Genomic DNA, 57,380 nt, shown 5'->3' with positions numbered 1-57,380 from the left:
GACTGCGGCGTCGCGCAGCGGCGAAATCGCATCGGCGTCGATGTGCTTCCAGATGCCGAGCTGGCGCAGATGTTCGATCGAGGTCTGGGTCAGCGCGATCTCGCGACCGTCAAAGGCCGGATCGGCGATGGCAGCTTCGTCCAGGCGTTCGATCAGCGCGATCTGCAGACCCGTATCGGCCATCGAGCGGGCAAAGCTCAGACCGGCCGGTCCTGCGCCGACGATGATCAGGTCGAAGGACACGCGCGTATTGGGGAGATTCATGGGTCCGGGCCCTCGGTGGCGGGCCTGCAGCCGGGCATCGGAGCATCGGCGCGCGGAAGTCAATCGGCGTGCCGCCTACCTCAAGCTGACAAGGCGGAGCGGGGGAGATGCGTTACCCCACCAGCTTGAGGCGGCGACAGGCCTTGAATGCATCATCGCCAATTGCCCCGGCGGCTGGGCTGATCTGGATCAGCGATGCTGCGGCAAATACTCTGATAGGAAAATCGCACGGTGATCGGGGCTTCGTCGGCCGTGAGCGGAGGTCGCAGGCTGATTGCGCAGGTATCATCGCCCGATGATCGAAAAACCGCACGCTCCATCAACCGAACGCAACCGCGAGCCCATCCTCGACGTGTTGCGCCAGTATTTTGCCGATCGCAAACAGGTGCTCGAGATCGGCAGCGGCACCGGGCAACACGCCGTTTACTTCGCACAGGCGCTGCCGCAGCTGCAATGGCAGTGCAGCGAGCGCGCCGATCAGCTCGACGGCATCCGCGCCTGGCTGCACGAGGCCGCGCTGCCGAACACGCCGCCGCCGCTGGAGCTGGACGTCGCGCACGCCCACTGGCCGGAGCAGACCTTCGACGCCGTGTTCAGCGCCAACACCCTGCACATCATGCCGTGGTCCGCCGTGCAGCAACTGTTCGCGCGCCTGCCGCAGGTGCTGGCCGCCGATGCACGCGTGGTCGTCTACGGTCCGTTCAACTATGACGGCAAGTTCACCAGTGACAGCAACGCGCAGTTCGATGTCTGGCTCAAGCAGCAGGAGCCGCATCGCGGCATCCGCGACTTTGAAGCCGTCGATGCACTGGCGCAGCAGGCCGGCCTGAAACTGCTCGAAGATCGCGCGATGCCGTCCAACAACCGCTGCCTGGTCTGGGCCAAAGCCTGAGCGCAACGCATGTCACGCAAGAACGCATCCGCCAGCGAACTCTGCCCCTGCGAATCCGGTCGCCCCTATGAAACCTGCTGCGCGCCGTTGCATCGTGGTGGCGCGGCCGAGAGTGCAGAAGCGTTGATGCGCTCGCGCTACAGCGCTTACGCGCTACGGCTGAAGCTGTACCTGCTCGCCAGCTGGCATCCCAGCACACGTCCCGCAATGGATGATCTGGAACTGGACCCGACAACCAAATGGCTGGGCCTGAAAATCGTCGACCGCACGCAGACGGATGAGGATCACGCCACCGTGGAATTCGTCGCCCGCTACCGTGTCGGCGGTAGCAGCGCCGTGCGCATGCAGGAACGCAGCCGCTTTGTGCGTGAGGGTGGGCGATGGTTTTATCTGGATGCAGAAGGCGTGCGCTAATCGACAAATCCTTGCGTACGAGAAAAGTGGAATCTGTGGTACGCCCAGGGTGTCACGGGTAGACGCAGAATCACGGAGACCGAAGATGACCCTGCCGCAGCCTGACGCCGTGCTTCGTTACTGGTTCGGCGAGACGCCGGGGGATGCTGCAGCGGATGCGCCGTCGAAGCTGTGGTGGGGCAAGGATGCCGCCACGGATCAGGAGATTCGTGAGCGGTTCACCGCGCTGCGCGATGCCGCGGTGAGCGGCGCGCTGTCGGCGTGGGAGGGCGATGCGCACACACGTCTGGCGCTGATCCTGCTGATCGACCAGTTCTCGCGCAATATGTATCGCAACGATCCGCGCGCGTTTGCCGATGACGCACTGGCGCGTCAGTGGTGCAAGGACGGTCTGGCGCTGGGACACGACCGCGTGCTGCTGTCGATCGAACGGGTGTTCTTCTATCTGCCGCTGGAGCACTCGGAGTCAGTGGAGGACCAGCAGCGGTGCGTTGCGCTGTTCGAGGCGCTTGAGCGCGAAGTGGCAGAGGCGCAGCGCAAGAGCTATGCGTTCTATCTCGATTTTGCGCGCCGGCATCTGGCGATTATCGAGCGCTTCGGCCGCTTTCCGCATCGCAATGCGATTCTCGGACGCGCATCGACGCCGGAGGAAGTCGAGTTCCTGCAGCAGCCGGGCTCGTCGTTCTGAGGGCGACGGCTACTCGCCGATGATCTTCACCAGCACGCGCTTCTTGCGACGGCCGTCGAACTCGCCGTAGAAGATCTGCTCCCAGGGACCGAAGTCGAGCTCGCCGTTGGTGATCGCGACGACGACTTCGCGCCCCATGATCTGCCGTTTCAGATGGCTGTCGGCGTTGTCCTCCCCGGTGTCGTTGTGCCGCCACTGCTTCACCGGTTCATGCGGCGCAAGACCTTCGAGCCACCGCGTGAAGTCCTGATGCAGGCCGCGCTCGTCGTCGTTGACGAAGACGCTGGCGGAAATGTGCATGGCGTTGACCAGACACAGACCCTCACGGATGCCGCTTTCGGCCAGCGCCGCCTCCACCTGCGGCGTGATGTTGATGAAGGCGGTGCGGGTGGGCGTTTCAAACCAAAGCTCCTGCCGGTGATGCTTCATCCGTGGCTCCTGTAACCGTGCGGGGTCATGGCAGCAGCCTGTCGCGGATGGCGCAGCGGCGTCAACGTCAGTGGTGCGTGGGATGCGTCTGGGTGAGAATGAAATAAACGCACATTCAATTCCGTGGTGCGGCGCTCACGGCTGTCGGGCTGCAAAGATGGTCCATTGCTTGCTTGTCATGAACGGAAAATAGACTGGCATGCGTTTCAGGAGGGCTGGCCGTGACAACCGAGATGAAGCTGTACACGTTTGCCGCATCGACTTCGAGCGAGAAGATCCGCTGGGTGCTCGACGCCGCCGGACTGCGTTATCACGAGATCCGGCTGACGCCGTTTCTGCATCTGCCGCAGAACCTGAAGCTGTCCGGCGGCTTCACGCCGTCGGTGCCGATCCTCGAAGCGGATGGCGAGACGGTGCAGGACAGCACCGAGATCATCGAGTGGCTGGAGACGCATCGGGCGCCGTTCGCGTTGATCCCGACCGATCCGGAGCAGCGCGCCGCAGTCATGCACCTGGAGGCGCGCTTCGACCATGCGGGTCCGCATGTGGTCCGTGCGATGTACGCGACGCTGCTGGAGCAGCGGCCGGAGTTGGTGCGCGAGATCTGGACCCAGGACGCCGGGCGCTGGACCGGCCGGGCGCTGCGTCTGGGCTTTCGCCCGTTGAGCTATGTGTTCCGTCAGGGCATGGGCCTGTCGCCGGTGGCGGCAACCTACTCGCAGCGCCTGATCGAACGCGCGATGAACGAGATCGAGCGCGCTGCCAGCAAGCAGCAGCGCTATCTGGTCGGCGGCCGATTCAGCGTGGCCGATATCACGGCGGCGGCGCGACTGGCACCGCTGGTGTGTCCGGACGAGCATCCGGTGTTCTCACGCGAGGACTATCGAGACGCCATCGCGCCGATGGTCAGCAAGTGGCAGGGACGGCCGGCATTCGACTGGGTGCGCGGCATTTACCGCCGGCATCGCCGTGTGCATCTGATCCGGTCCGCGATGCCGCCCGTGGCCGGTGCAAAACCCCGTCGCGCGCGCAGCAAGACACCCTAAGTTTGCCGGGCGCAAGCCCGGAGCGGCGGGCTCAGGCCTGCAGCGCTTCGATTTCCTCGGCGGCGGCCAGCCACTGTTCTTCGAGGGTGGCCAGCTCGGTCTTGAGTTCGAACTGTTCGCGGTGCAGATGCGCCGCGTCGGCGTGGCGTGCGGCTTCATACAGCGCCGGGTCCAGCAGTGCGGTGTCGATTTCGGCCAGCCGCTTCTGCAGCCGCGCCATGCGCGTGTCGAGCTTCTTCACGGTTTCGCGCAGCGGTTTGAGACGTTCACGGCGCTCGGCCGCCGACGGCTGTGCCGGCTGCGCGGCAACGGCTGCTTTGCTGGCGGGTGCGGTGCTGGCGGCACGGCTGGGCGCCGGCGTCGTGGCCCCGGCGCTGCTGAGCCAGCGCGCATAGTCCTCAAGGTCGCCGTCGAAGGGCTCGCAGCGGCCCTGGGCGACGCGCCAGAAATCGTCGCAGGTCGCGTTCAGCATGTGGCGATCATGCGAGACCAGGATCACCGCGCCGGCGTAAGTGGCCAGCGCGGTTTCCAGCGCGTGACGCATGTCCAGATCGAGATGGTTGGTCGGCTCGTCGAGCAGCAGCAGGTTGGGGCGCTGGTACACGACCATGGCCAGCGCCAGTCGCGCCTTTTCGCCGCCGGAGAACGGGGCGACCGCTTCGAAGGCGCGGTCGCCGCGGAAATTGAAGCCGCCGAGAAAGTCGCGCAGCTGCTGTTCGGTGGCCTTGGGGTCTATGCGACGCAGATGCAGGATCGGCGAGGCCTTCGGGTCCAGCTGTTCGAGCTGGTGCTGGGCGAAGTAGCCGATTTTCAGGTCCGGTGAGCGCATGACGTCGCCGGACAGCGGCGCCAGCTTGCCGGCAATGGTCTGGACCAGGGTGGACTTGCCGGCACCGTTGGGACCCAGCAGGCCGATGCGTTCGCCCGGCGCGATCAGCACCCGTAGCCCACTGAGGATGGCCTTGTCGCCATAACCGACGGAGACCTTGTCGAAGCGCACCAGCGGCGACGGCAGCTTGTCCGGTTCCGGAAACTCGAACGAGAACTCCGAATCCCAGTGCGCCGGTGCCACCAGCTCCATGCGTTCCAGCGCCTTGACCCGGCTCTGTGCCTGGCGCGCCTTGCTGGCCTTGGCCTTGAACCGGCTGATGAAGCTTTCCAGATGGGCGATGCGCTCCTGCTGCTGCGTGTAGGCGGCAGCCTGCTGGCTCAGCTTTTCGGCGCGCTGGCGTTCGAACTGCGAGTAGTTGCCGGTGTACAGCGTCGCCGTGTTGCGTTCCAGATGCAGCGTATGCGTGCTGACCGCGTCGAGAAATTCGCGGTCATGCGAGATCACCAGCAGGGTGCCGGGGTAGGTCACCAGCCACGACTGCAGCCAGATCACCGTGTCCAGATCGAGATGGTTGGTCGGCTCGTCCAGCAGCAGCAGGTCGGAGCGGCACATCAGCGCGCGAGCCAGATTCAGACGCATGCGCCAGCCGCCGGAGAAACTCGACACCGGTAGTTCCTGCTGTTCCGGCGCAAAGCCGAGACCGTGCAACAGGCGCCCGGCGCGGGCGCGGGCGGCGTAGCCGCCAATCGCATCCAGGCGTTCGTGGATGGCGCCGATCTTGATTGCGTCGTGGGCAGCCTCCGCCTCGGCCAGCCGGCGTTCCAGTTCGCGCAGTTCGGCGTCGCCGTCGAGTACGGACTCGATCGCCGGGTCGGGCAGGGCCGGGGCTTCCTGCGCGACCGAGGCAATGGTCAGGTGGCGCGGCACGTTGACCTCGCCGACGTCCGGCGCGAGCTCGCCCTGCAGCGCGGCGAACAGCGAGGACTTGCCGGTGCCGTTACGGCCGACCACGCCCACCCGCCAGCCGGCGAAGAGCGTGAAGCTGGTGTTTTCGAGGAGGGTACGGGCGCCACGGCGCAGGGTGGCGCGGGAAAGACTGATCATGCGCATAGTGTATCGGTTGCCCGGCTCACGCAGCGGATTGATCTGCAGCAACTGCGCGCGCACATCCGCCCCCTAGAATCGCCGGATGATCATCGCACCCTCCCTGCTGCCGCCTGCTGCCGTGCTGTGGCTGGGGCTGCTGCAGCTGGCGATTCTGGGGGTTTGTATCTGGCGCGCACCCTGGCGCGATCTGATCTCGGTGCCGCGGCGCCAGCATCTGCTGTTTGGCGCGCTGATCGCCATGACCCTGCTGTGGCAGGTCAGCGGACGCATTGCGCCGCAGGTGCATCTGCATCTGCTCGGCATCACCAGTGTGACCCTGATGCTCGGCTTGCCGCTGACGATCCTGGTCGGCAGTGCCGCCTGCGCGATCGATGCCCTGATCGTGCATCGCGACTGGGCGCTGATCGGCGCCAATGCCCTGTTCAACGCCACGGTGCCGGCGCTGGTCAGTGCCGCCGTGCTCACGGCGATCCTGCGCTACGGGCCGCGCAACCTGTTTGCCTACATGCTGGGCGCCGGCTTCGGCGGCGGCGCGTTGTCGATGCTGGCGGTGATGCTGGTGATGCTGGTGATCTTCGCGCTGACCGGCCAGACCCGCGCGTTCGACGACTGGGCTTCGGCGTTGCTGCTGCTGGCGATGTTTCCGGAAGGCTTCATCAACGGGGCGGTGGTGTCGTCGCTGGCGGTATACAAACCGCATTGGCTGCGCAGTTATGACGATCATTACTTTCTTGATGGCGTCTGATCCTGCAGAGCGCGCGAGCTTCGTATACTGCCGCCATCGTCGCTTGCGGAGTCATCCATGAAACTGCCGCGTATCGTCATGCTGCTGGGCTATGCCGGCCTCGTGCCGTTCCTGGCCGTTCCGCTGTGGCTGACGTTCAACGCGGAGACGGCGCCGGCGTGGCTGGACCGGGCCTGGATCAGCTATGTGGCCATGATCGCCGCGTTCATGGCCGGAACGTTCTGGGGCTTTGCCTTGCCGGCCTGCGAAGGTCCGCAAGGAGTGATCGGCCTGATCGCCTCGTCAGTGCTGATGATCGCGGCCTGGTCCGCGATGCTGCTGCCGATGCACGCAGCGCTGCTGGGACTGGTCGCGGTGTTCCTGCTGCAGCTGCTCGGCGACTTCTGGTTCGAACGGACCCTGGGCAGCGTCGAAGGCTACTTTCGCCTGCGCGCGGTGCTGACCGCGGGTGCCTGTATCGCGGTGGGGTGGCGGTTACTGCTTTAATCCCGCGCTCGGCGCTCTTTCACTGACTTTATGCCTCCACGTTCCAGACTCTGGCTTACCCTGCTGTCGGCCGCGTTCATGCTCGCCGGCATGGCCGCGGCAGCAGATCTGCTCACACAGCTGTACCACGGCTCGGCCAGCCACAGCGGCGTCGCGCTGACGGCGCTGATCGCCGTTCTGGCGTGGCTGATGGGCAGCGTGCAACGCAGCCCGGTCTGGGGTGAACACGCGCTGGGCTGGCGTCCGCTTGCTTCCATGCTGGTGCCGGCGTTGCTGCCGATTCCGGCCCTGGTGCTGCTGGCGGCCAGTGTCGATTCCGCGACCAAGGTCTGGCAGGTGCCGTCAGCATGGTCGCAGCTGCTGCAGCTGAGTCCGCTGGGCGCCGCGTTCGGTGCGGGCCTGCTGCTGCTGGCGGTACTGGCCAGTCTGTGGCGCCGTGGTCGTGCGCCGTCGCTGGTGACCGTGCTGTCGCTGCTGGCGACGCCGTATCTGTTCAATCTGTTGCTGGTGCTCGGGGCGTCGAACCTTTCGGCGCAGCTGGGCCGCTGGGTCAGCTTGGGTGTCGTGTCCGGTGATACCGGTGCGGCTTTGCTCGGCCGTGCGCTGGTGCTGGTCACGGTCAACGAGGCGCTGCTGATCGGCGCCGGGCTGCTGCTGGATCGACGCTGGACGCGGCCGTGGCGTGTGCACGGCCTGTTGCTGCTGGCATCGGTTCTGGCGGTGGCGAGTCCGCTGATTGCCGATCTCGGCACCTTGCCGCGGCTGGTGACGGCACCGGCGCCGCTGGCGATTGCGGCGATCGTTTTCACCATTGGTCTGGCGCAGGCGGCGTTGTGGGCGCAGACCTTCCTGATCACTGGCGTGATGCTCGACGCCTTGCATGGCCGCCGGCCGACCTGGCTTGCGGTGTTCGCGCACTGGCGCGGCGGTCTGATGCGCGGCGGCGTCTACGGCGGCCTGTTCATGCTGCTGGTGCATCTGATCGCGCAGGTTGCGTTGCGGCCTGAGCTGGCGGCGTGGTTCGTCGCACACCCGCTGCTGGGGGGGCTGTTGCTGGGTCCCGTGGTGTTCCCGCTGGCGAAGACGGTGGTCGAGAGTTTCGACGGCAGCGCGCCGTTCTTTGTGCGTCTGTTCGCGGCCTACCGCGAGCCGGTCAACTATCTGCGCGGCGTGATCGCCGGCGTCGGACTGGGCCTGGTGTTGTCACGCCAGCTGTCGGCACAGGATGCGCAGACCCGGTTTGCGGCGGGTGTCGCCATTGGCGCCGCAGCCTATGCCGGAGCCGATCTGTTGCATGACCTTTACGCCCGCCTGCGCGGACGGCGGCGTTCGCTGCAGACCTGGCGCGTGTATGTGCTGGGCATGGCGCTGGGCGGATTCGTCGCCGGTGCGCTGGCCTGGTACTTCGACAGCGCGCAGCTCGCCGCGGTCCTCGGCAAGTTCGTCAGCTACGCCGCAATCAACGACGCCGCGCAGGGCCGTACGGTGTCGCAGTACGTGATCTATCCGCTGTTCAGCAAATGGGGCGCGATGGATCTGGGCAGCGTCGGCGGCGGCGCCAAGCTGCTGTACGTCGAATCGCTGTCGGGCGTGATCAACTGGTCGTTGGCGGCACCGCTGTTCGGATTCAATCTGGTGCTGCTGACAGCGCTGTTCAAACGCAGCATCGAGCCGGTGCGCACGCTGTTCAGCGGCGCCGGCATGACCGGCGTGGTCGAGCAGACCGTGCGCGTGCTGCGCTGGGGGCTGTGGATGGCGCCGATCATCTACTCGTTCCTGCGCCTGGCGCCGGAGCCGACCTGGTACAACCAGGACGGCGCGGTGCGCACGATCCTGGCGATCGTGCAGGACCTGCGGCTGTCGCCGGCGGACTTCCGCGACTTCAGCCTGCAACTGTTCCTCGGCCTGCTGGCCTACGACGCCGTGCGCGTGCTGATCTGGTTCGATCACATGGGCCTGCGCGTCGCGACGCTGGTCAATCTGTCCTTCGTTGGTGGCGATGCGCTGGACGAGAAGGCCGCGCGCTTCGTCGGCCACGCCGCACGCACGCGCATCATTCCCGAAGGCATCCGCCGCTTCCTGACCTGGGCGCCGCTGCTGATTCCGTTCTACATCCCGCGCGGTGCGGACTGGGATCTGGTCTGGGGCCGGGCCGAGCAGGTCGCTGTCGCCGGGCCGCCGCTGCTGCCACAAGTGGTCACGCTGTTCGCCGCGTACCAGTTGGCTGGTGTGCTGTTCGCGCTGCTGGCCGTCGGATTGATCGTGTTGATCTGGCGTCGTCGCGGCGCCGCCGCCGCGCATGCACCGATGGTGATCGGCAACGGCCGCTACACTATGGAGCTGGGCGCCGACGGTCGCGGCTACAGCCGCATGCTCAGCGAAGTCCGCGCCGACTTCGTGCTCGATCTGACCAAGCGGCCGGATGACGCGCTGCAGCTGCGCGGCAAGTTCTTCTATCTGCGCGAGCTGGACGCCAGCGGTGCCGCCGCCGCGCCCGCGTGGAGTCTGACGCCCAAGCCCTGCGGCGACGCCGCGGCGTACAAGGTGCTTCGCGCAACGCCGACGACGCTGCAGCTGCGGCGCAGCGCACCCGGCCTGGAGCTGGACGCACACATCAGCATCGACGCAGTCGATCCGACCGAGCGCTGGGCGATCACGCTGCACAACACCGAAGATCGTGAGCGGGTGATCGAGCTGACCAGTTACCAGGAGCTTGCGCTGGGGCCGGTCGACGACTATCGGCGGACACCGCCGTACGCCGGCATGCATGTCGGCACCACCTTCGTACGCACACTCGGCGCCGTCATCGCGCGCAACCGCCTGATGCGCACCGCCGAGCGCGATCCGACCCGGCGCCGCCCCTGCAACGAATGCGTGTTCCATGCGGTGGGCGAGTCGGATGCGGTGGTGCTGACCGGTTATGAGGACAGCCGTTCGCGCTTCCTCGGTCGCGGCACCGCCGCCGCGCCGGCACTGCTGAATGGACGGGCGCCGCGCGCGCTCGATGACGAGGGACTGCTGTACAGCTTCGACCCCGCCGCGAGTCTGCGCGTGCGCGTGACGCTGGCGCCCGGCGCCCGTCAGACCGTGCAGTTTGTCGACGGCTACGCGGCCACTCCGGCGCAGGCGGCCGAACGCATTGCACGTGCGCTCGGGCGCAGCAAGCCGGACGCGGATGCGCTCGCGGCGTTGCACCTGCGCCATCGCGCGCTGCTGTTGCCGGAAGATGAGCATGCTGGTGCCGACCCGTTCTCCGACGACGGCCGCAGTCTCATTGCGCCGATGAATGTCGAACGGCCGTGGACGCATGTCATGGCCAATGCACTGGGGCACGGTCTGGTCGCCGGCAGCGATGGCAGCCTGTTTGCCTTCGCCGGCAACGCGCAGCAGAACGCGCTGACGCCGTTCGATCCGGACAGCGTGCCGACGCAGGCGCCGGGGCAGGTGTTCTACGTGCGTGACGTCGACAGCGACGAGCTGTATGCGCCGACCCAGGTGCCGTTGCGGCGCGCCGATGTGCAGCACAGTGCGCATTTCGGTCTGGGCACGGCGCGCTATCAGGCGCAGGCGGCGGATCTGGCGTTGCAGCTCGACGCCTGGATCGCGCCGGATGCACCGGTGCAGCTGCGCCGGTTCGAGGTCCGCAATACCGGCACCACGCCGCGCAAGCTGCAGCTGGCGAGCTACAGCCAGATCGTGCTGGCGGAAACGCCGGCTGACAGTCGCGGTGCGCTGCAGGTGCTCGATGCAGAGCCAGGCTGCCTGCTGTTCCGTCGCGCCGACAACGACTTTGAACGCGGCTGGGCGTTTGTCGCGACCAGTCTCGACCGGCCACGCGTGCTCAGCGATCGCGGCGCCTTTCTGGGTGCGGCCGGCGATCTGTCGCGGCCGCAGGCCTTGCAGACGACGCCAGCTTCTCACGCGGCGAGCGGCGCCGCAGCGGATGCGTCCGCAGACGGCGACCGTGCGGCCGTGTTCATGCAGGACGTCGTGCTCGCGCCCGGTGAAGCGTTTGTCTACACGCTGGCGTTGGGGCAGTGCGCCGAGCTCAAGGCGGCGCAGCAACTTGCGGCGCGCTATCGCGATATGGCGGCGGTGCAGGCGAGCCTGAGCCAGAGCAGTGAACACTGGGATGCTGTGCTCGGTGGCCTGCGCGTGCAGACCACGCGGCCGGAGATCGATCGTCTGATCAACGACTGGCTGCCGTACCAGATCCTGACCGCGCGGCTGTGGGGGCGGACCGGACCGAACCAGCGCAGCGGCGCCTGGGGTTTCCGTGATCAACTGCAGGATGTGTTGCCGCTGACGCGGTTGGCACCGCAGCTGGCACGCGATCAGATCCTGCTGCACGCCGCGCAGCAGTTCGTCGAAGGCGACGTGCCGAAGTGGTGGCACCGAGCCGCCGCCGGCGACACCGGCATCTGCGTGCGCACCGCCGCGTCGGACCCGCATTTGTGGTTGCCCTACGTGGTGGCGCGCTACATCGAAACCAGCGGCGATGCCGCAGTCCTCGACGAGGATCTGCGCTATCTCGAAGCGCGGCCGTTGCCGGCGGGGCAGGAGGGCGTGTTCTTCGCGCCACGGCCGTCACGCGAACATGGCTCGCTGTACGAGCACTGCCGGCGTGCGCTGGACTGGAGCTGGCAGCGCCGCGGCCACAGCGGTTTGCCGCTGCTGGGCTCGGGCGACTGGAACGACGGTCTCGATGCGCCCGGACTCAAGGGCAAGGCCGAGAGCGTGTGGCTGGGCCTGTTCCTGCATCGCGTGCTGCTGGACTTCGCCGCCGTGGCGAAGCGTCGCGGTGACAGCGCCGAGGCCGAGCAGCGCACCGCGCAGGCCGAGCAGCTGCGCGCGCCGATCGAAGCCATGTGGCAGTCCGATCACTATCTGCGTGCCAGTACCGATGATGGCAGCACGCTCGATTACGCCAGTGCCCTGATGAGCGCGTGGCCGGCACTGTCTGGCGCGGTGCCGTCGGCGCAGGCGCGTGCGGCGCTGGAGTCCGGTCTGACGAAGCTGGAGCGCGATACGCGCGTGCTGCTGCTGGCGCCGCCGTTCGACGAGCACTCGCAGCCGTATCCGGGACGCATCGCCGAGTATCCGCCCGGCGTGCGCGAGAACGGCGGGCAGTACTCGCACGGCGCCTCGTGGCTGGTCGATGCTTATGTGCAGCTGGCACAGCAGGCTGAGACGGCGGGCGATGCCGCCGAGGCGCGGCGCTGCCGCGAACGCGCGCTGGCGCTGTGGCTGAAGATCTCGCCGCTGAGCAAGGCGGACGATCCCGCCTACGGCCTGGCCCCGCACCAGCAGCCGGCCGATGTCTACGACGGTGAAGGTCACGCCGGGCGCGGTGGCTGGAGCTGGTACACCGGCGCCGCTGCACGCATGCTCGATGCGATGCACGCGCTGCTGGGGATCGAGGTGCGTGACGGCGAGCTGCATCTGGCGCCGCATGCCGGACAGGCCATCGGCGAGTTGAAGCTGTTGCGGGTCGAATACCGCGGGGTGGTGCATACGCCTGAAAGCTGAGGCGGCATCTCCGGTGTCGTCATTGGCTGAACGGGTGCAGCACGCTTCGTGGTGGCCTGCCACAATCCGGGCATGTCGATTCCGCTTTCGGTTTTGGATCTCGCGCCGGTTCCCGCCGGCACCCCGTCGTCGCAGGCGATCCGCCGCACGGTGGATCTGGCGCAGCTCGCGGAGCGTCTGGGCTTCGTGCGCTACTGGTTTGCCGAGCATCACGGCATGCCCAGTGTGGCCAGCTCTGCGCCGGAGATTCTCATCGGGCACATCGCCGCCGCCACGCATCGTCTGCGCATCGGTTCCGGCGGCATCATGCTGCCGAACCACACACCGCTGAAGGTTGCGGAAATTTTCCGCACGCTGGCCGCGCTGTATCCGGACCGCATCGATCTCGGTCTGGGCCGCGCGCCCGGCTCGGACCAGAATGCCAGCCGCGCGCTGCGTGCCTCGGATGGCCACGACTTCGCCGCGCAACTGTCAGACCTGCTCGCATTCACCGGCCAGATTCAGTTCTCAGACCGGCATCCGTTCCGCAACGTCGTCGCGGTGCCGGATGACGTGCCGTTGCCGCCGATCTGGATTCTCGGCTCCAGTGGCGCGAGTGCGCGGATGGCGGGTGGTGCCGGCATGGGCTACAGCTTTGCCAGTCATTTCAGCGAAGCGCCGGCCGGGCCGGCGTTCAGGGCCTATCGCGACAGCTTCGAGCCATCACCGCAGTTTCCGGCACCGCATACGATTCTCGGCGTGGCCGTCGTCTGCGCCGACACTGAAGAAGAAGCAAGCCATCTTGCCACCACCATGGACCTGGCCTGGCTGCGCATCGGGCGCGGCGAGTTCCTGCCATTGCCGAGCCCACAGGAGGCGCAGGCGTATCCGTATACCGAGTTCGAGCGTCGCGCAGTGGCCGAGTACCGCCGACGCACCGTGATCGGCACGCCGGGCGTGGTCAGAGCGCGCATCGAAGCGATGGCGCGCGACAGCGGCGCGGATGAAGTGATGGTCGTGAGCAACCTGCACGGGCACGCCGAGCGTCTGCGCAGCTATGAACTATTGGCGCAGGTGTTTTCGTGAGCCCCAGGAAAACCGAAATCGATCACGCCAAGCTCGACCGTGCGGTCTCCGATCAGCTGCGCCACGCCGCCCAGCGCAATCTGGGCTATCGCGAGCAGGCCCTGAAACTGTATCCGTGGATTTGCGGCAGATGCATGCGCGAATTCACGCGCGCCAATCTGAGCGAACTGACGGTTCATCATCGCAATCACAATCACGACGACAACCCGGCCGACGGCAGCAACTGGGAGTTGTTGTGCCTCTATTGCCACGACAATGAGCATTCGCGGCAGCTCGATCATCGCGGTGGCGCTGCGTCGGCAGCGGACCCGCACGCACCGGCGAACGGCAAGCCGTTTGCCAATCTCAAGGCTCTGCTGGCGAAGCCGAAATCCTGAGCGCCCCTGATGAAAAGTGCTGCAGTTACCCCGCGGCTGAAAAGGTCGTGGAATACGGCAGGATGAGTCGAGCTTTGCTTTGCTGGCAACGGCCGATTTGTGAGGGAGGGGCTACATATGAGCAATGACTCAACGTGCAATACAGACGTGCAGGCATTGGAGGCGCAATGACAACAGAGAGCAGTAGCTTCTTTTCGTCTATTCAGGAATACAGAGCTGAGTACCGCGATTTATTTCTTGCTGCATTTAAGGATGGGTTACGCCTTGTCTGTGGAGCAAAGGATTCAGGAAAGTATATTGGCTCTTACTACGATTTCCCTCAGCTTTCCTATGGCAAGAACGGGCTTCCTCAATTGTCGTCGATGCTGGGGGCAGGGCCGGTCGACTACGGACAATGCTTTTATTCTTGGGGTAGCAAGCCGGGGATCGATGAAGACGAGATTGAAAGTTTTTGTGCGCTCGTTCGGTATGTCAGATCACGAGAGCGGCTGCTGAAACGCTTTAGCTCACCTGTAGATCCGTTGCCGATGGAGGCAAAGAAACTTCAAATTGATAAATTTCAAATTCTATCAGCCGTTAAGAATTCAATTAACCAATACATCCATAAGTTCAAATCATTCGAATATCAGAATCAATTCATTGATGAAGTTATTGATCCTGCGATTGCTTATATTTTTGATGAGAGGCTAAGTATTGACATTTTTGTGCCAATACTATTTTTGGATTTTTTAACTGATGAACATGAGCTTGCAAATGGAATTGCAATTGTGCGAATCCCGGACGAACAGCACTTGGCTCGGTACAAGGTTAAGTCATATAACACGAGTGCACATCAATCGGTGATTCAAGCAGCAACTCACGCGTTAGTTCTAAGGGATTGGTATGTACCGAATGCAGAACGCATGTGGGATTTCAATATACTGAATGATGCTAGCGCTTACCCTATTGACGTCATTGATAGATTCTTTGGTGCCATAAGAATTTTCTCAACAAATAAAACTGGCTACGGCCAAATTTATTCTGTATCCAAAGGCTGGGATCAGCATAGCGAAGCGGGTCTGCCCTGCGTTCAGGGTGCAACTTTACGAGCTTACCCATCAGATTTTGAGAATTTCTATTGGAACATGGATCAGGTGCCATCCATATCCAGTGATCAACTCAATCGGATTACAGAAGTTTTTGAGCAACTTTCTGTGGCCCCACAAAACTCGATTAGCTTGTCCCTCAAAAGACTGAATCGGTGTCTTGTCAGAGATGAAGAAGAAGACGCGGTGCTTGACGCCACAATCGCTCTGGAAGCCCTTCTTTCTGATGACGGAATGCAAGAAATGACACACAAATTGGCAATGCGTGTCGGTGCATTGGCCGGGTTCGATGCGTCGTTTGGGCGGAATCCTGTAGAGGCGTTTGGTGATATCAAAAAGATCTATGGATACCGTTCCGCCATCGTTCACGGCAGCAAGAATATTGAGAAAAGCAGGATGGTGAAGTTCGATGAAAATACACAGAAGCCGGCCCACAATCTTTCGGCGGACTATGTGAGGCTGGTTTTGAGAGTGCTTCTCGCCAACGAGCGATTTCGCGATCCGAAGCAGATCGATCAAGAGCTGCTATTGGGGGTGCCAGGGAGTTCCCAACGACACGTTACAGGTAACTAGGCACGCGTACCTTTGCTGCTGCGAGGCTGCACATCCCTTCAAATGAATCTGAACACAGGCGTTCACAATCATTCGCGATTGTTACTTTCGTTTACGAAGCTGATGTACAGCGTGCCCGCAGCGATTCACGACGCACCGCTTATTGCAGCCGTCTGCCCCCGCCGCGTCTGTATCGGAACGCCCGACTTCAAGGTCAACGTCACCGGCGTCTTCTCGGCGATTTCCAGCAGTCGCTGCCACTGCGCCTCGTCGAGCGTCGAGTCCTCGCTGATCAGCTGCCGGTCGATGCGGGTTTCGCCTTCCTTGTTCTTGAACAGTTGTAGCTCCACCCGCAGCGTGCCCAGCGGCCACTGCTTGCGTTCGGCGTACATGCGCAGGGTGATGGCGGTGCAGGCGCCGAGGCTGGACAGCAGCAGGTCGTAGGGCGCCGGGCCGGCATCCGCGCCGCCGGCGTCGGTCGGTTCGTCGGCAACCAGATGATGCGTGCCGGTGACGATGTCATGCCGATAGGCGGTGTCGCCCGAGGTCACGCGGGCGCTGGAAATCTGTTTCATTGAATCGCTCCCCGATGGTGTGGGTGCTGCGTGGATGCAGTGCGATGTGTGCTCAGCTCATCCACGGCGGTGGCGGGGCGGGAAGGCGCTCGCCGTCGTAGCCGTGCACTTCACCGAAGCCGACACCGGCGTTCCAGTCGCGCGTGGCCTGGGTGATTTCTTCCTTGGTGCGGGCGACGAAGTTCCACCACAACAGCGGTTCTTCCGGGAACGGTTCGCCGCCGATCAGCAGCAGGCGCATCGGGCCGATGCTGCGGATGTTGATACGGTCGCGGCCGGCCGGCAGATAGAGCAGCGTGCCGATTGCGAGTGCTTCACCGTCGATCTGCGCGGCGGCGTCGAGCATCAGCACGGCGTGTTCAAAGTCCGGACGCAGCGGCAACTGAATTTCGCCGCCGTCGGTGCTGAGGACTTCCAGCCCGATCGATGGGGTGTACAGGCGCACCGGTGAGCGCTCGCCCAGCAGCTCGCCGGTCATCACGGTCACGCGCATGCCGTCGCGCTCGAAAGTCGGTACTGCCGGATGATGTTCGAACGCCGGTTCGATGTGGCGATGCGATTCCGGCAGGGCGATCCACAGCTGCGCGCCGTGAATCAGCGGCGAGCGTTCGACCGGGGATTCCTCGGAATGCGCGATGCCGCGGCCGGCGGTCATCAGGTTCACCTGTCCGGGACGGATGATCTGTTCGTAGCCGAGGCTGTCGCGATGCAGGATCTCGCCGGCGATCGGCCAGGTGAAGGTCTGCAGGCCGATGTGCGGATGCGGGCCGACGCGCAGGCCTTTGCCTTCCGTCACGTCGAGCGGGCCGAAGTGATCGAGAAAGCACCAGGCGCCGACGGTGCGCTTCTGGCGCGCCGGCAGCGCCCGGCGGATCTGCATGCCTTCGCCCAGCACGCTGTCGCGCGTGGCAATGGTCTGCGGTTCAGCGGGCTGGGTCATGGCGGTCTCCTTCGCGTTGTCGGGCTTCAGGCGGCCAGCGTGCCGTTGCGGTAGTCGTCGAGCGCCTGCTCGATTTCCTCCCGCGTGTTCATCACGAACGGGCCGTACTGCACCACCGGTTCATGCAGCGGACGTGCTGCGATCAACACCGCGCGCACGCCGGCATCACCGGCCGTCACGGCAACGCTGTCACCATCGCTGAGCACACCGGCGCTGTACTGAGGCACCGTCTTGCCTTCAACGCTCACGCTGCCTTCGTAGACATAGATGAAGGCGTTGTAGCCGGCGTGTACCGGATGGGTGAAACCACCGCCGGCCGGAAGGCTGATGTCCAGATACAGCGGGTCGGTCGCCAGCGTATCCGGTGCCGGATTGATCGGGCCGGAGGTCCGTTGCTCGCCGACCTGCAGCGTGCCGGCGATGACCTTGACGCTGCCGCCATCAGGCAGGGCGACCTGCGGAATCTCGGCAGCCGGGATATCCCGGTATGCCGCCGGTTTCATCTTTTCCTTCGCGGGCAGGTTGATCCACAGCTGGAAGCCGCGCATGCGCCCGGACTCCTGCTGCGGCATCTCGGAATGGATGATGCCGCGGGCCGCGGTCATCCACTGCACGCCACCGCTCTTGAGTTCACCGACGTTGCCCATGTGATCCTGATGGCGCATGTGGCCGTCGATCATGTAGGTCACGGTTTCAAAACCGCGATGCGGGTGCGGCGGAAAGCCGGCGATGTAGTCGTCCGGATTCTCGGTGCCGAACTCGTCCAGCATCAGGAACGGGTCCAGACGCAGGCCGGGCTGTGCGCCGATGCTGCGACGCAGTTTCACGCCGGCACCGTCGGAGGTTTCCATGCCGCGAATGATCTGCTGCAACTGACGTGATTTCATGATCCTCGCTCCGGTTGAACGGTGGGTGCAGGGTTGCTGATGGTACTTCGCGTGATTCAGGCGGCCAGTGCCGCCGTCGGGGTGTGACGACGCGAGGCCAGCCAGGCGTCGAGGCTGATGCTGCCGGCACCGTTGGCGACCAGGAACAGGAAGCCGCCGGCCATCGCCAGATTCTTCATGAACAGGATCTGCTGCATCGGATCGCTGCCGGCGTGGAACAGCGCGGCCGAGACGATGCTGAAGCCGGCCAGCGCGATGGCGACGTAGCGCGTCAGCAGGCCGGCGACGATCGCCAGACCGCCGCCGAGCTCGACCAGGATCACCAGCGGCAGCAGCGCGCCGGGCACGCCGGCGGATTCCATATAAGCCTGGGTGCCGGCGTAGCCACCGATCTTGCTCCAGCCGGCGGTGACGAAGATCGCCGCGATCAGAATGCGGCCTGCCAAGGTGGTGACCGGGTTCAGGGTGTCGAGCAGTTTGTTCATGGGTGGACTCCGTTTGATGTGTTGAGTAGCGATTCGGTCTTATGCAGCCAGGACTTCAATGCGTTCGGCTGCGGCGTCGAGCGCGTTCTTGCGTGACGCGTCACCCAGGTTCAGGCCTTCGGCATAGACGAACTCGATGTCGCGGAGGCCAATGAAGTTGAGGAAGTCGATCACGTAGCGCGTCTGCGTATCGCGCGGCGTGCCCTGGTACATGCCGCCTCTTGCGGCGAACACGTAGACCTTGCGGTCGCTGATCAGGCCTTCCGGGCCGTTGGCGGTGTAGCGGAAGGTGACGCCGGCGCGGGCGATATGGTCGAAGTAAGCCTTCAGCGTCGAGGGGATGCCGAAGTTGTACATCGGCAGGCCCAGCACGATGACGTCGGCGGCCTTGAGTTCATTGATCAGTTCGTCGGAGGCGGCGGCGTGGGCCTGCTGCGCCTCGGTGCGCTCTTCGGACGGGGTCAGAAAGGCGCGGAAGCGCTCGGCGCTCAGATGCGGCAGCGGCTCGCTGCCCAGATCGCGCACGACGACCTGGCCGTCGGCATGCTGCTGGCGCCAGGCGTCGACAAACTGGTTCGCGAGCTTGGACGAGGTGCCGCCTTCGGCGAACAGGCTGGTGTTGATCTGTAGCAGGGTGGTCATGGCGAGCTCCGTTGGTGTTTCGGTGTGTCGCCATTAAACGATTGCTGCATTCGATAAAAAAGACGAATATTTCGGCAAATATAATCGAATGGATCGATATGTCTGGTCCCCGCATCACCCTGGAGCAGTGGCGCGCATTGATTGCCGTGGTCGATGCCGGCGGCTATGCGCAGGCGTCCGAAACGCTGCACAAGACGCAATCGACCGTGACCTACGCGGTGCAGAAGATCGAGCAGCTGCTGGACGTGAAGCTGTTCGAGCTGCAGGGACGCAAGGCGCAGCTGACCGCGGCCGGGCAGGTGCTGTACCGCCGTGCCCAGCTGCTGCTGGAGCGTGCCGCCGCACTGGAACGCGGCGCTGCCAGCTTCGCCGATGGCTGGGAGCCGGAAGTGCGCATCGCCGTCGAGATCATCTTTCCGACCTGGCTGCTGCTGCGCTCGCTCGAACGGTTTGCCGCAGAGCGGCCGGAAATTCGGGTGCAGCTATACGAGACCGTGCTCGGCGGCACCGACGAAGTGTTGCTGGAGCGGCGCGTCGATCTGGCGGTGTCCGGCCACGTGCCGCAGGGTTTCGCCGGCGATCCGCTGCTGCCGGTGCGCCTGATCGCCGCGGCGCATCCGCAGCATCCGCTGCATCAGCTCGGCCGCCCGCTGAGCCTGGACGATCTGCGTGAGTACCGTCAGCTGGTCGTGCGCGACACGGCGATCCAGCACGTGCGTGAATCCGGAGGCTGGCTCGGCGCGGAGCAGCGCTGGACCTTCTCGCACAAGGCGACGCAGATCGCTGCCGCCTGCATGGGGCTGGGCTTTGCGTGGTTCTCGGAACACACGATCCGTCGTGAACTCGACGCCGGCGAACTCAAGCCCCTGCCGATGCGCGAGGGCGGCGAGCGCATCGGCCAGATGTATCTGATGTTCGCCGAGCCGGATCAGCCCGGGAAGGCCGCGACGCGGCTGGCGGAGATTCTGCGGGAGGATGTGGCGAATGCCTGTCGAGCGGCCAAGTGACGCCCGGCATTTGTCCGAGGTGCAGTCATTGGATGACGGTGCGTAGGAATATCAGGGCAGAAGTGTGCGGCACGCGATATGCATAATCGAAGCTGCCAGTCATTGCTCAGGGAGCACTTGTGAAAAGAATCTGCCTGCTGCTGAGTGCGGGGTGCCTGTTGGCGGCCTGCGCATCGACGCCTGAAGCGGAGTTGCCGAGCGATGGGGCTGCGGCGGAGGAAACGTCCAACGTCGCAACGTCGAATGTGGCGTCGAGCGAGGGTGTCGGAAGGGATCGAATGGTTTGCACCAAGGAGACGCAGGTGGGGACGCGGTTCCCCCGCACCGTGTGCCTGACTCAAGGTCAGCGCGACGACCTGGCGGTGCAGAACCAGCAGGAAATCAACAAGGTCCGCATGTCCGCACAGCCCAAGGACCTTGGGCGGTAGCCAATCCCGGAAAGAGCTACCAGCGCATCATCGGCATCGGGCTGAATGGATGGGTGCGCAGACGCTGCCATGCGAGCTGGACCAGACGCTTGTGAAAGCCGGCATTCGGAAACGCGGCGGACACCTCGCGCAGGAACGGCCGCGGTAGGCCGAATCTGATCAGTCTCAGGCTGACATCAACCAGATCGGCCTGACGGAACGCCTCGACCAGCGCCGCGGGTTTCTCGCGGTAGCGGCGGATCTTGTGATGCTCCCGGATCATCGCGCGAATTTCAGGCGTCCACGCGGAAGCGTCGACGTCGTCCAGATAGCCTTCGGCCAGCTGCTCTGATGGCGCCAGATAGTCGAAGGTGTGATGTGTCCAGATGCCGAGGTCGTGAAAGGCAGCGGCAATCGAGATCTTGCGGCGGTGCTCCGGCGTGTCCCCACTCAACGCCAAAGCAAAGTTCGCCATGCGCTGGCAGTGGTTGCGATAGGCGAGGTGGTCGCCGCCCAACGGCGCAGCGTAGCGCGCCAGCAGTTCGTCCAGCAGCGGGAATTCGATGACAGGCACACAAGTCTCCGAGTGGTGCGTTCGTGCGCATATCGTGGCCGCCGCGGGGCCTTGGCGGAATCACTAAACTGGAAACCTCGCTTTGCAAATCTGCAAAGCGCGGGGAGCACGAGCCGCATGAGCCATTCTGAGCTGGACTGGAACGACATCCCGCTGCTGCTGGCGCTGGCCCGCAGTGGCAGCATGAGCGCTGCCGCGCGCAGTCTCGGAGTCGACGTCTCCACCATCAGCCGTCGCGTCGCGGCGGCGGAGGCGGCGCTGCAGACGCCGCTGTTCATCCGCAGCCATCGCGGCTATCAGCCGACCGATGCCGGGGCGGTCTTCATTACGCGCGCCGAGCAGGTGCAGGGCGACGTGCGTGCGCTGTTGCTGGAGACGCGCGCCGAGGCCGAGGGTATCCACGGTCCGGTACGGCTCACGGCCGTCGACACGCTGTTCGACCACTGGCTGGTGGAGCGTCTGCCGGCCCTGCTGCAACCGCATCCGGAACTGCAACTGCAGCTGATTGCCGACGACGGCAATCTGTCGTTCACGCGACGCGAAGCGGACCTCGCATTGCGGCTCGCACGCCCGAACGCAGACGCTGCATTGCTGATGCGCAAGCTGGGCGACATCGGTCTGGCCGTCTTCGGCAGCAAGCGCTTCGCGTCAGTGCGTCGTGCGCAATGGGGCACGCAGCCGTGGCTGGCCTATAACGATGAACTGTCCGGCGTGCCGGAAATGCAGTGGCTGGCACAACTCGAGCCGTCGCCGCGCCGGATCGTGAAGGTCAGCAGTGCGACGACTCTGGTCCGCGCCTGCGAGGCGGGCCTGGGCCTTGCGCTGCTGCCCTGTTTTATCGGAGCGCAGCAACGTCTGCAGAGACTCAGCAAAAAGCCGGAACTGCATCGTGAGCTGTGGCTGCTGAGTCACCGCGACGCCGCCAATATCAGACGTTTTCGCGTGGTTGCTGACTGGCTGGCGCAGGTGTTCGAAGCGGACCGCGATGTGCTGTCCGGATAGAGACGATCTTTGTTTGCAGGGCGGCCTTTTGTTGCAATTGCAGGCCGGTTGGCGAGCGGATCGCACATTCCCGTCCTGCGGGGATGATCGGCCTCATGTGTATGATCTGAGGCACTGGCGAGCTCTCGACGGATTCCAGTTCTGCCAGGACCTTCCAAGTTGGTGTTGCCTGCTGTCGAAGTGGCTGACTTGGTCCGTACGTTTCTTTTCGTGCTTTTATGGAAGGTCAGCGCATGCTTCGCATTTCAATCATCGTCTCCGGCCTGCTCGTTGTCTCATTGGCTCACGGTCAGGACGCTACCCTGACCGATGGGGACAAATACAAGGTGATCCTCGAGAACGAATGCGTTCGGGTCCTTGATTATCAGGATTCCCCGGGGGAGCAGACCGGCCAGCACAGCCATCCACCGTTTGTTCTCTACGCATTGAGCCCGTTCAAGCGCACGATCACGCTTGCCGACGGTAAAGTTCTGAAGCGCGAGTTCGCAGCGGGAGACGTGCTGTGGTCGGAAGCACAGACGCATACCGGAAAGAATGTTGGCGAAACGCCGACGCACGTCGTGATGGTGGAGCTCAAGGACCCAGGCGCCAGCAGCCAGAAGTGCCATAGGAATGAATCGTTGCGATGATGGCTGCCACCCGCACTGAAGTCATTTTCTGATGGCAGAATTACCGCAGCATCTGCTAAGCCGCGACACATGAAAACTTCACACGCTGAATTGAACGCACTGGGCTGGAACGACTGGTTCGAGCAGCGGGTGGAGTGTGGGCCGGAGGATGCGATTGCTCGTGTGGCCGCCGTTGATCGCGATCAGGTCTTGCTGGTCGATCAGGTGGGGCAATTCCGGGCCAAGCTGGCGGGCAGTTACCGCTACCACAATCGCCTGCCCCACGAGCGGCCGTGTGTGGGTGACTGGGTCTGTGTGGAGCGAAAGCCGGGCGACGACTTCGGCGTCATTCACGCGGTCGTCGAGCGCAGAACGTCACTGCGCAGAAAGTCGGCGGGCAATGACGTCGAGTACCAGATGATTGGTGCGAACCTGGACTACGTGGTCATTGTTCAATCCTGCCATTTCGACTTCAACGTGAAGCGCCTGGAACGTTATCTGGTGATGGTGAAGGAAGGCGGCGCAGAGCCGTTCATCCTGCTGACCAAGACCGACCTGGTGGATGCGGCAACGCTGGAAGCGCAGTTGGCGGAAATACGCGCTGCCGGGATCACGGCGCCGGTGGTGACCTTGAGCAACGTGACGCGGGAAGGTCTGGACGACTTCATGCGACTGCTGGTGCCTGGCAAGACCTACTGCTTTGTCGGTTCGTCCGGCGTCGGAAAGACCACGATGATCAACCGGCTGCTGGGCCGGGAAAGTCTGGCTACGGGAGCCGTCAGCGAAACCGGTGAAGGACGGCACACGACCGTCCGGCGAGAGCTCGTCCGTCTCGACGGCGGGGCACTGGTGATCGATAACCCGGGGATGCGTGAATTCGGCATGCTCGGTGTTGAAACCGGACTGGAGAAAGGCTACGCAGACATCACGGCTCTCGCGTCTGGCTGCCGGTACAGTGATTGCAGCCATGTCAGTGAACCTGGCTGTGCCGTGCTTGCGGCCGTGCAATCCGGGGAGATGAGCCAGGAGCACCTGGATAACCTGCTCAAACTCAAGGCCGAGTCTGCGTTCAACGACATGTCCTATGTCGCGAAAAGAAAGAAAGATCGCAATTTTGGTCGAATGATCAAGTCGGTCAAGAAGGACTTGAAGGATCACTAGGGGTTGCGGCGACGGCGACGCATCACGATGGCTCACCGATGCGGCAGACCACTTGGGTGACCGAACTCAGACGCTGATGTCGCCGCGCCGTACTGACGCAAACGCGCGGCCTTATGGCTTCGACAGGAACGCGCGCAGCTTCGAGGGGGCGAGCGGCGCAACGCCCGGCGGACGTCCATGGGCATTGAAGGTATGCCAGTACAGTGCGGGGCCGGTGGCGATGCCGGATTCGAGGTCCGCGTACAGGCCCGCCAGAGCCTTGCCGGAGTAGGCGCTGTCGGCGCGTGCGCCGCTGTCACTTTCGAAGCGCTCGATCGCGCGTCGCGTGGCCGTCGTGGGGACCGCGTAGTGTTCGCCAAAGAATTCGGTGCGGATTTCAATCGGGACGACCGCCGAAGGGGCGGCGAGGGCGTCGTAGCGTGAAAGCAGCGCCCGTGTGCGTTCGATCAGTCGATCGAGCTTGGATGGATCGGCAAAAGTGCGGTCGACAACCTGCACTGCGACGATGCGTGAGCGCAGACCCGCCATGGCCAGCCCGATCGCAAGGCCGGCAACGGTGCCCATGCTGCTGAAGGCCACGTAGATGCGCTCAGGCAGCGGCAACAATCCGGCTTCGATCTGGGCTTTGAGTTCGAACGCGGCGTTGACGAAACCGAGGCTGCCGAGTGCGGTCGACCCGCCGGGCGGAATCCAGATGGGCCAGCGGCGCTGCCGCAACAGCAATCGCGTGCTGCGTGCGAGCGCGGCCATGACGACGCCGCGTTCGCTGCTGGCAACCTGGAGTTGGGCGCCGCTATGCAGCGAGGTCGCGATATTGTCGGCGACATACGATGCGTCGGCCTGCGGCAGCAGGAAGCCGTGCGTGGTCATGCCAAGCTTGCGGCCGTGCCAGGCCGTGGCGGCGACAAAGTTGGAGCCGCTGTACCCGAAGCTGACCAGATCAGTCGCGCCGGCGGCGCGTGCCGCAGCCAGCAGCAGATCCAGTTTGCGGATCTTGTTGCCGCCATAGTCGGCTGCGGTCAGGTCGTCCCGTTTGACCCAGACGTCACCGGAATCCCCCAGCGGGACGACCGGCGTTGCGCGCTGCAGCAATCCCGCGCGCGGCAATCGCTGCAATTTCGGAAACGCCTGGAACAGGGGGTAGCTACTCATGACAGCGGCGATCAGCTCGGTTTGAATGCGGGTGTGGAACGGAGTTTACGCGCGATCCTGTTGGTCGCTGCCGGATGCTGGACGGTCCGGCACTGGACGGCAACGGGTGCCGATGCAGGTGAGTGCTTGACTCCAGCATGACCGTAGCACTGAGGAGATCGCAATGCACGATCCGCAGCAGTCGAACAACCGGAGGAGGGACATGCGACGCGTGATTCGCGCGCCGCATGGGGTGGGGCTGCAAGCGCGTTCATGGCTGACCGAAGCGCCGCTGCGCATGCTGATGAACAATCTCGATCCGGACGTGGCCGAGAACCCGGCAGAACTGGTGGTCTACGGCGGCATCGGCCGCGCCGCGCGCGACTGGTCCTGCTATGACGCCATCGTGGCAACGCTCAAGAGCTTGGGCGATGACGAAACCCTGTTGATCCAGTCCGGCAAGCCGGTCGGGGTGTTCCGCACCCACGCCGATGCGCCGCGGGTGTTGATCGCCAATTCCAATCTGGTGCCGCACTGGGCGACCTGGGAGCACTTCAACGAACTCGATCGCAAAGGGCTGATGATGTACGGCCAGATGACGGCGGGATCGTGGATCTATATCGGCAGTCAGGGCATCGTGCAGGGCACCTACGAAACCTTTGCCGAGGCTGGACGTCAGCACTACGGCGGTGACCTGACGGGTCAGTGGATATTGACCGGCGGACTCGGCGGCATGGGCGGTGCACAACCGCTGGCGGCGACGATGGCCGGGGCCTCGATGCTTGCGGTCGAGTGCGATCCGTCACGCATCGACATGCGGTTGCGTACGCGTTACCTCGACCAGCGCGCGGACTCTCTGGAGCAGGCACTGACATTGCTGGACGCCGCTCGTGTCAGCGGGAAGCCGGTGTCGGTCGGACTGCTCGGCAATGCGGCTGAAGTGTTTCCGGAATTGCTGCGCCGGGCGCAGTCGGGCGATGCGCGCGCGCGGCCGGCCATGGTGACTGACCAGACCAGTGCGCACGATCCGCTGAATGGCTATCTGCCCGCCGGCTGGACGCTGGCGCAGGCGGCGCAGCGACGCATTGACGATCCGGCGGGGGTGGTTGCTGCGGCCAAGCATTCGATGGCGCTGCAGGTGCGTGCGATGCTCGGGTTCCAGGCGCTGGGCGTGCCGACCTTCGACTACGGCAACAACATCCGGCAGATGGCACAGGATGTCGGCGTCGACGATGCCTTCGCGTTTCCGGGTTTCGTGCCGGCCTACATCCGTCCGCTGTTCTGCCGCGGCATCGGCCCGTTTCGCTGGGCGGCGCTGTCGGGCGACCCGGAAGATATCTATCGCACCGATGCGGCCGTCAAACGCCTGTTGCCCGATCACGCGGCGTTGCATCGCTGGCTCGACATGGCGCGTGAGCGCATCGCGTTTCAGGGCCTGCCGGCGCGGATCTGCTGGCTGGGCCTGGGCGAGCGCGCGCGCATCGGCCTGGAGTTCAACGCGATGGTTGCGCGTGGCGAACTGAAGGCGCCGATCGTGATCGGCCGGGATCACCTGGACTCCGGCTCGGTCGCCAGCCCGAACCGCGAAACCGAGGCGATGCGGGACGGTTCCGACGCGGTGTCGGACTGGCCGCTGCTGAACGCGCTGCTGAACTGCGCGTCGGGCGCGACCTGGGTCTCGATCCATCACGGCGGCGGCGTCGGCATGGGGTATTCGCAGCACGCCGGGGTGGTGATCGTCTGCGATGGCAGCGACGCCGCCGCGCGGCGGATCGAACGGGTGCTGCATAACGATCCGGCGACGGGTGTGATGCGGCACGCCGATGCGGGCTATGACATCGCCATCGACTGCGCCCGCCAGCACGGCTTGCAGCTGCCGATGCTCGAGATGGTGCACGAACAAGGGGAGGGCAGCTGATGGCGGAATGGCATTTGCGTCCGGGGCAGCTGAGCCTGTCCGAACTGCGCCATCTGCTCGGTGGGCGTGTGCGGCTGTGCATCGACGCGGCGGCGTGGCCGGCAGTCGAAGCCTCCGCAGCGATCGTCGCGCGCGCGGCGGCGGCGGACACCCCGGCCTACGGCATCAATACCGGCTTCGGCAAGCTGGCGAAGACGCACATCGCGCGTACGGATTTGCAGCAACTGCAACTGAATCTGGTGCGCTCGCACTCGGTGGGCACTGGCGTGCTGCTGGACGACGCAACCGTGCGCCTGATCCTGGCGCTGAAGGCGGCAAGTCTGGCGCGCGGCGTCTCCGGTGTGCGGCCGATCGTGATTGAGTCGCTGCTGGCGCTGTACAACACCGGCGTGCTGCCCTGCGTGCCGTCGCAGGGTTCGGTGGGGGCGTCCGGTGATCTCGCGCCGCTGGCGCATCTGACCCTGGCCCTGATTGGCGAGGGTGAGGTGCGTGTCGACGGTGTTGTCATGCCGGCGGCGGAGGGGCTGGCGCGTGCCGGATTGCAGCCGTTGCAGCTTGCGGCCAAGGAAGGTCTGGCACTGCTCAACGGCACCCAGGTGTCGACCGCACTGGCGATCCGTGCGTTGATCGAAGCCGAGGATGTGTTTGCCGCCGCGGTGGTCTGCGGCGCGATGAGTGTCGACGCCGCGCGCGGATCCGATGCGCCATTCGACGCGCGCATACATGCGGTCCGCGGACAACCGGGCCAGATCGACGTCTCCGAGGCGTATCGACGCCTGCTGGAAGGCAGCGAGATTCGCCGCTCGCATCTGCTTAACGATGATCGCGTGCAGGATCCGTACAGTCTGCGCTGTCAGCCGCAGGTGATGGGTGCGTGTCTGGACCTGATCCGCAATGCCGCGCGGACCCTGTTGATCGAAGCCAATGCGGTGACCGACAACCCCCTGGCGTTTGCCGGCGCCGACGTCGACGAAGTGCTGTCCGGTGGCAACTTCCACGCTGAACCCGTGGCGTTCGCGGCGGACACACTGGCGCTGGCCATCGCCGAGATCGGCGCGCTGTCGGAGCGGCGCATCGCGCTGCTGATCGACTCGGCGCTGTCCGGTTTGCCGCCGTTCCTGACCCAGGACGCCGGCCTGCACTCCGGCTTTATGATGGCGCATGTCACCGCTGCGGCGCTGGCCTCCGAAAACAAGTCGATGGCGCATCCGGCCAGCGTCGACAGTCTGCCGACGTCGGCCAATCAGGAGGATCACGTCAGCATGGCGACCTTCGCCGCGCGACGCCTGTTGCCGATGTGCGCCAACACGCGGCGCATCGTGGCGATCGAGTTGCTTACCGCCGCCCAGGGTATCGATTTTCACGCGCCGCTGACCACCGCAGAAGCGCTGCATGCGGTCTATCTGAATCTGCGTGAGCGCGTGAGCTTTCTGCGCGAGGACCGCGTGCTCGCGGTGGACATCGCCGCCGCCGAGCAGTTGTTGGCGAGCGAGGCACTGACACCGATGGTGGCGGAATTACTGCCGTCATGGCGGCCGGAATGAACGCGTCGACACCGCAGCGTTATTTCGCTGCCGATGCCTGGCTGCCGGACGGCTGGGCGCGCAATGTGGTGTTCAATGTCGACGCGGCCGGCATGATCGAAGACGTCGCGTTGGGAGGCGACGCGCTCGGCGCGGAGATCCTGCGCGGGCCGGTGATTCCCGCCATGCCGAATCTGCACTCGCATGCATTCCAGCGTGCGATGGCCGGGCTGACACAGCGCGCGGGCAGCCACGCGGACAGCTTCTGGAGCTGGCGCGAGTGCATGTATCGTTTCGTCGAGCGGCTGACGCCGGATGACATCGAGGTGATCGCCACGCAGCTGTATATCGAGCTGCTACAGCAGGGTTACACCAGTGTCGGCGAGTTTCACTATCTGCATCACGATGCGCGCGGCCGCCGCTATCGCGATCCGGCCGAGACCTCGCGACGCATCATCGGCGCAGCGCAGTGCGCCGGGATAGAGCTGAGCCTGCTGCCGGTGCTGTATCGCCATGCCGGTTTCGGCGGCGAGGCGCCGTCGGAGGCGCAGCGCCGTTTCGTCTGCACACTGGAGGACTATGCGCGCATCGTCGAAGCACTCGGCGGTGAGCGGGCTTACGTACTCGGGTTCGCGCCGCATTCCTTGCGTGCGGTGACGCCGGAGTCGCTGGAGCAACTGCTGGCGCTGCGCGCCGCGGTTGCGCCGCAGGCTCCGCTGCATCTGCACATCGCCGAACAGCAGCGTGAGGTCGAGGATTGTCTGGCCTGGTCCGGCTTGCGTCCGGTCGAATGGCTGCTGCAGAACGTCAGCGTCGACGGCAGTTGGTGTCTGGTGCACGCGACGCACATGCGCGACATCGAAGCGGTGTCGCTGGCGACGCGCGGCGCCGTGGTCGGCCTGTGCCCGAGCACTGAGGCGGATCTCGGTGACGGCATCTTCAACGCCGAAGCCTTTGTGATGGCGGGCGGGCGCATCGGCATCGGCAGTGACAGTCAGGTGGGTGTGTCGCCGTGGGCGGAGCTGCGCGGCTTCGAGTATTCGCAGCGGCTGCAGCGTCGACGCCGCAATGTCTTCGTGCAGCAGGCCGACGTTTCAGTGGGAGCCGAGCTGTATCGCTGCGCCCAGCTTGGCGGTGCGCAGGCACTCGGGCAACCGGTGATGGGGCTGGCGCCGGGGCAGCGCGCGGACTGGGTCGTGCTCAACATGGATGATCCGGCGCTGGTCGAGCAAGCGCCGCAGACGCTGCTCGATGCCGCGGTGTTCGGACCGGCGCAGCGGCCGGTGCGCGATGTCATGGTCGGCGGTCACTGGCGTGTGCGGGATGGGGTGCATCCCGGTGCGGAGGCTGCCCTGCCGGCCTACCGCAAAACGCTGCGGCGGCTGCTGGCGTAAGGCGATGCGCGTCGATGCCGTGTTTCGCGACTTCCGTCTGGCGACGCTGGATCCGGCGATTCCGGGCGATGCCTATGGCGGTATCGAGGACGGCGCGCTGGCGGTGGCGGAGGGACGCATTGCCTGGATTGGAACGGCTGCGACGCTGCCGTCCGGCTGGGACGAGCTGCCGCAGCATTTCGGTGACGGGCGCTGGCTGACGCCGGGGCTGATCGACTGTCATACGCATCTGGTCTGGGCCGGTGATCGCGCACGCGAGTTCGAGCGGCGCCTGCAGGGCGCGAGCTATGCCGAGATCGCACAGGCCGGCGGCGGAATCCGGGCCACGGTCCGGGCGACGCATGCGGCCAGCGCGGACGAATTGTTCGAGCAGGGTGCGCGGCGCCTGCAAGCACTGATGGCCGAGGGCGTGACGACGATCGAGATCAAATCAGGGTACGGGCTCGACCTCGAAAGCGAGATCAAGCTGCTGCGGGTGGCGCGGCGTCTGGGCGAGCGCTTTCCCGTTCGGGTGACGACAACGCTGCTCGCCGCGCATGCGGTGCCGCCGGATTTCGAAGGCCGCGTGGATGACTACATCGACTTCGTGTGCGCGATGCTGCTGCCCGCCGTGCACCAGCGGGGACTGGCCGATGCGGTTGATGCGTTCTGCGAGTCGATCGCCTTCACATCGGTGCAGTGCGGTCGCGTCTTCGAAGCCGCCATTGCACTGGGCCTGCCGGTGAAGCTGCATGCCGACCAGCTCAGCGACGGCGGTGGCGCCGCGCTGGCTGCCGCCTGCGGCGCCTTGTCGGCGGATCATCTGGAATACGCCGCGACCGCCGGCATCAAGGCGATGGCGGCGGCCGGGACCGTGGCGGTGTTGTTGCCGGGCGCGTACTACACCTTGCGTGAAAGCCAGGCGCCGCCGGTGGCGCAACTGCGCGCTGCCGGCGTGCCGATGGCGCTGGCGACCGACTGCAATCCGGGCACATCGCCATGCACTTCGCTGCTGCTGACGATGAACATGGGCTGCACGCTGTTCGGGCTGACGCCGGCCGAGGCGCTGGCCGGTGTGACGCGCAATGCCGCGCGGGCGTTGGGGCTGGCCGAGGATCGCGGTCAGCTGCGGGTTGGTCAGCGTGCCGACTTTGCGATCTGGGACATCGAACATCCGTCGGAACTGGCGTATCGCATTGGCTTCAATCCCTGCAGCGCCCGCGTGATCGGGGGTCAATGGATGAACTGCGGCATGAGCATCGAGCTGGATCACTGGATCGAAGGCAGTACTCCGCTGCTGATCAACGTGCCGCATGCCGGCACACATATTCCGCCGGCAATCGCCGAGGCGATGAACGCCGATGCGCTACGCGTGCCGGACACGGACTGGCATGTCGACACCCTGTACGACTTCGCGGCGTCGCTGGGCGCCAGCCTGATGGTGGCGACGCATTCGCGTTACGTGGTCGACCTGAACCGGGATCCGCAAGGTACGGCGCTGTATCCGGGCGCCGACAACAGCGAGCTGGTGCCATTGAGGCGTTTTGATTGCGAGCCGATTTACCGTGAAGGGAAGGCGCCCGATGCGGACGAGGTGGCGCGGCGTCGTGAGGTGTACTGGCAGCCTTACCACGCGCGTTTGCGCCAGCGGATCGATGACCTGCGTGCGCGTCACGGCCATGTGGTCCTGCTCGACGCGCATTCGATCCGCTCACAGGTGCCGCGTTTCTTTGATGGCAAGCTGCCGGATCTGAATCTGGGCAGCGACAGTGGCCTCAGCTGTGCCGCGCGTCTGGCGGGGCGCGCGATGGACGTGCTGTCGGATACCACCCTGTTCAGTGCGATCCGCGATGGACGCTTCAAGGGCGGCTACATCACGCGGCATTACGCCGATCCTGCGGGCGGCGTGCACTGTCTGCAGCTGGAGATTGCCCAGGCGGCGTACATGAATGAGGATCCGCCATGGGCGTGGTCGGCACAGCGCGCGTCACGCCTGCAGCTGTTGCTGATCCGCCTGATCGAGACCCTGGTGCAGTGGCGTCCGTGAATCGGTGCCGCCAATGAAAAGGGCCGCCCGATGGGCGGCCCTCGATCACTTCTGACTTGCTGCGATCAGGCGACGCCGCACAGGATCGACAGGATCGGGACGTTCATCAGCAGGCATTCGCCGGTGCCGCCGCCCGAACCGCCGCCCACCGCGCCTCCCAGCAGGCCGTCGAGCACGCCGGTGATCAGGTTGGTCACCGCCGCGAGCGGAGTGCCTGCCAGCGGACCGCTGGTATCCGGGTTGGCGCCCATGCCGCCGATGGCGTCGAAGATCGGGCCGAGGATCGCCGGCAGGACCTGGTTCTCGATCGGGTCGAGGACCGGTGCCAGCGCACCGTCAAGCAACTGGGTGAACACCGGATCCAGTGCGGACGAAACCGTGGCGCCGACCAGTGCCGACAGCTGCGCGATGTTGGCCAGCAGCGGGGTGCTGATCGCGCCCGGCTGACCGGCCTGTTCTTCCAGCGTTTCCAGCGGGACGACCTGCGTCAGCAGATTGCCCAGCGTGTTGTTCAGCAGGTTCTGCAGGGCGAGGTTGGTCGCGGCGCTGTCATAGCCGAGGACGGCATTGAGCAGGGCACTGGTGTCGTTGAGCGCGTCCGATACCGTGGTCAGCGCGCCGCCGACCACCGGGGCGTCGTAGGCGGTGCTGGGAATCTGTGCCAATGCCAGCTGTAGTGCGACATTGAGCTGATTGACCAGCGAGGCAATCGTGCTCAGCTGCAGATCCTGATCGACCGGGCCGCTGCCACCCACCATGGCGACGATGCGGGCGAGCACCGGTCCGAGCTGCGTGCTCAGCGGTGCCAGCGGGGTACCGTCGAGCTGCGACAGCACGCCAGCGATCTGCTCGGCACTGACGACGTTGGACAGGCAGGCGCTGCCGGTACCGGCAAGACCCTGAATCATCTGAACCAGATCGGTCACGACCGAGCGCAGGCTGTCCACCAGCGCCTGCGGATCGGGGTTCGGCGCGCCGGCGCCGGCGGCCTGCAGCGACACCAGCACGGTGTCGGCAATATCAATGACATCCTGCGCGACGATGGCGTCCGCGCAATTCACGACATTTTCCAGCGGGGTATCGCCCAGTGCACTGGCCAGCGGTCCGAAGACGTTGGCGCTCAGCTGGGTCTGCAGCGGGTCCAGCGGGCCACTCTTGCTGACTGCGACAGTGCCGGACGCAGCGGTGGGCGTCGGGGGCGTGGTGTCCGTCGGGGACGACGAACCGCCGCCGCCGCCGCAACCGGCCAGAAAGACCAGTCCAGCGAGACTGGCAGTGAGGACGAGTGACTTGCGCATGACCGATGTGCTCCTGATGTAAGCGGTGGACTTGATTCGGGAGCGAGCTTATTCACACGCCGTGTAGGAAATTACCTACTCGGAATAGGCGGCATTGCTGACGGGAATCAAAGGTCGAAAATCCCGACGTCAAGCGCGTTGGTCGGCCCGGAAACGCAGCTGATCGGTACGTTCAGCCGTTGGTCGGCGGCATCCGCGCAAGCGCGGGCCATTCCTGCGTCGTGATCAGCAGCGCGACCTGGGTCGCCGCAGCGGCGACCGCGGGGGTCACCGGAGCCCCGGAATCGAAGCAGTGTCCTTCGATGGCATAGACGATCAGATGCGGCGGCGCGCGTCCGAGCACGCGGGCCAGTTCGATCGTGTCGGCCAGTCCGAGAGCATGGCTGGAGGTCGGCAATGGCGGCTGTGGCAGCGGTTCGATGGCTGGATCGATGCGGTGGATGCGACCGGGCCGCGCTTCGGTGGCCGCCGCGTCGATACAGATCACGGCGTTGAAGCTGGCCCAGTCGTCGAGCAGTGCCAGAGGATCGCCACTGCGCGTGATCAACTGCACGCCCGGTGGATGCCAGCCGCCGAGTTCCTGGATCACCAGCGCGCCGACGCCGTCGTCACCGCGGTCGGGATTGCCAAGGCCGATGATCAGCAGGCGTCCGCTCAGGCTCACGGCCGATGGATCGTCAGGTTCAGGAAGTGCGTTGCACAGGAAATGCACGGATCGTAGTTGCGGATGCTCTGCTCGCAGCGATGCCGGATGACCTCGTCCGGAGCGTCGATGATCGCGTCGGCCACCGCAGCGAGATCGGCTTCGATGCTCGGCTGATTCTGCGACGTCGGCGGTACGATGCGCGCCTCGACCACGCTGCCATCTTGGTCGAACTGATAGCGATGCCAGCAGATCCCCCGCGGGGCCTCGGTGCAGCCGTAGCCGACACCGGCGCGCGGCGCGACGTCGACGGCGGCGTGTTCCGGTTCAACATAGGCGTCAATGATGCGCAGCGCCTCGGTGCAGGCGTACACCAGCTCGACCGCGCGCACGACGATGCTCTGGAACGGATTGCGGCAGACCGGACCGAGGCCGGCGTCGCGCGCCAGCGATTGCAGCTCGGGGGACAGGCGATCGAAGTTCAGCGCATAGCGCGCCAGCGGTCCGACCAGGTAGGCGCCACGCCGGCGCAGCCGGGCCTGGAGCGCCGTCGAGTGCGCGACGTGGCGTTCCTCGAATTCCCGGTCGAAGTCGGCGATGTCGATATCGATGTCGCCGCTGGAGACCAGGCGGCCTTCGTTGAAGGGGTATTCGTCGGGGTGGCGCAGCGCGACGAACTCGTAGTCGCGCTGATAGTCCGGAAACTCGAAGCCGCTGACCCAGCGCAGCAGCTCGATCGCCTGTTCCTGTGCGCGTTTCAGCTCCTCGGCCAACGGCAGCAGCTCGCTGCGGCGCGGAACCCGATGGAAACCTCCGACCTTGACGCTGACCGGATGGATCTCGCGGCCGCCGAGAACCTGAATCAGGTGGTTGCCGGCTTTTTTCAGCGCGATCGCGCCACGCACGCGATCTCCATGTGCGCGCGCCATCTGCACGACATCGTCAAAACCGAGAAAGTCGGGTGCATGCAGCATCGTCACATGCAGCGCGTGGCTTTCAATCCATTCGCCGCAGTACAGCAGCCGGCGCAGTTCGCGCAGCGGGCCGGCGACGTGAATGCCGAAAGCATGCTCGATCGCATGCACGGCGCTCATCTGATAGGCCACCGGGCAGATGCCGCAGATGCGCGCGACGATATCCGGAATCTCGGCGTGACTGCGGCCGCGCAGCAGCGCCTCGAACAGTCGTGGGGGTTCGAAGATGCGCAGCTGGGCGGAGCTGACGCGGCCGTCCCGGATGTGCAGGTCCAGCGCCCCTTCGCCCTCGACGCGCGCCAGATAGTCGACGCGGATGTTGCGGGTTTCAGTGCTCATGGAGATTCGCCACCGGCGGCAGGTTCGTGCTTGCGGCTTTGCGCAGCGAAGGCTTCGGCGCCGGCATTGAATGAGCGGAATGCGTGAAGCAGCTCGCGCTCACTGGCGCCCTGCGATTTCAGCAGCGCCGCGAGTGCTGCGGTGTTGGGAGTCTCCATCGGGCCGTAGCAGCCATAGCAGCCACGACGGTAGGCCGGGCAGATGGCGCCGCAGCCGGCGTGAGTGACCGGCCCGAGGCACGGCGTACCCTGTACCGCGACGCAGACGGTGCCGCGCTGCTTGCACTCGATGCAGACGCTGTGTGCCGCGATCGCCGGTTTGCGTCCGGCCAGATACGCGGTGATGACCTCGAGCAGCTGAAGCTTGTTGATCGGGCAGCCGCGCAGTTCGAAGTCGACGGCAACGTGCGCAGAGATTGGCGTCGATGTTGCCAGGGTCTGGATGTACTGCGGCGAGGCATAGACGGCGGCGACGAAGTCGTTGATGTCGGCGAAATTGCGCAGCGCCTGGATGCCGCCGGCGGTGGCGCAGGCGCCGATCGTGACCAGGAATTTCGACTGCCGCCGCACCTCGCGAATGCGCTCGGCGTCATGTGCGGTCGTGATCGACCCTTCGACCAGCGACAGGTCGTACGGACCTGCGCTGATCGCGCTCGAGGCTTCCGGAAAGTTGGCAATCTCGATGGCGTCGGCCAAGCTGAGCAGCTCGTCCTCGCAGTCCAGCAACGACAGCTGACAGCCGTCGCAGGAGGCGAATTTCCACACGGCGAGTCTCGGGCGCGGCGTCATGTCACAGTTCCCGGACATTGAGGCGATCAGCGATCGTGTCATAGCGCATGACCGGTCCGTCCTTGCAGATGAACGAGGGGCCGAACTGGCAGTGGCCGCACAGGCCGATCGCGCATTTCATGTTGCGCTCCATCGACAGATAGATGCGGTCGTCGGCAACGCCTTCATCGTGCAAGCTGCGTGCACAGAAGCGCATCATCACGTCGGGTCCGCAGACCATCGCAATGCTTTCATGCGGATCGAAGCGGGCGCCGGCAATCAGCGTGGTCACGACGCCGACATGGCCACGCCATTGCGTGTCGGCATGGTCGACGCTGACATCGATGTCGACATCGCGCGCCAGACGCCAGCGTTCCAGCGCCTCCGGAAACAGCAGGTCCTGGGGCCGGCGTGCGCCGACGCGCAGTACCACGCGCCCATAGCGCTCACGCTGTTGAAGTACGGCTTCGATGGCTGGCCGCAGCGGCGCCAGGCCGAGTCCGCCGGCGACAAAAACCACATCAGCCCCTTCCGCAGCGGTGACCGGCCAGGCGCTGCCAAATGGACCACGCAGTCCGATGCTGTCTCCGACCTGCAGTGCGGCAATCGCCCGGCTGACGGCGCCGACGGCGCGCACGGTGTGCTCGAAGCCGTTGTCATCGGCTCCGCTGATGCTTATTGCGGATTCCCCGACGCCGAAGGCGTACAGCATGTTGAACTGCCCTGGCTGCCATGACGGCAGCTCGCCGTCCTGTGGCGTCAGCCGCAGCGAGACGGTGTCGTCCAGCAGCCGCTGCGCGTGGGTCACGCGGTAGCGCTGCGGCAGCATCGGGTCGGCAACGGCGACGGTCATTTCAGGGCTTGCCGTAGACGTCGAGCAGTTGCAGCCGCGTCGCGTGCAGGCGCTGACTCAGGATCGGCACGAAGCGCTTCATCATCGCGTAGCCGAATCCGGAGTCGGCATCGCATTTGCGGCGCAGGCAGGCCGCGTCGATACCGATCGCGCGGGTCAGTTCGACCGCGCGGGCGTCAAAGGTCCAGCGGTACGGCGGCACCAGCCAGGACGCGCCGACGATCTCGCCTTCACCCAGGGTTGAAAACACGATCGGCGCCTTGCCGGGCACGTTGATCTCCAGCGCCACCTTGCCGTGACGGATCAGATAGAACTCGTCGGCTGCAGCGCCCTCGCGCAGGAGATACTCGCCGGCATCGAAGCGCAGATTGCGCGCGCATCCGACCAGCAGTTGAACGTACTCCGGTTCACAGCCACCCAGAAAGGCATGGCTCTGCAGGATCTGCTCAAGGTCTTTCATGGCGTGGCTCCCGGTGTGGGCGGCGTGTCGGCGCAGATTGCTGTGGCCTCAGCGGCGATATCGATGCCGACCGGGCACCAGGCAATGCAGCGACCACAGCCGACGCAGCCTGATGAACCGAACTGGTCGACCCAGCTCGACAGCTTGTGCGTCATCCATTGCCGATAACGTGCGCCGGTGCTCTGGCGCACGCTGCCGCCATGGATGTAGCTGAATTCCATTGTGAAGCACGAGTCCCATTTGCGAACGCGCTCGGCCTGTGCGCCGCTGAGATCGGTGTGGTCTTCAACCGTGGTGCAGAAACAGGTCGGGCAGACCATCGTGCAATTGCCGCAGCTGAGGCAGCGATCGGCGACCTCGGTCCAGCGCGGGTGCTCGGCACGGTCCCGCAGGCGCTCGCGAAAGACCGAGCTGTCGATGGTTCGTCCCATCCGACGCTCGGCCTGCGCGATCACGGCGTCGGCGGCGTCCAGGTCTGCGCGGGTCGCTTCGGCGGCAGCGAGCGAGTCCAGCAGTTCGGCGCCTGCGGGGCTGCCGACCTCGACCAGAAAATCATGCCGCTCGGCGTCGAGCAGTTCGGTCAGCGCAAGGTCAAAGGCGCCGCGTGCTTTCGGTCCCGACTGCATCGAGCTGCAGAAGCAGGTGCTGGCTGGTTGCGCGCAATGGACTGCGACGATCAGGGCATTGTCTCGGCGCGCGGCGTAGGCGGTATCGCGGAAACGGTCGTGCTGGAACACGCGGTCCTGGATCGCGATCGCCTGCAGCTCACAGGCGCGAACACCGAGGAAGGCGTATTTCTCAGTCGGCGATGGCGCGGCACTGAAATCGAAGCCGTCAGCGCTACTGCGTGCGGTCCATAGCGTTTCCATTGGCGGGTGCAGGTAACGCTTCCATGAATGCGGTCCGACGGCGAAGCCGAACAGCGCATCGTCGTCGCGTCGCTGCAGACGGTAGCGTCCGGGTGCCTGCTCGTCGGTCCAGCCGGCCGGCAGCTCTGCCGTGGTGCTGAGTTGATCGTAGACGATCGCGCCGTCGCGGACGGTGGGGCCGATCACGGCGTAGCCCCGCGCGATCAGTGCGTCGATCAGCGCCTGCAACGCCACGCGGGTGATGCGTGCCGCAGCTCGCGGGGTCTCTGTGTCAGAGCGCATGGCCGATACGACGGTCCTGAACGGTTAAGGCTTGCCTGAGACGCAATCTAGCAAAGCCCAGCAACCCTCAAGATGACACAGCTCAATCCGCGGCGTCTGAGGTCGTGCGGATCAGGGTTACGGATCAATCGGTGGTTCAGTGGCTTTCAGGGTTGGCGGCACGAGTTTGTACATCACCGGGGTGACCAGCCGGCCGATCAGCGTCGAGGTGATCAGGCCGCCGATGATGACCCACGCCATCGGCGAATACAGTGCCGACTGCTGCAGCGCCAGCGGCATCAGGCCGCCGATCGCGGTCACCGAAGTCAGCAGGATCGGCAGGAAGCGGATCTCGCCGGCCTCGGCGATCGCCTCGTCCAGCGGCTTGCCCTGCTGCCGCAGCTGATTGGTGAAGTCCACCAGCAGGATCGAGTTCTTGATCTCGATGCCGGTCAGTGCGATGAATCCGATCATTGCGGTGAAGCTGAGCACGCCGCCGGTCGCCATCAGCATCAGGATGCCGCCCATGACCCCCAGCGGCACCACGGTGGCAACGATCAGAGTCGACTTGAAGCTGCCGAACTCCAGCACCAGCACGGCGAGAATGCCGAATACGGCGACGAGGATCGCGGTGCCGAAGCCAGCAAAGCTGTCCTGGCGGCTTTCGACTTCACCGGCGGCGACGTAGCGATAACCGTCTGGCCAGTCGAGCGTCGCCAGCTGCTCCAGCACGCGGTTGGTGACGCGTTCGGTGTTGTAACCGGTTTCGGTATAGGCGGTCAGCAGCACCGCGCGCTCGCGATCGCGGCGGTAGATCATCGTCGGCGATTCGGTCAGTTGTACGCGCGTGAGCTGGTCCAGCGGCACCTGCGCGCCGCCGGCGGTGCCGACGTGCAAGCCCTGCAGCGCGTCGAGACTGGCGCGACCGCTCAGCGGTGCGCGCAGCACAATCGGGTAGCTGTCGCCATCGGTCTCGCGGAACTCGCCGGCGTCGAGCCCGGCGACGGCCAGGCGTACGGTCTGGTCCAGCTCCAGCGGACTGACGCCCAGCAGGCCGGCCTTGGTGGTGTCGACGTTCAGCGCCAGATCGATGCGCGAACGGCGCTGCGGGTTGCTGACGTCGCGGGTGCCGGGTGTTGCCTGCATCAACTGCTCGACCTCTCCGGCCAGATGGCGCAGCACGCCCAGGTCCGGACCGATGATGCGGATCGCGATCGGGGCTTCCAGCGGCGGACCGTTCTCGAATTCCTTGAGCACGATTTCGGCCCCGGGAATCGTATCCAGTTCGCTGCGGATGCGGTCCAGCAGCTTGCGCGTCGCATCGCCCTGGAAGGATTTGAGCTGCACGAACAGGTCGGCGACGTTGGCGGCGTATTCCTTCTGGAACACGTTGTAGTAGATCTGCGGATTGCCGCGGCCGAGGTTGGACATCACATGCTCGACTTCCGGGTGCGTGCTCAGCACCGCTTCGGTTTCACGCAGAATCGTGTCAGTGGCGTCGATACTGCTGCCATTGGGCAGCGTCACGCGGATCATGAACTGCGCGGTATCGGCCTTGGGGAACATGCCGACGCCGATGATGGGAATCAGCGAGAAGCTGGCGACGACCGCCAGGGTCGACAGCAGCACTGTGGTCTTGGGGCGTGCCAGCGCACGCTGCAGCAGCGGCGAGTAGATCGTGTGGATCAGGTGCATCAGGCCGCGCAGGAAGCGGTTGCCTTCAGCAGCTTCCTCGCGCGGCAGTATCCGCGAGGCCAGGAACGGGATGATCGTCAGTGCCACGAACAGCGACGCGGCGACGGTGAACACGACCGAGGCGGGCAGGGAGCGGATGAACTTGCCGGCGTTGCCCGGCAGCTCCAGCAGCGGCAGGAACGCAAACAGCAGGGTTGCGGTGCAGCCGAGCACCGCCAGCGAGATCTGCCGGGTCGCCAGGATCGCCGCCTGATCCCGCCCGTAGCCGAGGCGCAGATGGCGCGCGATGTTTTCGGTGACGACGATCGAGTCGTCGACCAGCAGACCGAGCGCGACGACGAAGCCGGCGATCGACAGCTGGTTCAGCGAGAAGCCGGTGAAATACAGGGCGGCGAGACCACTCATCAACGACAGCGGGATCGACACCATGACGATGCCGGCGGCGCGCAGGCCCAGCGGCAGCAGCGTGATCGAGACCAGAACGATTGCGATCAGGAAGTCGGCGCTGAGGCGGTCCAGGCGCTTGGCGACATTCTTGGACTGATCGAAGGCCTGGACCAGCTTCACGTCCGCCGGCAGCGACGGCTTGAACGCGCCGATGACCTGCTGGATCGCCGCAATCGTGACGAAGATGTTTTCGCCGGTCTTCTGGTTTGCGGTGACCCAGACCGCGCGATGGCCGTCGAGGCGCGCGGTGTAGTCGAGTGGACCATGATCCCATTCCACGCGTGCGACATCGCGCACCCGCACCAGCGCATCGCCGGTGCCGCCGATGACAGTGTCGAGCACTTCGTCGATCGAACGATAGCTGCCGGTGGTCTTCAGGTTGAAGCGGCGCGCGCCGAGTTCGACCGCGCCGCCGGGAACGTTGGTATTGCGGCCGGCGATCGATTGCAGCACCTGCGGCGTGCGCAGGTTCAGCTCGGCCATCCGCGACAGATTCAGCTCGACCCGCAGCTCGCGTTGCGGATACGCCCAGGTTTCGGTCTCGCGGATGCCGGGAATGCGTTCGATGCGATCCTTGAGATCTTCTGCAGTGTCTTCCAGCGTGCGCCACGACGCCGAGTCGGACACCAGTGCAATCTGCACGATGTTGACGTTGCCGGGATTGATCTTGTGCACCTTCAGATCGGCCAGGCCGTCCGGAAAGCTGCGCTCGATCGCGGCGAGTTCGCGCGTGACCTCGTCGTACTTCTTGTCGACGTCGACGTCGCCTTCGAATTCGATGCGGACGATGCCCAGCGAGTCGTCCGAGGTCGAGGTCATATCCTTGACGTCGTCGAGCGTGTTCATCGCATCCTCGATCGGCTCGACGATCTGACGTTCGATCTCGATCGGGTCCGCGCCCGGATAGACCGCGACGATCTGGAACGCCGAGATCGGAAAGTGCGGGTCTTCGGTGCGCGGAATGTTCAGCCACGATGAGACGCCGACCGCGATCATCAGCAGGAACACGACGATCATGAACGGGACGTTGCGTACCGCGAATTCGGAAATGCGCATGGCCGGCGGTCCGCGCTCAGTCGACGACGCGTACGGCGTCGCCGTCGCGCAGGTAGGCGGCGCCTGTGGTCACCACCTGGCTGCCCGGCGGCAGCGTGGTATCGAGGACGGCGTGGGTGTCGGTGACGAAGCGCACCGGGACCTTGCGCTCGGTGACGTGCTGCGTTGCGGGGTCGTAGAGGAACAGCGTGGTGGCCCGGGCGTCGCCCTCGACCAGCGCCGACAGCGGCACATAGTCGGCTGTGGCGTCGCCGCCGATCCGGATCTGCACGCGACCGATCAGGCCGCTGGCCAGCGTGGCGCCGTCGGGGTCGACTTCGAGTTCGACCGGGAAGGTACCGGTGCGCGGATCCGCTGCGCCGCCGAGTTCGCGGACGCGGCCCTCGAATACGCGATCGGGATAGGCGTCGAAGCGAACCTGCGCGGTGTCGCCATCGTGCAATTGCACGAAGCCGCGGTCGGAGACGCCGGCCTTGAGGACCCATCCGCTGTCACCGCGGCTGACCTGCAACACTGGCTGGCCCGCGGCGACCAGTTCGCGCGGTTCGGCCAGGCGCCGCAGGACGATGCCGTCGCCGGGCGCGGTGATATCGGCGTAACGACGGTTGAACTGCGCAGCCTTGAGTTGGGCGCGCGCCACCGCTTCGGCGGTGCCCAGATCGTCGAGCTGCTCGCGCGTGATCACTGCATCGGCGAACAGCTGGCGACCGCGTTCGAGGTCGCGCAGGGCCTTGGCGTGCGCCTCGCGGGCCTGGGATTGCGCGGCGTCGACTTCTGCCGCCTCCAGCGTGGCGAGGCGCTGTCCGGCGCTGACGCGGTCACCGGCGCGTACCGCGATGTCGGAAATGATGCCGCCGACCTTGAAGGCCAGGCGCGCTTCGTCCAGCGGCGCCAGCAATCCGGTCGCCTGCACCGGCGCCTGCGCCGGGCCGTGTTCGACCGCGGCCACGCGCACCGGTTGCGCGGGGCTGGGTGCTTCCGGCGCGGGGGCTGCGTGATCGGCGCCGCAGGCGCCCAGCAGTGGCAGAAGGAGCAGGGTGGTTCGGATCAGGTGCATGGGTTCACTCCGTCGCCGTGCCGGTGGCGCGGTGGTCGTTCAGCCGCGCGGGCAGGGCATAGCTGGCGGTGGCCAGTTCCAGTTCTGCCGCGCGGTCCTGCGCGGTGCAGCGCGCCACCGCGAGATTCAGCCGGGCCTCGGTCAGTGCACGCTCGGCATCGAGAAATTCAACCTGTGACAGGCTCGCCACGGCGCGCTTGCGCTCGGCGATGCGAAACACTTCCTCGGCGGCCACGACGCGCGCCTGCGCAGCGTCGATCGCACGTGTGGCCGTGGCCAGATCGTCGGCGGCACTGCGGCGCGCCAGATCGAGCCGGCGCTCGGCGTCGATGCGTTGTGCGCGCAGTTGCTCGGCGTCGGCGCGGGCGCGGCGGCGGTCGTCGCCACGGGCGCCGAAATCCCACAGGTTCCAGCTCAGCACCAGCGAGGCGGTGCCGAAGTCGTCGTCGCGGCCGAAGCCGTAATCCTCGCCCTGGACGCCGTAGTCCGCAGCCAGGGCCACGGTCGGCAATTTCGATGCGCCAGCGGCCCGCGCGGCGGCGTCTGCAGCGTCGATCGAGTGATCGATCTGACGCAGTTCCGGGCGGGTCTGTGGGCGGGTCTGTGATTTGGGCTGGGCGAGCGTCGGCGCGCTGAGCTGCTCCGGAGACGGGACTTCGACGGGCGTCTCCGTGGTCTGCCCGCGCAGCAGGTTCAGCAGGCGCCGCGCGCGCGCGGCCTGGTCGCGTGCGGCGTCGAGCCGCTGCACGATGGCGAGGCGCTCGGCTTCGGCGCGCAGCACGCGGTCGCGCGTGGCCTTGCCGGCGCGCACCAGCGCTTCGGACACACGCACGTTCTCGGCCAGCAGGCGCTCGCTGGATTCCAGAATTTCGACCGCAGCCTGTGCCTGCGCGGCGCCGTAGTAGGCGCGCTTGAGCTCCCGCACCAGCACGCGGGCGAATGCCTCGCGTTCGGCAAGGCCGGCGCCGAGCAGCGCGTGCTGGGCATCGGCCTGCGCCCACAGTTGCGGTGCGAACAACGGTGCGGTCAGCGACAGCTTGGTTTCCTGTTCCTTCCGGCGCAGCAGCGCGATCGACTGGTTGTCGATCTGCGGAAACTGCGGCGCCTCGCCGTGCTCCTCGAGGTAACGGTTGAGCGTGGCGTAGACGCCGTTGAGCAGATCGCCGGCCGGGAAGTCGATCGTCCGTCCGCCTTCGGCACGGGTGTAGCGCGCATTCAGTGACAGGCTCGGCAGGCGCTGGGCGTCAGCGCTGTCGGCGGCGTAGCCGCGGCTGGCGACCGCCTGATCCTGCGCCTGCAGGGCGGGGTTTTCGGTCAGCGCCTGATCCAGGTAGCGGGCGAGCAGCACGTCGTCCGCACCTGCGACCGACGGCAGCGCTACAGACAGCATCACCAGGACTGCAGCGCGGGAACGGGTTCGAATAAATGTCATGGCGGGCATCGGCGATTCAGGCGTCGGACGGGGCGCGGGTGCCAGCGACAGGTCGCAGACCGCGCATGACCAGGTCGATCGCATAGTCGGTGTACTGCGTCGGCGGAATCCCGACCTGTTCCAGAAAGTGCTGCTTGTTGTGCGCGATCTGGATCAGGCCATGGACGAAGGCCCACAGACTCAGTGCGGCAGACAGCGGTTGCTCCAGATCCGCACGGATACTGCCGTCGCGCATGCCGATCTGCAGGCACTCCACGGTCACGGCGTGCACGGCACTGCCGGCTTCGAAGACGGCGAGCTCGGTTGAACTCGGCTCCAGTGTGTCGAACGGGTGACTTTCGAACCGCGAGAGCACGGCGAAGTAGACCGGAAAATCCTTCGCGAACTGGATATAGGTGTGACCCAGCGATGCGACCTTGGCGTATCCGGTGGCGTGTCGGGCCGCGCTGTCGACGAAATGCTGGCGCAGCGCGCGCAGTGCGCGCACGCAGATCGCCAGATCCAGTTCCTGCTTGTTCTTGAAGTACAGGTAGACCAGTGCGCGCGAGACGCGCGCGACCTTGGCGACCTCTTCCATGCGTGCCGAATCGAAATCCGAGGTCGCAAGGACCTGCTCGGCCGCGTCGATGATGGCTTCCCGACGCTGCTCCTTCTCCTCGTGCCGACGTTGTTGACTGCGTTCCATGGGCGGTGACTCTGACATAGTGTCAGAAACTAGACAAGTGTCTAATTCTGACCTCGAAAGAAGCCCGGCCTGGCAGTTGCCGCGACCGGGCGTCGCCCGAAGAGGTCAGTGCAGCTGGAGGGCGTCGAGCAGGTGGGCGTAGACCAGCGGGTGATTCAGCAGGCGCATGTGGCTCATGCGGAACAGCGTCGCGGTATCGGCGTCGGCCAGATGGTGGGCCTTGGCGCTGGGCAGCAATACCAGTCCGTCTCCGATGACCTGGCTGACCGGGTCCGTCTCGCTGCCGCCCAGGGTGCTGCCGATGAAGTGGTAACGCGCCTGCGGCAGGCGCGCGATGCGGGCCGGCAGTTCGGCGGTCTCCCCGGCAGCCAGCGCGTGGCGGTCGCGCGGGTGGACGCTGCCGTGGCGCAGGTCGCGGATGCCGACCGAGCGCACATCGAGTACGCGCGCCAGGGGACGCGACAGACTGAAGCGGTGCAGCAGCGGAATGCCGGCGTGGACCAGTTTTTCCAGGGGCGCGCCCAGGTGCGGCGAGCCGAGACAGATCACCTGCTGCACCTTGTCGGCCCAGGGTGCGTGACGGGCGTGGCCTTCGGCGGCTGCGGCGCGGACTACCAGCCCGCCCATGCTGTGCCCGATCAGGGTGATGCGTTCGATCGGCACCGGCCACTGCGCGTTCAGTCGCTGCAGCTGGCGCGCCAGCGCGCGGCCGTTGTCGGCGATGCGTTGCCCGCTGTTGTAGCGCAGATACAGGGTGCTGGCTTCGAGATCCGCTTCGAGTCGTTCACCGTAGGGGCGGCTCTGCTCATCGCCCTCACGGACATACAGCCGCCAGCTGTTTTCGTTGCAGCAGAGACCATGTGCAAACACGACGACGTGGGATCGGGCCTGGGGATACGCGGCGGCCAGGGCGTCGCGCTGCAGCGGCAGCGGGGCGCCGCGATGACGAAAGCCGAGGCGCGGCGTCAGCGGATTGCGACTGCGCGCCATGTGGTCACCGACGAGTCCGCTGGCGGCCGAGACCAGATCGTCCCGCACGCGATGCGGAACCGCGGCGCGCCGGGTCACCAGCGGCTCACTTTCGCGCATGACGACCGCGGCGGTCTGGAATACGGCTTTGCCGACGAGGCGGACCGCGGTGTAGACCCCGTCGGTGACGGTATCGTGGACCACGCGTGTGGTCGCAGCGCCTGCGTTCACCGCGGGGATGGGCGCGAGGCTCCTGAACGGAATATCCGAGATCGCACGGTGGAACTCATGGACGCGGGAGGTGATTTCGTCGAATCCCTCGCCGGCCAGCTGCACGGTGCCGCGCCACTGCTGCCATTCGCTGCCATGCTTCTTCATGCGGTGTACTCAGTCACGAATTGAAGTGTCGACGCGGTTCATGCGGCAACGGTTTGTGTAGAAACCTCTGGCTCAGCCTGCCAGCGATTGGCGCGGGCAAAGCTGGCCACGTCGTTAAAGCGTACGCCCATCTCGCGCATCACGCGATGGGCGGCCGGAGCGGTCCATTGGCGGATGTAGAACGGCTCCTTGACCACGAAGTGGTGGATCGCATGGGTCGAACCGAAGTTGAAGCAGAACAGCTGCGCCGGCCACAGCCACCAGGGATTGAGCACCTGGGTCTGCTGGATAACGTTGCCATCCTCGATGTCACCGTAGTAGTGCATGTTGGAGCTGACGAAATGCAGGCAGAAGCTGCGTAGGACATTGGGCGCGATCCAGACCACGACCAGAAGATCAATCAGCGGCAGTGCCTGCAGCAGTCCGGCTGACCAGGCGATCGGACTGCCGTTCAGCGCGGCAATGGCGTTGGCGCCGTGAACGCCGAGGAAGGTGTACCACAGTCCCCAATGCAGCCAGCCCAGCGGGAAGTAGGCGGCCAGACCGCCCAGCAGCAGAAACGCGCGACGCTTCCAGCTGTGCGCCTGCGGCAGGCGGAACAGGATTGCGGCGCTGGCATCCGCCAGCATCAGCAGCCGGCGCAGGCCCCAGCGCTGGCCATTGGTGATGCCCTGTTCCTCGATGTCATGCTCGGTGCCGGAATGCTTGTGGTGGCGGAAGTGCAGGCGGCGGCGGATCCAGGGATTGATCGTGCTCGGGCGCGCCAGCCACACCAGCGTCATCATCGTGTGATGCCAGAACGGCTGCTTGCGGAAGTACATCCAGTGAATCAGGTCGTGCTCCAGCTCGTGCGTGAACGAGGCAAACACCGCAACCAGCGGGATGCACAGCCACCACGCGATCAGACCCTGCGCATACAGCGCGGCAGTGCCGATCATGCCGGCGAGCGAAATCAGCAGGATGCCCATGCCGATCGCGTCCTGGTGCAGCAGCCATGGGTGGCGCTGCCGCAGCTGCACACCGGCGGCGGTGACGACGGCCTTGATCTGCGCGGTTTTCGCCTCGTCGCTGGCGGGGATGGTGGGTGCTGTTCCCTGATTCACTGCGGACTCCGATGGAATGGCATTCGATCTGCGGTAAGTTACGGGGGTGGCGCCAGAAAAACCCGACAACAGCCGCCAAGCATTTGACCGATGACGACACACACCGCGACCGCGCTGACCAGTTGGGCCCGCACGATCCGGCGCAGTCTGGAGGCTGCGCAGGTGGACGCCGCGGCACTGTTTGCACGGGCGGGCCTGGATCTTGCGGCGCTGGATGATCCCAATGCGCGCTATCCGGTTGCGGCAACGGCACGGCTGTGGCGGCTGGCGGTGGACGCGACCGGTGACGACGCCTTCGGCTTGACGGTGGCGCGCAATGTCGGTGCGACGACCTTTCACGCGCTGGGGTATGCGCTGAGCGCCAGCACCACTTTGCGCGAGACGTTCGAGCGCGTGCTGCGCTATTTCCGCGTCGTGAGCGACGGCGCTGATCTGGAGTTCGCGGCGCATGAGCGCGGCTATCGATTCGCCATCCGGGTGCCGGAGGGTGAGGCGGCGCCGGCTGACGAATCCATCGATGCCTTCATGGCGCTGATGGTGCGCCTGTGCCGCGGTCTTTACCGACGCGAGTTCAATCCGAGCCTGGTGCGGCTGCGCCGCGCCGCGCCGCGCAATCGGGCAGCCTTTGAGAAGCTGTTCCGCGCGCCGCTGCAGTTCGAGGCGGACGAGAACGCCGTGTATTTCGATGCCGCCGCGTTCGAGCGCCCGCTCGAGGGCGCCAACCCGGAGCTGGCCCGGCACAATGATGAGATCGTGCAGCGTTATCTGGCGCGTCTGCAGCGCGATGATCTGGTGACGCGTGTGAGAACGGCGTTGACCACGCTGATGCCGCGGGGTGAGGCGCGTGCGGATCATGTGGCCCGGCAACTGCATCTGTCCGAGCGCAGCCTGCAGCGGCGCCTGGCAGAGCTGGACGTGAGCTTCAGCGATCTGTTGCGGGATACCCGGCAGCAACTGGCCGAAAGTTACCTGCGTGATCCGCAGATGAGCATCGGCGAAATTGCCTATCTGCTCGGGTTTTCAGATGCCAGCAGTTTCACTCGGGCGTTCCGGCAATGGACGGGTGCCGCGCCGCGTGAATTCCGTGCGTCGCCAGCGGCATCGCCGTGACAGGCAATCCGGCAGCACAGCGCACAGCCAGCTTCAGAGCCGCGCATAGGGCGGCGTCTCAAGCAGGTTAAGGAGTGGCAGCAAGCGACGTTCGAAAGTCCAGGTAGTCGGCGGCGGCCTGCTTGGGTTTTTCCAGCATCGGCAGGTGACCGGTATCGGGCATCACGATCAGCTGTGAGTCCTTGAGTGCTCGCTGCAGGATGTAGGCGCCGCTGACGTCCAGTACCTGATCCTGCTGGCCCCAGACGATCAGTGACGGCGCAGTGATGTGCGTGGCGATTTGCTCCAGGGGTTCGTCCTTGACGATCTGTTCAAAGATTTCGGTATGCAGTTTGGCGTCCTGGGCCGCTCGAACACCGAGTACGCGCTTGATGCTGTACGGCATGTACGGCGGATCGGCCATGACCAGATTGATGATGCGCTCGAAGTCGTCCGGAGACTGCGCAATCAGTGGCGACACGCCAGTGACGGTATAGGCTTTCTGCATCGGGCTGGGGTCAGCGCCACGAACACCGCCGGGTGCCAGCAGCCAAAGACTGAGGGTCTGCAACGGATAGCGAGCGGCATAGTCGGCGATGATCCAGCCTCCCATCGAACTGCCGCCGAAGTGGGCGGTGTTAATGCCCAGCGCGGCAACGAAGCGGTGCACACGTTCGCTTTGGTCAGGAATGTGAAAGCTTGAGGCAACCGGACGGCTGCTTTCGCCAAATCCAGGAAGATCCGGAATGATGACGCGGTAATGCGAGGTCAGTCCGCGAGCGACGCGAGTGAAGTTGTCCTTGTCGGCGCCAAAGCCGTGAATCAGCACCAAGGGCTCGCCGCTGCCGCCCTCCAGATAGACGACCTCAAGGCCATCAACCATGACGCTCTTGCGTTCCAGCTTGGATAGGGCGTGCTCCAGCTCCGCCGCGAGCTGGGCGCTTTCCTGAGGCGCAAGGTGGTCAAATGCAGTAAAGCCGCCGCCCACCAGCAGCGTCAGGACAAGGGCAACAGAAAGCAGTCTGCGCATGGGGATTAGTGGTCGTCTGAATCGGAAGGGGTGTCACCGGAGGCCGGTAGTGTCATGTCGACGCAGCGCATCAGGCTTTCCTGCGCCACACTGGCGACCAGACGCCCTGAGCGGTCAAATATCTGCCCGCGGGACAAGCCGCGCCCACCTTGCGACGTGGGGGAGTCCATGCTGTAGAGCAGCCAGTCGTCCACACGCAGATCACGATGGAACCACAAGGCGTGGTCAATGCTGGCAACCTTCATGTCGTCCGCAAACCAGGATTTTCCATGGGGACGCAGGGCTGTCGACAGCAGATTGAAGTCTGAGGCGTAGGCCAGGACGCAGCGATGCAGGCCAGGGTCATCCGGCAGTTTGCCGGCAGCGCGGAACCAGATGTTCTGCTGTGGGGGGCGCACTGTCGGGGCTAGCGGGTTCCACGGGTCGACCGGCTTGAACTCGATTGCCATCTCGCGCGTCAATGCGTGGAAGATTCGATCTGGTGCGTCGGGGGCGGCATGCAGCCATTCATCGTGCAGATCGCGCGAGCTCGCCAGCTTTTCCGGCGGCGTAACCTCCGGCATCTGAGGCTGATGTTCCAGACCCGCCTCGGCGCGCTGGAACGAGACAATCATGGTCAGAATCGGATGGCCGTGCTGAACTGCCTGGATCCGGCGGGTGGTGAAGGTGCGGCCGTCACGAACACGGTCGACCTCGTAGACGATCGGGTGATTCATGTCTCCCGGTCGCAGAAAATATGCGTGCAGCGAATGCGGGCACGCTTTCTCGACCGTGCGACCGGCAGCAACCAGGGCTTGACCGATGACCTGTCCGCCGAAAACGCTTTTGCCTCCCAAATCACGGGATTGGCCGCGAAACAGATTGACCTCGAGCGTCTCGAGGTCGAGCAGGCTGACCAGATCCTTCAAAATACGATTCATGCCAATCAAATTCTCAAAAGCCGGGGGGATGGGCTGCGCAAGACCCACAAGGCTAAACGAATCCGGGCGGTCAGGTCACGGCTGTCGTGACACGGCAGGATTCTGCGCGCGTTCGGAGTCTGGCCTGTGATTTGCCGGTCGGGATGCGGTGCCTGCTGCATCGCGCCCTCGATTTCGTCCCCAATGCCGGGCATGCCCGAAGGCAAGCCTGCCGGGATCCGCTGTGTCCACCTGAACGCCGATTTTCAATGCGAACTGTTCGGTGATCCCCGACGCCCGAAAGTCTGCGGAGACCTGCAGCCCCGCGTATCCATGTGTGGCGACACGCGAGAGCAGGCGATGAGATACTTGGACTGGCTCGAGCGTTCAACGTCGCCGTAGCTGTCAGACGGGTTGTGGTCCGGGCATTGCCCCATCTCCTTGTGGGTCGGCTACAATCGCGGCCGCGCCGGCATAGCTCAGTTGGTAGAGCACCTGATTTGTAATCAGGGGGTCCCGAGTTCGAACCTTGGTGCCGGCACCAAATCACCCTCCGTCTTTCCGAGACGGTGCATGCTTGATTGCCCCCGCGAATGCGTCAAACCTCGCAAGGCTGGGCCGAGCTTTTTGTCAGCCCCTGGTTAGCATTGCAGTTGCGATGGATTGCAACTGCAATGCTTGCCCGGCAAGGGGCAAACGCTACGAATCATTCTGACCGGCGTCCAGCTGCGGCGTCTGTTCTGGAAGGACAGACCTTGGGTTGCGCCATGACTTCGCGTTCAGACACTTTCGCTGTCTGAATCCGCCTGCTCCTGCTCGGTCGACAGGTATGACGTCGCAGCACAATCGGCCCTGCCTGCCTTGATGCCGATTGGCAGATGCCTATTCTTTGCGTCGAGCTGATGTTTTCGATTTTTCACTCCCAAGACTAATGATCTGAGCAATTCGACCTTAGTCGAAGACGTGAGAGCGAATGCTGACAAACATGGGTATTTTCCCCAGGCATTTCTGCAGCCTTTCCTGCTGCGCTGCACAAATGCTGATAGGGGGTTTCACCCAATTTGTTACAAATTGTTGACGTCGCTCGCAGGCGAGGTCTAGGCTCGAAAAGTCGTTTAGTTCAGGGATGCCGTGCGCATGAATCCTTCCGGTTTCGTGCGGGCGGGCCATTTAAGTTCTCATGGGAGTGAACTGATGGAAATTTCGTCGAAGCGCAAGCGGTCAGGGGATGTGTTCCTCCGCACCGCGATCGCGGCCGTCGTTGCGAGCAGCTTTTCGTCTGGCGCTGTGTTTGCACAGGAAGAAGCGAAGGAAGGGGACAGCGCCAAGCTGGACACCATTGAGGTCACTGGTTCGCGCTTGACGCGAGCCAACGTCGAGGGGGCGCTTCCGGTTTCCGTCATCGACCGCGCAGACATCGAAGCCAGCGGCTTCACCTCGGTTGGCGAGCTGTTGCGCAACACGGTGTTCAACTCGGCCGGTGCGTTTCGCGCGCAATCGGGCAGCTCTGCCCAGTCGCTGGTTGCGGTTGATCTGCGTGGCCTCGGCTCCGAGCGTACGCTGGTGCTGATCGACGGACGTCGTGCACCGAAAGCGCCATTCGCGCCGACGGCGCAGGATCTCAATGCTGTGCCGATCGCTGCCGTCGAGCGCATCGAAGTGCTGAAGGACGGCGCCTCGGCTATCTACGGCGCCGACGCCATTGGCGGCGTCATCAATATCATTACGCGCAAGGATTTTCAGGGCGTAGAGATCAGCGGCCAGAAGCAGACGACTGCGCGGACGGGCGGTGACGTCGAGCAGAGCTCGATCACGATCGGCATCAACGGCGAGAAGGGCAACCTGGTGATGGGTGCGTCCTACTTCACGCGCGACATCATCTTCGCGCGTGACAGCCTGTACAACACTCCGGGTGCGAGCTTCTTCTCGAACAACCTCATCATTCTGCGCGATGCCAATCGTGACGGTGTGTTCGATCCGACCGATGCGGCTTCCGGCGACGAATACGTGTACGCGGCCGTGCCGGGTGGCTGTCCGAATACGGATCCCGCCTACTACATCACCCCTTCAGGTCTGTGCGGCTACGATTTCACGCTAGTGTCTGCTGACGAAGCCGGGACTGCGAATCAGGGCTTGTTTGCCAAGGGCACCTATGAGATTTCCGATACCTGGGGCGTGACGGTCAATGCCAGCATCAATCGTGCGAAGTCATTCGGGCGCTATGCACCGCCGCTGAACGACACTGCACTGACGATCCCGGCTGACAATCCGTTCTATCAGAACGAGGACATCGTTCCTCTATTTGGCGCCAATAACGGTCAGGTCGGCATCCCGGACGAAGAACTTTACGCGACCTACCTCTACCATCGATTCGCCTCGATCGGAACCCGCGATACGAGCACTGACGCCAATGTCTATGACATTAGCGGTGTCTTCTCGGGCAGCCTCTTTGGTTTCGCCGACGCGACCATCGGTGCGCGCTACAACGAGTACAAGTACTACGAGTTCGGACGCTTCTTCCTGCTGCGGCCGACCGCGCAAGCGGGCCTCGACGATGGCAGCTACGACTTCCGCGATCCGAACGCGACGCCCGATGCCGCGGCGGCATTCAAGGCCACCACTGCGCGTGAGTCGACATGGGTAACACGCGAAGCCTTCGCCGATGTGCAGCGTTCGATGTTTGCGCTGCCGGGTGGCGATGCCAGGCTCCTGTTGGGCTGGGAATACCGTGAGGAGGATTACTCGGACCTCTACGACGCGGCGTCGGAGGCTGGCCAGATCGGCGGCTCGGCCGGCAACTCGTCCGGCCTGGAACGGCGTGTGCGCGCTTACTTCGGCGAGGCGCTGTTCCCCGTACTCGACAACTTGGAGTTCACTGCCGCACTTCGCTACGACAACTACTCCGATTTCGGCACGGCTACTTCGCCAAAGCTGAGTGTGCGTTATCAGCCAATCGCGCCGTTAACGCTTCGGGCGTCCTGGAGTGAGGGCTTCCGCGCGCCGACTCTGGACATTCTGAGCGCGAAGCCGGCTTTCTCAGCTGAGTCCATCACCAACGACCAGCCGAGTTGCGAAATCGGCGGATATATCTGGGACGCGACGCGGAATACCTGCTTCAATGCAGATGGCGACGTTCAGTCGGTGCAGATCAATGCCACGTCGATTTCCAATCCGGATCTGGACGCTGAGGATTCTACGCAGTACTCGGTGGGCTTCGCCTACGATGTGGCCAAGTGGTTCGACTTCTCGCTGGACTACTACAACATCAAGATCGATGGCGTCATCGATCAGTTCACGCCGCAGGAGATTCTTGACGCGATTCGCGTGGGTGATCCGGTGCCGTCGGCCTTCGTCATCACGCGCGGTCCGACCGGTCGCATCACCGATTTCATCTTCGGCTTTGCGAACAATGGCACGCTCGAAACCAGTGGCCTCGATCTGGAGGCGAATTTCCGTTACAACCTCGGCAACCTCGGCAACATCACTTCGCAGCTGCGTTATGTCTACCTGCTGGATTACACCCAGAACAACGGGCGTGACCTGGTTGGCGATCCGGGTATTCCGGACACTCGTGCGCAAGGTACGACCGAGTGGAAGATTTCCGACTTCTCGGTGGGCTGGAACTTCAACATCATCGGCGATCAAGCCGAGACGGTGGACTCGAACGGCGAACGCACCGGCAAGACTCCGACCTATGTGACGCATGACTTCCAGCTGACGTATTCAACGCCTTGGAATGGCATGCTCACGGTTGGTGCAATCAACGCCTTTGATAAGGAGCCGGATGCGCGATCGGCGGGTGCGGACCCGAACGGCCGCAATTTCAACTATTACCTCTACGATCAGTACGGTCGGCAGCCATACATCCGCTACACCCAGCGGTTCTGATTGCGGGGAGTTGGTTTGACGGGGGCCCCTGCGGGGGCCCCTCTTTTTTCAGGCGGTCAGTTCATTCAGACGGATTTCCAGGGTTCCCATGCGTGAGCAGGAAGCAGGGTGCGTGCAGGACGCCTCCGCGCGTGCGCAGGCATGGACTCGGTACTGGGCGAGTGGTGCGCGCCACTCGTGTACAGGTTCTTTCGACGATCACTACGGGACGGCGACTCAGGCGTTCTGGCGCGCGCAGTTTCTCGCGATTAATGCAAAGGAACGTGTACTGGAGCTGGGCTGCGGCAACGGCTCGCTGATCCGCCTGCTGAACGATGCCGATCGCAAGTGCTGGCCGGCACGAATCGATGGCGTCGACCTTGCTCGGCTCGACGCGGGATGGCTTGACCTACTGCAGCCGGACTTGCGCACACGTGTGCAGGTGCACCCGAACACGTCGGCAGCTGCGCTGCCGGTTGCCGATGGCGAGATCAATTGGCTGTTCAGCCAGTTTGCGCTGGAATACTTCGCGTCCGAGCCAGTGTGGCGGGAATTGGCGCGCGTGGCGGCGCCGTCCGCGACGATCGCAGCGATCATGCATCATCGTGGCTCGCACTTATTCCGGCTAGCGCAGGTGGAGCACGCACACTGTGACTGGCTGCTGGCGTCCGGTGGGCCGCTCGATCACGCGAAACGGATGCTGCCACTGCTCGCTGGGGGTAGTGAGGCGCGCCAGGGGGGCAAAGCACTGCGCATGCGTACCGAATTCAACGCGGTGTTTGCGGCTCTGGGCGAGCGGGCGGTTGAACTCGGGTTTGGCGATGTGCTGCACGAGACCGCTGAGAAGGTGATGCGGATTCTGTCCGTGGCGGAGACTCGCGGCGAATCTGAGAGTGCCTCAGCGCTCGACGAGCTGATGTGCAGTGTTCAGGGCAATCGCCTCAGAGTCGCGGAGCTGGCCGCCCATGCGCTGGACGACGATGCTCTTGAGGGGTGGGCGCAACGGCTGCGCTCGATGGGTTTTGCCGATATCGAAATTGGCGAAGTCATCGAGCACGGCCATTTAGTAGGCTGGCGCCTTTGTGCGCGCCGACGCTAGAGGAGCAGTAACGAGATGAGTGAGACCAGCGTGATTGAGCATCGCGAGCGCCTGCAGAAGGCCTTTGACGAACTCGGAGCCGGGCGGCTGGACGTGGCGCGGCGCGAGTTTATGGCGCTCTGCCTCCAGCCGGCATGCAGCGTCGACGCCTATCGCGGCCTGGCAGCGGTGAGCTGGCGTGCGGGCCAGCCGTCTTCTTCCGTCGAGTTTCTGCGCCAGGCGGTCACGATCGACCCTCAGCACCCGGATGCGCGCGCCGACCTCGCGCTGATGCTGTTGATGGCGGGCAGGCTTGCAGACGCGCTGCCAGAGTGGGAGAAAGTCGCCGAGATGCGTCCTGACGACGCCGACGTTTGGCACAACCTCGGCAAGCTGCTGGGGGATCTGGGCCAGCCAGCGCGGGCGAGTGCGGCGTTCGAGCGTTCGCTGGCGCTAAAGCCGGGGCGTGTGCCGACGCTGGTAGCTTATGCTCGCATGCTGGCGAACAGCGGTGACGAGGATGCGGCCGAAGCGATGTGGCTGCGCATCATCGGATTGCAGCCGCAGGCGGCAGACAGCTACCAGGGGCTGGCGGAACTGCAGTTCGCTCGCGGCCAGCTGGCGCAATCTCTTGCGACTTACAGGCGCGGCTGTGAAGCCGTACCCGACTCGCCCGAGATGCACATGGGGCGCGCGCAGCTGCTTGAGGACCTTGGCGATCGCGTGGAAGCCGAAGCGGCGTTCCGTCAGGTGCTGGCTCTGCGACCGGACTGGCCGCTGGCGCTTGAGGCGCTGTTGACGCTGATCCAGGGCAAGGCCGAGGACGCGCTGATCACGCGCGCACGATCCATCGTTACGGATTCCCGACGGCCACCGCCGGACCGGGCAAACGTCGGATTCGGACTGGGCAAGGCGCTCGATGCCAGGGGCGATACCGAGGATGCATTCGCCATCTGGCAGCTCGCCAATGCCGCGCGGCGAGCACAGGTCGGACCCTATGACCACGCGCTGCTGATGGATCGTATCGACCGCACCATTGGCGCCTACACTCCAGAGCGGATTGCCAGCCTGTCCGGACTCGGCGATCCGGACGAGCGGCCGGTGTTCGTTCTGGGCATGCCGCGCAGTGGCACGTCGCTGGTTGAGCAGATCATCGCTGCACATCCGGACGCCGTTGGCTACGGGGAGCTCAAGGACATCTCGCGTCTTGCGCGCGGCATGCCGACACGTGCTGGCTCAATCCAACGCTGGCCGGAGGCACTGTCTGCGGTCGGCGCAACCGAGCTCAAGGCCGCGGCCGCCGACTACCTGGCAGCGCTGCGCCGGCGTGATTCGTCAGCGAGCCGTCGCTGCGTCGACAAGGCGCCGCTGAACTTCTATCACGTCGGACTTATCGCGCTGATGTTTCCGAACGCGCGCATCGTGTGGTGCCGCCGTGATCCGCGCGACATCTGCGTATCAATTTACGCGGAGAACTTTGCGCTCGAGCAGCGCTGGGCGAACGATCTCGCCGATCTCGGGCGCTTCTATCGACAGCATCTGCGACTGATGCGGCACTGGCAGACCTTGTTGCCGGGGCGTCTCCACGAATGTGTTTACGAAGATCTGGTCGCTGATCCGGAATCCCGAGCGCGGGCGTTGATCGACGCGATCGGCCTCCCATGGAACGACGCGTGTCTGCGCTTCCACGAGCAGGATCGGGCCGTGCTGACGCCGAGCCGTTGGCAGGTCCGACAGCCGATGTACTCAAAGTCTGTCGCTCGCTGGAAGCGCTACGAACGCTGGATCGCGCCGCTGGTCGAGGCCCTTGGCGACGAGGTGCAGGCATGAGCGAAAGGACACGACGCGTCGTATCGAGATCGGGCCGGCTTTGCAGGGCGTGTTCGCACACGCAGAACATCTTGATCTCCTTTGGAGCTTCACGAGGTGTTGCGTACGCTGTTCTCGGACTGATAGCGCGAGGGTGAGCGGTATCGCAACAGCGATCCGACAATGAACATCTGTCCTGCTTTCATCGAATGCCGCTTTGACTTGTTCCAGTGGTGTGACGCCCCCCATTTACCTTCTGCGAAGATTGAAGTCTCCATGGGCCATGGCATCGCTCAGCTGTTGTCTGTCGGCTGGGTGGTAGGTGCAGTTTTCGTCATGGGTGATGCGTCAAGGAATGCCTTATCAGGAAAGGGCGAGTGCATCACTCTTCCATCCAGTTCCTGGGCGGGGTTCTACCCCGTGATCTCGGACGGGTTGGAAAGAGCTGAAAACTTCTGATCCTGCTTGGCGACTCTACGCCGCATTCTGGGGTTGTGGAATCGCTCGATGTAGTTGAACAGATCGGCCTTG

49 protein-coding genes, 1 tRNA gene and 1 pseudogene (1 of these 51 running past the window's edge) are annotated in these 57,380 nt (G+C 64.7%); 26 read left to right on the top strand and 25 right to left on the bottom strand.

Going from position 1 to position 57,380, the window contains the following annotated elements; genetic code table 11:
- Nucleotides 1–264, bottom strand: the beginning of a protein-coding gene (gene ubiM / locus E4T66_RS13060; protein WP_136849498.1) for a 5-demethoxyubiquinol-8 5-hydroxylase UbiM. Its footprint begins 966 nt before the window's first position; the window shows 264 of its 1,230 coding nt (coding positions 1–264); the start codon lies at nt 262–264; its stop codon lies beyond the left edge, outside the window.
- Between the two features lie 295 nt (nt 265–559).
- Here ubiM and E4T66_RS13055 point away from each other — a divergent pair, with 295 nt between their 5' ends.
- From E4T66_RS13055 to E4T66_RS13045, 3 genes are all read left to right on the top strand, one after another.
- On the top strand, nt 560–1,156 hold the full coding sequence (locus E4T66_RS13055) for a DUF938 domain-containing protein (protein ID WP_136849497.1): 597 nt from the start codon (nt 560–562) through the stop codon (nt 1,154–1,156).
- Between the two features lie 9 nt (nt 1,157–1,165).
- A complete protein-coding gene (locus E4T66_RS13050) occupies nt 1,166–1,570 on the top strand; it encodes a YchJ family protein (RefSeq protein WP_136849496.1) in 405 nt (134 codons plus the stop codon).
- Nucleotides 1,571–1,655: 85 nt separating this feature from the next.
- Nucleotides 1,656–2,258, top strand: coding sequence for a DUF924 family protein (locus E4T66_RS13045; protein WP_136849495.1), 603 nt, complete (start codon nt 1,656–1,658; stop codon nt 2,256–2,258).
- 9 nt (nt 2,259–2,267) lie between these two features.
- On the opposite strand, the gene E4T66_RS13040 is transcribed toward E4T66_RS13045, so the two are convergent.
- Nucleotides 2,268–2,687, bottom strand: coding sequence for a secondary thiamine-phosphate synthase enzyme YjbQ (locus tag E4T66_RS13040; RefSeq protein ID WP_136849494.1), 420 nt, complete (start codon nt 2,685–2,687; stop codon nt 2,268–2,270).
- A 221-nt stretch (nt 2,688–2,908) separates the two neighbouring features.
- Between E4T66_RS13040 and E4T66_RS13035 the strand changes: the two genes are divergently transcribed.
- Nucleotides 2,909–3,733, top strand: coding sequence for a glutathione S-transferase family protein (locus E4T66_RS13035; RefSeq protein WP_136849493.1), 825 nt, complete (start codon nt 2,909–2,911; stop codon nt 3,731–3,733).
- Nucleotides 3,734–3,764: 31 nt separating this feature from the next.
- On the opposite strand, the gene E4T66_RS13030 is transcribed toward E4T66_RS13035, so the two are convergent.
- Complete coding sequence (locus tag E4T66_RS13030) at nt 3,765–5,669, bottom strand: ATP-binding cassette domain-containing protein (RefSeq protein ID WP_136849492.1); 1,905 nt, start codon at nt 5,667–5,669, stop codon at nt 3,765–3,767.
- A gap of 85 nt (nt 5,670–5,754) precedes the next feature.
- On the opposite strand from E4T66_RS13030, the gene E4T66_RS13025 reads away from it, so the two are divergent.
- From E4T66_RS13025 to E4T66_RS13000, 6 genes are all read left to right on the top strand, one after another.
- Complete coding sequence (locus E4T66_RS13025) at nt 5,755–6,417, top strand: energy-coupling factor ABC transporter permease (RefSeq protein WP_136849491.1); 663 nt, start codon at nt 5,755–5,757, stop codon at nt 6,415–6,417.
- A 57-nt stretch (nt 6,418–6,474) separates the two neighbouring features.
- Complete coding sequence (locus E4T66_RS13020; RefSeq protein ID WP_136849490.1) at nt 6,475–6,903, top strand: DUF3429 domain-containing protein; 429 nt, start codon at nt 6,475–6,477, stop codon at nt 6,901–6,903.
- A 30-nt stretch (nt 6,904–6,933) separates the two neighbouring features.
- Nucleotides 6,934–12,432, top strand: a complete 5,499-nt coding sequence (locus E4T66_RS13015; protein WP_136849489.1) for a GH36-type glycosyl hydrolase domain-containing protein — start codon at nt 6,934–6,936, stop codon at nt 12,430–12,432.
- 72 nt (nt 12,433–12,504) lie between these two features.
- Entirely contained in the window at nt 12,505–13,497 is a 993-nt protein-coding gene (locus E4T66_RS13010; protein WP_136849488.1) for an LLM class flavin-dependent oxidoreductase, read from the top strand.
- Nucleotides 13,494–13,874 (top strand): YajD family HNH nuclease, encoded by a 381-nt coding sequence (locus E4T66_RS13005; RefSeq protein WP_136849487.1) that lies wholly within the window; start codon nt 13,494–13,496, stop codon nt 13,872–13,874. The genes E4T66_RS13010 and E4T66_RS13005 overlap by 4 nt, the downstream gene beginning before the upstream one ends.
- Nucleotides 13,875–14,041: 167 nt before the next feature.
- A complete protein-coding gene (locus E4T66_RS13000) occupies nt 14,042–15,532 on the top strand; it encodes a HEPN domain-containing protein (RefSeq protein ID WP_136849486.1) in 1,491 nt (496 codons plus the stop codon).
- Between the two features lie 125 nt (nt 15,533–15,657).
- Here E4T66_RS13000 and E4T66_RS12995 read toward each other — a convergent pair whose 3' ends face one another.
- The 5 genes from E4T66_RS12995 to E4T66_RS12975 are packed head-to-tail and all read right to left on the bottom strand — an operon-like array spanning nt 15,658 to nt 19,040.
- Nucleotides 15,658–16,086, bottom strand: a complete 429-nt coding sequence (locus tag E4T66_RS12995; RefSeq protein ID WP_136849485.1) for an OsmC family protein — start codon at nt 16,084–16,086, stop codon at nt 15,658–15,660.
- A 52-nt stretch (nt 16,087–16,138) separates the two neighbouring features.
- Complete coding sequence (locus E4T66_RS12990) at nt 16,139–17,026, bottom strand: pirin family protein (protein WP_136849484.1); 888 nt, start codon at nt 17,024–17,026, stop codon at nt 16,139–16,141.
- 26 nt (nt 17,027–17,052) lie between these two features.
- Nucleotides 17,053–17,913 (bottom strand): pirin family protein, encoded by an 861-nt coding sequence (locus tag E4T66_RS12985; protein ID WP_136849483.1) that lies wholly within the window; start codon nt 17,911–17,913, stop codon nt 17,053–17,055.
- A 56-nt stretch (nt 17,914–17,969) separates the two neighbouring features.
- The gene (locus E4T66_RS12980) at nt 17,970–18,398 is read right to left on the bottom strand and encodes a DoxX family protein (protein ID WP_136849482.1); all 429 of its coding nucleotides are present in this window, start codon (nt 18,396–18,398) and stop codon (nt 17,970–17,972) included.
- Nucleotides 18,399–18,437: 39 nt separating this feature from the next.
- A complete protein-coding gene (locus E4T66_RS12975; RefSeq protein ID WP_136849481.1) occupies nt 18,438–19,040 on the bottom strand; it encodes an FMN-dependent NADH-azoreductase in 603 nt (200 codons plus the stop codon).
- Between the two features lie 98 nt (nt 19,041–19,138).
- On the opposite strand from E4T66_RS12975, the gene E4T66_RS12970 reads away from it, so the two are divergent.
- Both E4T66_RS12970 and E4T66_RS12965 read left to right on the top strand, forming a co-directional pair.
- Nucleotides 19,139–20,047, top strand: coding sequence for a LysR family transcriptional regulator (locus E4T66_RS12970; RefSeq protein WP_136849480.1), 909 nt, complete (start codon nt 19,139–19,141; stop codon nt 20,045–20,047).
- 119 nt (nt 20,048–20,166) lie between these two features.
- The gene (locus E4T66_RS12965; protein WP_136849479.1) at nt 20,167–20,475 is read left to right on the top strand and encodes a hypothetical protein; all 309 of its coding nucleotides are present in this window, start codon (nt 20,167–20,169) and stop codon (nt 20,473–20,475) included.
- Nucleotides 20,476–20,491: 16 nt separating this feature from the next.
- On the opposite strand, the gene E4T66_RS12960 is transcribed toward E4T66_RS12965, so the two are convergent.
- A complete protein-coding gene (locus E4T66_RS12960) occupies nt 20,492–21,028 on the bottom strand; it encodes an HD domain-containing protein (protein WP_211242908.1) in 537 nt (178 codons plus the stop codon).
- 117 nt (nt 21,029–21,145) lie between these two features.
- Here E4T66_RS12960 and E4T66_RS12955 point away from each other — a divergent pair, with 117 nt between their 5' ends.
- From E4T66_RS12955 to rsgA, 3 genes are all read left to right on the top strand, one after another.
- Nucleotides 21,146–22,030, top strand: a complete 885-nt coding sequence (locus tag E4T66_RS12955; protein ID WP_136849478.1) for a LysR family transcriptional regulator — start codon at nt 21,146–21,148, stop codon at nt 22,028–22,030.
- Between the two features lie 233 nt (nt 22,031–22,263).
- Nucleotides 22,264–22,659, top strand: a complete 396-nt coding sequence (locus E4T66_RS12950) for a cupin domain-containing protein (protein WP_211242907.1) — start codon at nt 22,264–22,266, stop codon at nt 22,657–22,659.
- Nucleotides 22,660–22,728: 69 nt separating this feature from the next.
- Nucleotides 22,729–23,799 (top strand): ribosome small subunit-dependent GTPase A, encoded by a 1,071-nt coding sequence (gene rsgA / locus E4T66_RS12945; RefSeq protein WP_136849477.1) that lies wholly within the window; start codon nt 22,729–22,731, stop codon nt 23,797–23,799.
- A 111-nt stretch (nt 23,800–23,910) separates the two neighbouring features.
- Here the strand turns inward: rsgA and E4T66_RS12940 are convergent, their stop codons facing one another.
- Complete coding sequence (locus E4T66_RS12940; RefSeq protein ID WP_136849476.1) at nt 23,911–24,951, bottom strand: 1-aminocyclopropane-1-carboxylate deaminase/D-cysteine desulfhydrase; 1,041 nt, start codon at nt 24,949–24,951, stop codon at nt 23,911–23,913.
- Nucleotides 24,952–25,114: 163 nt separating this feature from the next.
- Between E4T66_RS12940 and hutU the strand changes: the two genes are divergently transcribed.
- The 5 genes and pseudogenes from hutU (at nt 25,115) to hutG (ending at nt 31,791) form a co-directional block, all read left to right on the top strand.
- Nucleotides 25,115–26,848 carry a urocanate hydratase gene (hutU, locus tag E4T66_RS12935; RefSeq protein WP_136849475.1) on the top strand — a complete coding sequence of 578 codons (1,734 nt, stop codon included), beginning with the start codon at nt 25,115–25,117 and terminating at the stop codon, nt 26,846–26,848.
- The gene (hutH, locus tag E4T66_RS12930; RefSeq protein WP_136849474.1) at nt 26,848–28,392 is read left to right on the top strand and encodes a histidine ammonia-lyase; all 1,545 of its coding nucleotides are present in this window, start codon (nt 26,848–26,850) and stop codon (nt 28,390–28,392) included. The genes hutU and hutH overlap by 1 nt, the downstream gene beginning before the upstream one ends.
- Nucleotides 28,389–29,765 carry a formimidoylglutamate deiminase gene (locus tag E4T66_RS12925; RefSeq protein WP_136849718.1) on the top strand — a complete coding sequence of 459 codons (1,377 nt, stop codon included), beginning with the start codon at nt 28,389–28,391 and terminating at the stop codon, nt 29,763–29,765. The genes hutH and E4T66_RS12925 overlap by 4 nt, the downstream gene beginning before the upstream one ends.
- A gap of 4 nt (nt 29,766–29,769) precedes the next feature.
- Nucleotides 29,770–30,981: pseudogene (gene hutI / locus E4T66_RS21870) on the top strand (imidazolonepropionase); the annotation flags it as partial.
- Between the two features lie 3 nt (nt 30,982–30,984).
- Nucleotides 30,985–31,791, top strand: coding sequence for an N-formylglutamate deformylase (hutG, locus tag E4T66_RS21865; RefSeq protein WP_169577635.1), 807 nt, complete (start codon nt 30,985–30,987; stop codon nt 31,789–31,791).
- A gap of 65 nt (nt 31,792–31,856) precedes the next feature.
- Here the strand turns inward: hutG and E4T66_RS12915 are convergent, their stop codons facing one another.
- The 13 genes from E4T66_RS12915 to E4T66_RS12855 form a co-directional block, all read right to left on the bottom strand.
- The gene (locus E4T66_RS12915) at nt 31,857–33,089 is read right to left on the bottom strand and encodes a hypothetical protein (protein ID WP_136849472.1); all 1,233 of its coding nucleotides are present in this window, start codon (nt 33,087–33,089) and stop codon (nt 31,857–31,859) included.
- Nucleotides 33,090–33,261: 172 nt separating this feature from the next.
- Nucleotides 33,262–33,753, bottom strand: coding sequence for a hydrogenase maturation protease (locus tag E4T66_RS12910; RefSeq protein ID WP_169577614.1), 492 nt, complete (start codon nt 33,751–33,753; stop codon nt 33,262–33,264).
- On the bottom strand, nt 33,750–35,045 hold the full coding sequence (locus E4T66_RS12905; RefSeq protein ID WP_136849470.1) for a Ni/Fe hydrogenase subunit alpha: 1,296 nt from the start codon (nt 35,043–35,045) through the stop codon (nt 33,750–33,752). Before E4T66_RS12905 ends, E4T66_RS12910 begins: the two co-directional genes overlap by 4 nt.
- Complete coding sequence (locus tag E4T66_RS12900; protein WP_136849469.1) at nt 35,042–35,833, bottom strand: NADH-quinone oxidoreductase subunit B family protein; 792 nt, start codon at nt 35,831–35,833, stop codon at nt 35,042–35,044. The genes E4T66_RS12905 and E4T66_RS12900 overlap by 4 nt, the downstream gene beginning before the upstream one ends.
- A 1-nt stretch (nt 35,834) precedes the next feature.
- Entirely contained in the window at nt 35,835–36,665 is an 831-nt protein-coding gene (locus E4T66_RS12895; protein WP_136849468.1) for an FAD/NAD(P)-binding protein, read from the bottom strand.
- Between the two features lies 1 nt (nt 36,666).
- The gene (locus E4T66_RS12890; protein ID WP_136849467.1) at nt 36,667–37,125 is read right to left on the bottom strand and encodes a cyclic nucleotide-binding domain-containing protein; all 459 of its coding nucleotides are present in this window, start codon (nt 37,123–37,125) and stop codon (nt 36,667–36,669) included.
- Nucleotides 37,122–38,276, bottom strand: coding sequence for a 4Fe-4S dicluster domain-containing protein (locus E4T66_RS12885; RefSeq protein WP_136849466.1), 1,155 nt, complete (start codon nt 38,274–38,276; stop codon nt 37,122–37,124). The genes E4T66_RS12890 and E4T66_RS12885 overlap by 4 nt, the downstream gene beginning before the upstream one ends.
- Nucleotides 38,277–38,393: 117 nt before the next feature.
- Nucleotides 38,394–41,453 (bottom strand): efflux RND transporter permease subunit, encoded by a 3,060-nt coding sequence (locus tag E4T66_RS12880; RefSeq protein ID WP_136849465.1) that lies wholly within the window; start codon nt 41,451–41,453, stop codon nt 38,394–38,396.
- A 16-nt stretch (nt 41,454–41,469) separates the two neighbouring features.
- Nucleotides 41,470–42,510, bottom strand: coding sequence for an efflux RND transporter periplasmic adaptor subunit (locus tag E4T66_RS12875; protein WP_136849464.1), 1,041 nt, complete (start codon nt 42,508–42,510; stop codon nt 41,470–41,472).
- A gap of 4 nt (nt 42,511–42,514) precedes the next feature.
- Nucleotides 42,515–43,942 (bottom strand): TolC family protein, encoded by a 1,428-nt coding sequence (locus E4T66_RS12870; RefSeq protein ID WP_169577613.1) that lies wholly within the window; start codon nt 43,940–43,942, stop codon nt 42,515–42,517.
- A 16-nt stretch (nt 43,943–43,958) separates the two neighbouring features.
- Entirely contained in the window at nt 43,959–44,627 is a 669-nt protein-coding gene (locus E4T66_RS12865) for a TetR/AcrR family transcriptional regulator (RefSeq protein ID WP_248679683.1), read from the bottom strand.
- 105 nt (nt 44,628–44,732) lie between these two features.
- Nucleotides 44,733–45,974, bottom strand: a complete 1,242-nt coding sequence (locus tag E4T66_RS12860) for an esterase/lipase family protein (RefSeq protein WP_136849461.1) — start codon at nt 45,972–45,974, stop codon at nt 44,733–44,735.
- A gap of 38 nt (nt 45,975–46,012) precedes the next feature.
- Complete coding sequence (locus E4T66_RS12855) at nt 46,013–47,077, bottom strand: fatty acid desaturase (protein WP_136849460.1); 1,065 nt, start codon at nt 47,075–47,077, stop codon at nt 46,013–46,015.
- 90 nt (nt 47,078–47,167) lie between these two features.
- Here E4T66_RS12855 and E4T66_RS12850 point away from each other — a divergent pair, with 90 nt between their 5' ends.
- Complete coding sequence (locus tag E4T66_RS12850; RefSeq protein WP_136849459.1) at nt 47,168–48,187, top strand: AraC family transcriptional regulator; 1,020 nt, start codon at nt 47,168–47,170, stop codon at nt 48,185–48,187.
- 67 nt (nt 48,188–48,254) lie between these two features.
- Here E4T66_RS12850 and E4T66_RS12845 read toward each other — a convergent pair whose 3' ends face one another.
- Both E4T66_RS12845 and tesB read right to left on the bottom strand, forming a co-directional pair.
- Complete coding sequence (locus tag E4T66_RS12845; RefSeq protein ID WP_136849458.1) at nt 48,255–49,196, bottom strand: alpha/beta fold hydrolase; 942 nt, start codon at nt 49,194–49,196, stop codon at nt 48,255–48,257.
- A 5-nt stretch (nt 49,197–49,201) separates the two neighbouring features.
- Nucleotides 49,202–50,116 (bottom strand): acyl-CoA thioesterase II, encoded by a 915-nt coding sequence (tesB, locus tag E4T66_RS12840; protein ID WP_136849457.1) that lies wholly within the window; start codon nt 50,114–50,116, stop codon nt 49,202–49,204.
- A gap of 126 nt (nt 50,117–50,242) precedes the next feature.
- Between tesB and E4T66_RS12835 the strand changes: the two genes are divergently transcribed.
- The 5 genes from E4T66_RS12835 (at nt 50,243) to E4T66_RS12815 (ending at nt 56,870) form a co-directional block, all read left to right on the top strand.
- Nucleotides 50,243–50,497: a YkgJ family cysteine cluster protein gene (locus tag E4T66_RS12835; protein ID WP_136849456.1), complete on the top strand. Its 255-nt coding sequence runs from the start codon at nt 50,243–50,245 to the stop codon at nt 50,495–50,497.
- Between the two features lie 66 nt (nt 50,498–50,563).
- Nucleotides 50,564–50,639 (top strand) — tRNA-Thr (locus E4T66_RS12830).
- A 650-nt stretch (nt 50,640–51,289) separates the two neighbouring features.
- On the top strand, nt 51,290–53,983 hold the full coding sequence (locus E4T66_RS12825; protein WP_169577612.1) for a TonB-dependent receptor plug domain-containing protein: 2,694 nt from the start codon (nt 51,290–51,292) through the stop codon (nt 53,981–53,983).
- A gap of 88 nt (nt 53,984–54,071) precedes the next feature.
- Nucleotides 54,072–55,061, top strand: coding sequence for a class I SAM-dependent methyltransferase (locus E4T66_RS12820; RefSeq protein ID WP_136849454.1), 990 nt, complete (start codon nt 54,072–54,074; stop codon nt 55,059–55,061).
- A 15-nt stretch (nt 55,062–55,076) separates the two neighbouring features.
- A complete protein-coding gene (locus tag E4T66_RS12815; RefSeq protein ID WP_136849453.1) occupies nt 55,077–56,870 on the top strand; it encodes a tetratricopeptide repeat-containing sulfotransferase family protein in 1,794 nt (597 codons plus the stop codon).
- Nucleotides 56,871–57,380: the final 510 nt, after the last annotated feature.

This window comes from Sinimarinibacterium arenosum, assembly GCF_005047655.1.
GTDB lineage: Bacteria > Pseudomonadota > Gammaproteobacteria > Nevskiales > Nevskiaceae > Solimonas.
Note: the sequence above shows the minus strand (reverse complement) of the source record. Positions and strands in the feature narration are given on the sequence as shown.

Excerpts from the sequence above, each read along its gene's own strand:
- E4T66_RS13055 (WP_136849497.1), top strand. The coding sequence starts at position 560 with ATGATCGAAAAACCGCACGCTCCATCAACCGAACGCAACCGCGAGCCC.
- E4T66_RS13050 (WP_136849496.1), top strand. The coding sequence starts at position 1,166 with ATGTCACGCAAGAACGCATCCGCCAGCGAACTCTGCCCCTGCGAATCC.
- E4T66_RS13045 (WP_136849495.1), top strand. The coding sequence starts at position 1,656 with ATGACCCTGCCGCAGCCTGACGCCGTGCTTCGTTACTGGTTCGGCGAG.
- E4T66_RS13040 (WP_136849494.1), bottom strand. The coding sequence starts at position 2,687 with ATGAAGCATCACCGGCAGGAGCTTTGGTTTGAAACGCCCACCCGCACC.
- E4T66_RS13030 (WP_136849492.1), bottom strand. The coding sequence starts at position 5,669 with ATGATCAGTCTTTCCCGCGCCACCCTGCGCCGTGGCGCCCGTACCCTC.
- E4T66_RS13025 (WP_136849491.1), top strand. The coding sequence starts at position 5,755 with ATGATCATCGCACCCTCCCTGCTGCCGCCTGCTGCCGTGCTGTGGCTG.
- E4T66_RS13020 (WP_136849490.1), top strand. The coding sequence starts at position 6,475 with ATGAAACTGCCGCGTATCGTCATGCTGCTGGGCTATGCCGGCCTCGTG.
- E4T66_RS13015 (WP_136849489.1), top strand. The coding sequence starts at position 6,934 with ATGCCTCCACGTTCCAGACTCTGGCTTACCCTGCTGTCGGCCGCGTTC.
- E4T66_RS13010 (WP_136849488.1), top strand. The coding sequence starts at position 12,505 with ATGTCGATTCCGCTTTCGGTTTTGGATCTCGCGCCGGTTCCCGCCGGC.
- E4T66_RS13000 (WP_136849486.1), top strand. The coding sequence starts at position 14,042 with ATGACAACAGAGAGCAGTAGCTTCTTTTCGTCTATTCAGGAATACAGA.
- E4T66_RS12995 (WP_136849485.1), bottom strand. The coding sequence starts at position 16,086 with ATGAAACAGATTTCCAGCGCCCGCGTGACCTCGGGCGACACCGCCTAT.
- E4T66_RS12990 (WP_136849484.1), bottom strand. The coding sequence starts at position 17,026 with ATGACCCAGCCCGCTGAACCGCAGACCATTGCCACGCGCGACAGCGTG.
- E4T66_RS12985 (WP_136849483.1), bottom strand. The coding sequence starts at position 17,913 with ATGAAATCACGTCAGTTGCAGCAGATCATTCGCGGCATGGAAACCTCC.
- E4T66_RS12980 (WP_136849482.1), bottom strand. The coding sequence starts at position 18,398 with ATGAACAAACTGCTCGACACCCTGAACCCGGTCACCACCTTGGCAGGC.
- E4T66_RS12975 (WP_136849481.1), bottom strand. The coding sequence starts at position 19,040 with ATGACCACCCTGCTACAGATCAACACCAGCCTGTTCGCCGAAGGCGGC.
- E4T66_RS12970 (WP_136849480.1), top strand. The coding sequence starts at position 19,139 with ATGTCTGGTCCCCGCATCACCCTGGAGCAGTGGCGCGCATTGATTGCC.
- E4T66_RS12955 (WP_136849478.1), top strand. The coding sequence starts at position 21,146 with ATGAGCCATTCTGAGCTGGACTGGAACGACATCCCGCTGCTGCTGGCG.
- E4T66_RS12950 (WP_211242907.1), top strand. The coding sequence starts at position 22,264 with ATGCTTCGCATTTCAATCATCGTCTCCGGCCTGCTCGTTGTCTCATTG.
- rsgA (WP_136849477.1), top strand. The coding sequence starts at position 22,729 with ATGAAAACTTCACACGCTGAATTGAACGCACTGGGCTGGAACGACTGG.
- E4T66_RS12940 (WP_136849476.1), bottom strand. The coding sequence starts at position 24,951 with ATGAGTAGCTACCCCCTGTTCCAGGCGTTTCCGAAATTGCAGCGATTG.
- hutU (WP_136849475.1), top strand. The coding sequence starts at position 25,115 with ATGCACGATCCGCAGCAGTCGAACAACCGGAGGAGGGACATGCGACGC.
- hutH (WP_136849474.1), top strand. The coding sequence starts at position 26,848 with ATGGCGGAATGGCATTTGCGTCCGGGGCAGCTGAGCCTGTCCGAACTG.
- E4T66_RS12925 (WP_136849718.1), top strand. The coding sequence starts at position 28,389 with ATGAACGCGTCGACACCGCAGCGTTATTTCGCTGCCGATGCCTGGCTG.
- hutG (WP_169577635.1), top strand. The coding sequence starts at position 30,985 with ATGAACTGCGGCATGAGCATCGAGCTGGATCACTGGATCGAAGGCAGT.
- E4T66_RS12915 (WP_136849472.1), bottom strand. The coding sequence starts at position 33,089 with ATGCGCAAGTCACTCGTCCTCACTGCCAGTCTCGCTGGACTGGTCTTT.
- E4T66_RS12905 (WP_136849470.1), bottom strand. The coding sequence starts at position 35,045 with ATGAGCACTGAAACCCGCAACATCCGCGTCGACTATCTGGCGCGCGTC.
- E4T66_RS12900 (WP_136849469.1), bottom strand. The coding sequence starts at position 35,833 with ATGACGCCGCGCCCGAGACTCGCCGTGTGGAAATTCGCCTCCTGCGAC.
- E4T66_RS12895 (WP_136849468.1), bottom strand. The coding sequence starts at position 36,665 with ATGACCGTCGCCGTTGCCGACCCGATGCTGCCGCAGCGCTACCGCGTG.
- E4T66_RS12890 (WP_136849467.1), bottom strand. The coding sequence starts at position 37,125 with ATGAAAGACCTTGAGCAGATCCTGCAGAGCCATGCCTTTCTGGGTGGC.
- E4T66_RS12885 (WP_136849466.1), bottom strand. The coding sequence starts at position 38,276 with ATGCGCTCTGACACAGAGACCCCGCGAGCTGCGGCACGCATCACCCGC.
- E4T66_RS12880 (WP_136849465.1), bottom strand. The coding sequence starts at position 41,453 with ATGCGCATTTCCGAATTCGCGGTACGCAACGTCCCGTTCATGATCGTC.
- E4T66_RS12875 (WP_136849464.1), bottom strand. The coding sequence starts at position 42,510 with ATGCACCTGATCCGAACCACCCTGCTCCTTCTGCCACTGCTGGGCGCC.
- E4T66_RS12870 (WP_169577613.1), bottom strand. The coding sequence starts at position 43,942 with ATGACATTTATTCGAACCCGTTCCCGCGCTGCAGTCCTGGTGATGCTG.
- E4T66_RS12865 (WP_248679683.1), bottom strand. The coding sequence starts at position 44,627 with ATGGAACGCAGTCAACAACGTCGGCACGAGGAGAAGGAGCAGCGTCGG.
- E4T66_RS12860 (WP_136849461.1), bottom strand. The coding sequence starts at position 45,974 with ATGAAGAAGCATGGCAGCGAATGGCAGCAGTGGCGCGGCACCGTGCAG.
- E4T66_RS12850 (WP_136849459.1), top strand. The coding sequence starts at position 47,168 with ATGACGACACACACCGCGACCGCGCTGACCAGTTGGGCCCGCACGATC.
- E4T66_RS12845 (WP_136849458.1), bottom strand. The coding sequence starts at position 49,196 with ATGCGCAGACTGCTTTCTGTTGCCCTTGTCCTGACGCTGCTGGTGGGC.
- tesB (WP_136849457.1), bottom strand. The coding sequence starts at position 50,116 with ATGAATCGTATTTTGAAGGATCTGGTCAGCCTGCTCGACCTCGAGACG.
- E4T66_RS12825 (WP_169577612.1), top strand. The coding sequence starts at position 51,290 with ATGGAAATTTCGTCGAAGCGCAAGCGGTCAGGGGATGTGTTCCTCCGC.
- E4T66_RS12820 (WP_136849454.1), top strand. The coding sequence starts at position 54,072 with ATGCGTGAGCAGGAAGCAGGGTGCGTGCAGGACGCCTCCGCGCGTGCG.
- E4T66_RS12815 (WP_136849453.1), top strand. The coding sequence starts at position 55,077 with ATGAGTGAGACCAGCGTGATTGAGCATCGCGAGCGCCTGCAGAAGGCC.